Origin of the sequence: Brevundimonas sp. (assembly GCF_027487935.1) — a bacterium.
In the GTDB taxonomy this organism is placed as follows: domain Bacteria; phylum Pseudomonadota; class Alphaproteobacteria; order Caulobacterales; family Caulobacteraceae; genus Brevundimonas.
Genome location: NZ_JAIYCP010000033.1, coordinates 110,494 through 163,536, shown reverse-complemented (window position 1 = coordinate 163,536; position 53,043 = coordinate 110,494). Strand labels below are relative to the sequence as shown.

Below are 53,043 nucleotides of genomic sequence, written 5' to 3'. Positions count from 1 at the left end.
ACCGGGGCCGATCGCCGCTCGGAGGTCGGCCCGCAGTGACCGCACCTCAGCCCGCTGAAATCGCCCTTGTCGGGGCCTGGATCGCGACCGGTCTGGGCCTCGGTCTGGTGGTCTGGAGCTGGGTGGGTGAAAAACACGCCATCCGCAAACTGCGTTTTCTCGACTGTGGCGTGGTGCTGCTGTTCGGCTCCATCCTGACGCGGATCATTACCGAGGAACGGGCGATGACCATGTGGGACTGGGCCATGCTCTTTGTCGGGCCGCTGTTTATCGCCGCGGCCCTGTGGCGACTGGGTCGAACCGCCTTGCCGCCGCCCGGACGACCAGATTGAGGGAAGACTGATCGAATGAACGCATCCTTCGCGGCCCTGGCCTATCTGGTCTCCGGCGTCCTGTTCATCCTCAGCCTGCGGGGGCTGTCGAGCCCGGAGTCGAGCCGGCAGGGCAATACCTTCGGCATGGTCGGCATGGCGCTGGCCGTGGGCGTGACCCTGCTGACGCTCTGGTCCACGGGCACGCTGGATACACTGACCCTCGGCCTTATCGCCGGTGCCGTGGTGATCGGCGGCGGGGCGGGGATGCTGATCGCCGGCCGCGTGCAGATGACCCAGATGCCGCAACTGGTGGCGGCCTTCCACAGCCTCGTCGGCATGGCCGCCTGTCTGGTGGCCATCGGGGCCGTCTATGCGCCCGAGAGCTTCGGCATCGCCACGGCGGACGGCGGCATCAAGACCCTGTCGATCATCGAACTGGCCCTCGGCGTGGCCATCGGGGCGGTGACCTTCACCGGCTCGGTCATCGCCTTCGCCAAGCTGAACGGAAACATGAGCGGGGCGCCGATCATCCTGCCGGCGCGGCACCTGATCAACATCGCCCTGGCCTGTGGTCTGGTCTTCCTGATCGGGATCATGATCGGCACCGGCGGGACAGCGGTCTGGGCCTTCTGGGGCATATTCGTGATCGCCCTGATCCTCGGTGCGACCCTGATCATCCCCATCGGCGGGGCCGACATGCCGGTGGTGGTGTCGATGCTCAACTCCTACTCCGGCTGGGCCGCGGCGGCGCTGGGCTTCACGCTCGAGAACATCGCCCTGATCATCACCGGGGCGCTGGTGGGCAGCTCGGGAGCGATCCTGAGCTACATCATGTGCAAGGGGATGAACCGCAGCTTCTTCAGCGTCATCCTGGGCGGTTTCGGTGGCGACAGCGGCCCGGCGGGCGAGGCCCATGTCGAGACCCGGCCGGTCAAACAGGGCAGCGCCGAGGACGCCGCCTTCATCATGAAGAACGCCTCCAAGGTCATCATCGTGCCCGGCTACGGCATGGCCGTGGCCCAGGCCCAGCATGCGCTGCGTGAAATGGCCGACAAGCTGAAGGAGGAGGGGGTCGAGGTGAAATACGCCATCCACCCCGTCGCCGGCCGCATGCCCGGCCACATGAACGTCCTGCTGGCCGAGGCCAATGTGCCCTATGACGAGGTGTTCGAGCTGGAGGACATCAACTCGGAGTTCAGCTCCTGCGACGTGGCCTTCGTCATCGGCGCCAATGACGTCACCAACCCGGCCGCCAAGACCGATCCGAAATCGCCGATCTACGGCATGCCGATCCTCGATGTGGAGAATGCGGGCACGGTGCTGTTCATCAAGCGCGGCATGGCGGCGGGCTATGCGGGCGTGGAGAACGAGCTGTTCTTCCGGGACAATACGATGATGCTGTTCGCGGATGCGAAGAAGATGGTCGAGGGGATTGTGAAGGCGCTTTAGTCGTTCGCGTCGAAGGTCTCGGCGCATGTAGCTACCGTCTTTATGTCCCCGATCCTGCAACTCCGGCCGCATTCGAAGGTGGGCGTACCACTATCACCCGCTTCAATCATCGCTCGCCGTCCCGGCGCATATGAGTGGGACTGAACGGCCTCCTGTCCAGCGAACCCGCACATCTCCCGGCCGAAGCCCGGTGTGATGACTGCAAAACCACCTGTGCCCGCCGGATAGACAAACAAGGTCCAATCCTTGGCATCACCACAGGAGGCGACGGAGGACCCAAGGATGAGGATCGCGGCAAAGAAATTGATTCTCACGCCACCGCGCTCTCGAACTTCAGCACTCCCGCTGCAGCCATGTCGGCGTGCAAAGCCTCGGGTGCCCAGTCGTAGCCGTTAGGCCAGGTCAGCCCCCCCATCTCGAGGAAGACGCGGTCAAAATAGTCGGGGTCTTTGAAGGGCTCGACCATGGGGCCCGTCTCGCGGGTCGCGAGTTCAGAGAAGTCCCATTCCCCGGCGAGACCGTCGCTGAACCACAGCTTGAGCCGGTAAGGGCCGATGCGCTCGAGCTTGTTCACATGTGGCAAGTCCATGGTTGCATCCATACCACAACCCACTCATCCCGGCGAAGGCCGGGAACCAGTTCTTTGGTTGATCGGTGGTGGCCCGTTTGCGTTTCCTCTTGTTCGGACACGCCGGCATCAAGCTGGACAGGACTGGGTCCCGGCCTCCGCCGGGATCAGCGGAGGGTAGGGTACTATCTGCCGTCCCCATATCCACCCTCTGCGTCACCCTGTCCGCCCTTTGCGACATTGCGTCCGGCCCTGTGAGCCGGCTGGCGCGTTATGGTCTTCGGGCGCGGTCCAGTGCGGCCGAAGCGCCTGAAAGACTGCTCCCATGGTCAACACCATCCTCGCCCCCGATGCCCGTGCTCTCGAAGAAGAGAAGGAGGCCCGGCCCGGGGTCCATTATCCGCCCCGGGGCTTTTCCGACCACTTCGCCCTGGGGTTCACCAGGCTGCTGCGGGTCTGTGCCGACACCTTCTTCGCCAAGCGGTACGGCCACCGCGCCATCGTGCTGGAGACGGTCGCGGCCGTGCCCGGCATGGTGGGGGCGACGCTGACGCATCTGCGCTGCCTGCGCGAGATGAAGGATGATGACGGCTGGATCCGCACCCTGATGGAGGAGGCGGAGAATGAGCGGATGCACCTGATGACCTTCATCGCGGTGGCCCAGCCGACCTGGTTCGAGCGGCTGGTGGTGCAGCTGGCCCAGGCGGTCTTCTACATCGGCTTCTTCGGCCTCTATCTGATCTCGGCGCGGACGGCGCACCGGGTGGTCGGCTATTTCGAGGAAGAGGCCGTGATCAGCTACACCCTGTATCTGAAGGAGATCGACGAGGGTCGGTCGCCCAATGTCCCGGCCCCGGCCATTGCCATCCACTACTGGAAGCTGCCGGCGGATGCGACGCTGCGCGATGTGGTGCTGAAGGTGCGGGCAGACGAGGCGCATCACCGCGACGTCAACCACGGCTTCGCCAGCACTCTGGCCAAGCTGCCGCCCAGCCCTGTACCGTCGGCCCCGTACCCGCCCCATGCCACGGAGCTGAGGGGCGCTGCCTGAGGGGAGGGGCCGGATGGCCGAGCCGAAGACCCGGCCGACGGATGTGCCGGTCGCCGATTTCATCGCTGCGGTCGACAACCCCCGCCGCCGCGCGGATGCCGAGGTCATGCAGGCCCTGCTGAGCGAGATGACGGGCGTTGCGCCGGTCATGTGGGGGCCTTCGATCATCGGCTATGACAGCTACAAGGGGCCGACCGGGGACTGGCCCCGGATCGGCTTTTCGCCGCGCAAGGCCCAGCTGGTCCTTTATGTGATGGGTGATTTCGACGCCCGGGAGGCCCTGATTGCGCGGCTGGGCAAGGTCAGCACCAAGGGGGGCTGTCTCTACATCAACCGGCTGGATGCGGTCGATGAGGGGGTGCTGCGCGAACTGGTGGCCGCCTCCCTGGCCCATATGCGGGCCAAATACCCGGACTGACGGGTTACGCCGCCATGCGGAAGTCTTCGGCCGGGTCGAAGGCCGGGCGGGCCTCGTCCCACAGGGCGTCCTCGTCGGCATAGCGGGCCGACAGGCGGGCGTCGATGACGTCGATCACCTGTTCCTCCAGCCGGTCCCAGATCACGGCCAGGTCGCCGAAACCGTCGGCCTCGCAGGGCACGATCAGATAGCGGCTGGCGGCGACGGCGGTGTGAGGAGCGAACGAGCGGGCCATGGGGTGTCTCCGGGGCGGGGGTCTCTGTTGAAGTGACCTTGAGACAGCGTTGCGTCAAAATCGGACGTATGCCATCGTCGCCCCATGAGACACGACAAGGCAGCGGTGGTGATCGAACTGGCGCGACGCATGGCCGCCAGCGCCGAAGGTCTGACCCTGGAGGAGATGGCGCGGGAGTGTGGCGTCGGGCGGCGCACGGCCGAGCGGATGCGGGATGCCGTGCTGGCCCTCTATCCCGCCGCCGAGGAGGTGTCGGATCCGCCGACCAAACGCTGGCGCATCCGTGGCGGTCTGTCGGCCTTTGAACAGGCCCCGACCACCGAGGAGCTGGTCGAGCTGAGCAAGGCGGCGCAGGGGCTGCGGGCGGCGGGGGAACAGGGCCGGGCGGCGGCGCTGGAGGGGCTGGAAAGAAAACTGAAGTCGGCCATGCGCTCGACGACCCTGAACCGGCTGGCGCCCGATCTGGAGGCGCTGGTGCGGGCGGAGACGATCGCCATCCAGGCGGGGCCGCGGCCGTCGGCGGACGAGGCGGTGCTGGCCGAGATCCGGCAGGCGATCCTGGCCGGACAGCCGCTGGGCTTCATCTACAGCCGGCCGGGGGCCGAGGCGCGGCGGCGCAGCGTGGCTCCGTGCGGGGTGATGTTCGGTCGCGCCAACTATCTGGTCGCGGCGGACCGGGAAACCGGGCGTATCCAGACCTTCCGTCTGGACCGAATGAGCGCGGTCCGGGCGGAGGAGGGGGTGGCCGCCCCGCCGGCCGATTTCGACCTGCAGGCCTTCGCCAGCCAGTCGTTCGGCATCTATCAGGACGAGATCGAGGATGTGGTGCTGCGGGTCACGCCCGGTGGTGCCGCCGAGGCGCGGGCCTGGCGCTGGCACCCGACCCAGACGGTCGAGGACCGGGCGGACGGCGGGGTCGAGGTCCGGTTCCGGGCCTCTGGCATGCGGGAGCTGGCCTGGCATCTGTTCAGCTGGGGCGATCAGGTCGAGATCGTCGCGCCGGAGCGGCTGAAGGACATGATGCGCGAGGCCCTGAAGGCGGCGCTGGCGGCGCTGGACAAGACCCGCTGATCAGGCGTCGGCCGCCGGGCGATCTTCCCGCATGTGATGGATACGGGCGATCACCACGGTGTTGTTCCTGACCCGAAACTGGACGACATAGCCGCTCTGGCCGAAGCGGATCGGGAAGGTGTGCATTCCAGCCGAGTTTTCCGGCGCGCGACTTGGCATCTCGCCCAGTGATCGAAGACCGGCATCGATCGCGTCCATCGCCCGGCGGGCGGCTGCGTCACTCTTGCCCGCGAGAAACGCATTGAGCCGGAACAGGTCCGCCCTCGCTTCCGGTGCGACGGTGATCCGGTAGTTCACGCCTTCGATGCCAGCCTTGCTTCCAGATCTAAGCGTACGTCCCGTAAGACGTCTTCCAGCGGGAAAGACACGCCCGTGCGGTCGTATTCCGCCAGGGCGATCAGGGCCTGTTCCCTCTGATAGAGCTTCGCGGCCTCGGTCCGCGGATCGGCCGGATCGAACGGCGCGGCGTCTTCGGCGACGCCGGGCGGGGGCAGGGCGGCTTTGATGACCTCGATTACATAGGCCTCGACGGACAGGCTCGCAGCGGCGGCGGCGGTTGCCAGACGTACCGCTGTCCGCTCATCAAGCTCGATTTTCAGGGGACGCTCAACCATGCCGTGATACTAACAGATGTATGGCCGCTGTTCTACCAATCAAAGGTAGAAGACCACGTTCCCGCAAACGGATACGGGCTGACCGACCTGGCCCAGTCGTCGACCACCAGCGGGCGGTCGATCGGCGGGGCGGCGCGTTCGGCGCAGGGGTGGCGGTGTCCCCGAGGCCCGGGCCTGGCGCTTGCCCCCGACCCAGACGGTCGAGAATCCGCCGGATGGCGGCGTCGAAGTCCGGTTCCGGGCCTCTGGCATGCGGGAGCTGGCCGGGCATCTGTTCCGCTGGGGCGATCAGGTCGAGATCGTGGCGCCTGTCCGGCTGAAGGCGATGATGGCCGAGGCTCTGAAGGCGGCGCAGGCGGCGCTGGACAGGACCGGCTGATCAGGCGTCCGTCGCCGGGCGATCTTCCCGCATGTGATGGATACGGGCGATCACGACCGTGTCGTCCCTGACCCGAAATTGGACGACGTAGCCGCTCTGGCCGAAGCGGATCGGGAAGGTGTGGAGATCGTCTGAGATTCGGCGCGCCCGGGCGGGCATGCGGGCCAGGGATCGAAGCGCGGCCTTGATGTCACGGGAGGCGCGTCGAGCGGCGCGCTCACTGCGCTCCCCGAGGAAGTTTGCCAGCCGTACAAGGTCCCGTTCGGCCTGGGCGGTCAGCTGAATGCGGTAGATCACCGCTTTCGGGCCAGCGCCGCCTCCAGAGCGTCATCGAATGTCTTGAGGACGTCCTCCAGCGGGAAAGACACGCCCGTGCGGTCGTATTCCGCCAAGGCGATCCGGGCCTGTTCAGCCTGATAGAGCTTCGCGGCCTCGGTCCGGGGATCGGCCAGATCGAACGGTGCGGCGTCTTCGGCGACGCCGGGCGGGGGCAGGGCATCGATGACGCGCCGGGCCATCCAGACCTCGATCGACAGCCCCTCAGCCGCGGCAGCGGCCTCGACGCGCGCCAGGGTGGCGGCATCCAGCGGGAGGGTCAGGGGACGGCGATCCATGGGGTGATACTATCAGATGTGTCACCTCTCATCTACCAATCCAAGGTGGTGAGCGCTCATCCCCCGCAAACGGATACGGGCTGACCGACTTGGCCCAGTCGTCGACCACCAGAGGGCGGTCGATCGGCGGGGCGGCGCGTTCGGCGCAGGGGTGGCGGTTACACAGGCGGCAGGCGGGGCCGATGGGGGTGACCTCGGGTGCGGTCAGGTCGAGGCCACGGGCACAGGCCAGGCGGTGAGCATGTTTGAGCTCGCAGCCGAGGCCGATGGCGAGGTCGTGACCCTCGGTGGAGGCGTCATGCCCCTGACGATCGACGGTGCGGGCCAGGGTGAACCAGCGGCTGCCGTCCGGGGTCTCGATGATCTGGGTGACGACGCGGCCGGGGGTGCGGAAGGCAGAGTGCAGCCGCCAGCGCGGGCAGGCGCCGCCGAAGCGGGAAAAGGGGAAGGCCCCCGAGGCGAACCGTTTGGAAATGTTGCCGGCCTGATCGACCCGCATGAGGAAGAAGGGCACGCCGCGGGCGGTGGGGCGCGACAGGGTGGTGAGGCGGTGGGCGGCCTGTTCATAGCTGACCCCGAACCGGGCCTGCAGCCGGCCGAGGTCGTAGCCGGTTTCCTCCGCCGTGCGCTGGAAGGGGGCGTAGGGCATCAGGATGGCGGCGGCGAGGGTATTGGTCAGGGACACCTTGAGCAGGCGGCGGGTGGCCTCGTCGGGGGCCGCGGCGGCGGCGGTCATGGCGGTCAGTTCGGCGTCATGCGCGGACAGGGCCAGCTGGAAGGCAACGGCGAAGGCGCGGGAGGCGGGGCCGAGCGTCTCGGACAGGAGCAGGCGGTTGCGGTGCGGATCGAAGCGGCGGGTCCATTCGACCATGACCTCGGCGGGCAGGGTGCGGACGCTGAGGCCGTGCAGGGCCTGGAGGCGGGCGCGGACCCGGGTCTCGAACGGTTCGCCGGGGGCATCGGCGGCGAGCGCCTGGGCCAGGGTTTCCCCGAGGATGTCGAGTTCGGGGAAATGATTGCGCCGTGACTGGATGTATTCGCGGACCCAGTCGGACGGGCTGTCGTCGCCGGGGCCGGTTTCGGCTCCGTCGCGGGCACGGCGGTCGGTGAAGGCGCGGTAGAGGCGCAGCAGGGCGTCGGCGGCGGCGGGCTGGTCCTCGGCCAGCTGGACGATCTCGTGGCGCGGCACCGTCAGGCCCTGGAAGACCGGATCGGCCAGGGCCTCGGCCAGTTCGGCTTCGGAGGCCGGCCCGGCGGACTGGCCCAGGGTGCGCAGGTCGACGTCATAGGTGTCGGCCAGCCGCAGCAGCAGCTGGGCCGAGACGGGGCGCTGGTTACGCTCGATATGGTTCAGATAGGAGGGGGAGACGCCGAGATCGCCGGCCATGGCGGTTTGGGTCAGGGCGAGATCGCGCCGCAGCCGCTTGAGGCGGCCGCCGAGGAACAGCTTGCGGTCAGCGGCAGTGTCCATGGTCGCAGTTAGTCACGAAATGACTGCCAAGTCCATGTCATAAAATGACAAAATGACATGAAAAATCCCGACCGTCCTGTATAAGTCATGACTTCGGCATGGTCTGCTTCTCGAGACCCGCGGCGATGGCCGCACGCTCCGAGACGAGACCGACATGACCAGCTTCGCCCACCTTGTTCCGTCACCCGTCGGCCGTTTCGACGGCATCGAGCGGCCTTATACGCCGGAGGACGTACGTCGCCTGCGCGGTTCGGTGCCGATCACCCATACCCTTGCCGAACGGGGGGCCAACAGGCTGTGGGAGTTGCTGCACCAGGAGCCCTACATCAATGCGCTCGGGGCCGTCACGGGCAACCAGGCCATGCAGATGGTCCGGGCGGGGCTGAAGGCCATCTATCTGTCCGGCTGGCAGGTCGCCGCCGACGCCAATACCGCCGGGGCCATGTATCCCGACCAGTCGCTGTATCCGGCCAATGCCGCGCCGGAGCTGTGCCGTCGCATCAACCGCACCCTGCAACGCGCCGACCAGATCGAACACGCCGAGGGCGGGACCAAGCGTGACTGGTTCGCCCCGATCGTGGCCGATGCAGAGGCCGGCTTCGGCGGGCCGCTGAACAGCTTCGAGATCATGAAGGCCTTCATTGAGGCGGGGGCTGCGGGCGTGCATTTCGAGGACCAGCTGGCCTCGGAGAAGAAATGCGGACACCTGGGCGGCAAGGTGCTGATCCCCACCCAGGCGCATGAGCGTAATCTGATCGCCGCGCGTCTGGCCGCAGACGTCATGGGGGCCCCGACCCTGATCGTGGCCCGGACGGACGCCGAGAGCGCCCAGCTGATCACCTCGGACGTTGACGAGCGCGACCGGCCCTTCATCGACCCGGACAACCGCACGCCCGAAGGCTTCTTCCGCCTCAAGGCCGGAACGGGGCTGGATCACTGCATCGCCCGCGGCCTGGCCTATGCCAGATACGCTGATGTGCTGTGGTGGGAGACCTCCCACCCCGATTTGGACGACGCCCGCCGCTTCGCCGAGGCGGTGCACAGGGAGCATCCCGGCAAGCTGCTGGCCTATAACTGCTCGCCGTCGTTCAACTGGAAGGCCAGGCTGGACGACGAGACCATCGCCAAATTCCAGCGTGAGCTGGGGGCCATGGGCTACAAATTCCAGTTTGTGACCCTGGCCGGCTTCCACAGCCTGAACAACGGCATGTTCGAACTGGCCAGCGGCTACCGCGACCGCGGCATGGCGGCCTATTCCGAGCTGCAACAGCGCGAGTTCGCCAATGAGGCCGCCGGCTATACGGCCACCCGCCACCAGCGCGAGGTCGGCACCGGCTATTTCGACCAGGTCGCCACCGTCATCTCGAACGGCCAGTCCTCGACCACGGCCCTGAAGGATTCCACCGAGACCGCCCAGTTCGTGGCAGCCGAGTAAGGAGAGAGACCATGCAGCCCCTGAACAACCCCACGGCCATCATCGATTTCTGCCTTGCCCCGCTCAATCTGGACACGGGCACCGAGGCCGAGCGCGAGGTGCGCCGCCGCCTTGAACACGTGATCAAGACCTTCCGGGCCAAGGCCGCCCAGCCGGTCAGCGTCGACTTTTCGCGGATGCCGTCGCAGGTCATCAACGAGGCCGCGCACGGCTACGAATAGGGTGTTGTTCGGGCGTGAAGGCGGTCTGGCGCGTCGTCCGGCAAGGTCCGGACTTCGCTTCAGGATCGGGCTCTAGGCGGCCTCGGAAGCCGCGCCGGGGCGCGGCAGGGTGGTGATGAGCTCGAGCAGTTCGGCGGCGTCGAAAGGCTTGGCCAGATGGTGATCGGCACCGGCGGCTTCGGCCGAGGCGATATGGTCGGCGAGGGCGTTGGCCGTGAGCATGACGATGGGCGTCCGGCCCAGACCCATGGCCGCCTCGTGCAGGCGGATCTCCCGGGTCGCGCTGAGGCCGTCCATGACCGGCATCTGCATGTCCATCAGGATGATGTCGAAGTCACGGTCGTGGCAGGCCCGGACCGCCTCGGCACCATTCTCGACCGAGGTCAGTTCCGTGTTCGCCCCGGACAGGATCATCTCCACCAACTTGCGATTGATGGGATGATCATCGGCCAGCAGGACGCGGACGATGGGGGGCTCGTCACTGGCCGGTTCGAGGACCTGGCCGGGCGCTGCGACCGGCGCTTCTGCCGGACTGAAGGGGATGGTGAGAATGAAGGCCGAGCCACCGCCGGGTTCGCTTTCGCAGTCCAGGTCGCCGCCCATCATCTCGGCCAGCTGGCGGGAGATGGCGAGCCCCAGGCCGGAGCCCCCGAAGCGGCGTGTGATGGCTCCGTCGGCCTGTTCGAAGCGGCTGAACAGACGCTCGCGCGTCTTGCTGTCGAAGCCGATGCCGGTGTCCTCGATCGAGAAGCGAAGTGTCGGTGTCCCGTCCCGGTCCGGCCCGGGCGCGACGGTCAGGCTGACGAATCCGGTCTGGGTGAATTTGACCGCATTGGACACAAGGTTGGTGAGGATCTGTTTGACCCGGACGATGTCGCCGAGGATCCACCGGTCCGTTTGCTCGTCGATCTCGACGAAGAATTGCAGGCCCTTGGCCTCTGCTGAGCTCTCATGAAGCTGGGCCGCCTCACGGACGGCCCGGCCGAGATGAAAGGGCTCGTTCGCCAGCTCCAGACGTCCCGATTCGACCCGGGCGAGGTCGAGAATGTCGCTGAGCAGCGCCTGGAGCGTTCTGCCGGAGGACTGGATCAGTTCCAGCATCTCAGCCTGTTGGGTCGAGAGGGGGGTTTTGGCCAGGACCTGGGCCAGACCGATGACGCCGTTGAGGGGCGTGCGGATCTCGTGGCTCATATTGGCGAGGAACTGGCTCTTCGCACTGTTTGCCGACTGGGCGATATCGCGTGCCTCGGACAGGGCCCGGGCGTCGTTCTTGAGATCGGTGATATCGGTGCAGACGGTGACGATGCCGCCGGCTGACGTACGACGGTCAGAAATCCTGAGCCAACGGTCGTCCGTGGTCCGCTGTTCGATGGTTGTCGTCAGGGCCCGGCGCGATTCGAGCCGCTCCTGGATCCATTCCGCCTGACGTCCCCGTGCGTCGCTGTAGAGATCCTCGTCGAGACCGATCTGGATGATTTCGCGGAACGTCATGCCGGCCTTCAGCTTCGACGTCAGTTCCGGGTTGGCCTCGGCATAGCGCTGGTTCCAGAGAACCAGCCGATCTTCCTCATCATAGAAGGCCATGCCGTCCGGCATGGCGTCCAGCGCCTCGCGCAAACGCTTCAGGGCCGCTGAATGCGTGACCCAGGTCGTCCAGCCGATCATGGCGGCGACCCCGACAATGGCCAGAACCATGGCCACAATGACGCTTGTCATGACCCCGCTGGAGACGGTCGGGCCGGCGTCAGCGAGGGTCCGTGGTGTGATCACCATCGCGCTCAGGGCCGTCAGGTGCAGAAAGGCCATCGCGATCGATCCGCAGACCGCCGTGGCCACCCTGCGCGAAAGACCCGGGCCAAACACCACGCCGCCGCCGATAAAGGCGATGATCAATGCGCCGAAAACTGACAGGAGCGCCAGGCCCGGCTCCCAGCTGATGGTCCCTGCCAGGCCAAGGCCTGAGATACCGAGGAAATGCATTCCGGCGACGCCGGAAAAGGCGACAAGGGCTGCGCCGGCGCGGCGGGCCCGGGTCGGGCGGAGCATGACAACCACGGCCGCCAGGCTGAAGCCGCCGAGGGCCAGGACCAGCGAACCGACCGTCGGCCAGACGGCGTAGCGGATTTCCTGGCCCGGCTGGTAGCCGTTCAAGGCGACAAAATGGGCCGTGAAGACGGCGAGTCCCGAGATCAGGGCGGCGAGGGCAATGCGCTTTTGCCGTCGGGCGGCGGGCAGTTGGCTGGCTGTGACCAGCAGATCGATCGCGGTCGTCAGCCCCAGGACGCAGATTAAGCCGGCGGCCAGAAGCCAGCGGTAATCATGTTCGGTCGTGATGGAATACAGGATGTGGTCCAAAACGCCCCCCTTCGCGACCCATCCTGGCACCAAAGGGGTGAAGAAACCGTGGTCAGGGACCGGGCTTTCGTCAGGTAGCGATCACGACTTCGAAGGTGCGGCCCATGACCTTGACCGGGTTGACCTGACGGTCGCCGCGCCGCACTTCGAAATGCAGATGCGGGCCTGTCGAACGGCCGGTTGAGCCGACGAGTCCGATATCGTCACCCGGGCAGGCGGGGCGGCAGTACGTCGCACCCGGGCAACAAAAAAGGGCGCGCAACCGGAAGGCCGCGCGCCCTGTTCTGACGGTCTGTAAGCCCTACGGCAGCGGCATGCGGAAGGTCACCGCACCCACATGGCTGTCGGCGCTGTCGCCGAAGCGACCCCGGTAGCCCACGGTCATTTTCATCGGTCCCACATCGGCTTCGATACCGGCCGAGGCGATCATCGAACCGCCGAACGGGTCGTCGATCTCGCGGGCGAGGATCTGGGCCGGGTTGGCGGCGATCCCCGTGCGCACGGCGTCACTGTTGTCAGCGAAGCTGTCGCGATAACCCCCCTCGACGAAGAAGCTCATGCCCTCGTCGCCACCTTCGGCTCGCAGCGAGATCTCGCCGCTGGCGGCCTGGACCGTACGGTCCTGGTAGCTGTACTGGGCCGCCGGACCCTGTTCGATATAGCCGTTGACGTCGGTCGAACCCCAGTTGAGCGCAACCCGCGGCGACAGGGCGATACCGCCCATGTTCATCCACACGCCGCCCTGAACGCGGGCACCGAGGCTGCCACCCGTGGTCTCGCCGGTATGGACGACCGGTGCCAGCGAGGTGAGGCGGGTGATGTCGTCATAGTGATCGATTGAGCCGCCCACCGTGGCGTTGATGAAGGTCTCGCCCGAGCGCCAGCCGCCGTAGAGGTCGAAGGCATAGGTCTTGACGTCGAACATCATGGCTCCCGCCTCGACATCGGCGGTGTGGAGGGTCCCGGCGAAGCCGAAGCGCGCGCTCGGTGACATGACATGGTCCACCCCGACCCGGAAGCCGTAGCCGGTGGTGTCAGAAGCGGCCACGGAGCCACGGGCATCGGTCTCGACGCTGCCGGCGATGGCGCCGAAGGTCAGGTTGGTTCCGGCCTGCCATGCGGCGCGTCCGGACATGCCTTCGCTGGCGAGGTCGAGCAGGTCCTCACGCTGGCGGAAGGAGGTTTCCGCCTGAACGGTCGATTGGGCACCGATGTCGCCATAGTAGAGATAGTCATTGGCCAGCTGGGCGATCAGCTGGTGGCCGGCGGCGGTCGGGTGGACGCTATCCCAGAACAGATAGGTGTTGGGCGTTGCGCAGACCGTGACCCCGTTGAAGCAGGCATCGGTGACATTGGTCAGGCCGAAGGCTCCCGGATTTGCGGTCAGGGTCGTGCCGATCTTGAAGATATCGAACAGGATGATGTTGGTGCCCGGGCGGGCAGCCGCCGTCGTCATCATTGCGTTGAGCAGGCCGCTGTTGAACGAGGTACCGGCAAACTCGGCCAGCGGAGCAGCGGCGGTGCCACGGAACGCCGGCGCGTTTCCGAGGCTCGGAATGTTGCCGACCAGGATCGTACCGGCACCGGCGGCCGCAATGCTGTTGACCAGGAAGGCCATGTCAGCGACGGCCGCTGTGACGACGGGCGTGATGGCACCGGTCGGGTTCGACGAGGCACCGGCGGCCGGCAGGCCCTGGAAGATGTTGTTCGCACCGCCGAGAATGCTGACCAGATCGGTCGAGCGGAAGGTGCCGCCCGCGCCCGTATAGGCCAGGAGCTGGTTGCGCATGCCGAGCGGCAAGGCCTGGGTGTCGGTGCGCGCGCCGCCGAAGGCGTAGTTGATGCTGCCGGTGACGGAAGCGCCGGCGGCATATCGGCCTGCGGTAAAGCCCAGCCGCTCGGTGAACACGGCACCGTTCGAGAACCGGCCCTGGAAATTGGGCGCGCCGGGGGAGGCACCGCCGGTTGCGGCAAACAGGTTGCCGTTGTCACTCAGGCTGTCGCCGAAAACGACCAGGCGGCTGTAGCTCTGGGCGCTGGCGGCAGAAGCGATGGTGCCGGCTGCGGCGACCGTCAGGGCAGCAAGCGCAGCATGGCGCAGAAAACGAGACATCGATGATCCTCCTTCGGCCGTCATCATGCGACCGTTATTCACATTGTGCGCCCGTTTCGCACGCGCGCAAGATGCCGCTGGGTAAGGTTTTAATGCAAGGTGCGGAACCGCAGCGTTCCGGCCACAGTGCGAAGGCCGTGCAAGGCCTCCGGATCATAGTCGCGATCGACGTCTGTGATCACATATCCGGTGCGTTCGTCGGTCTTCAGATGCTGGCCCAGTATGTTCAGCCCGGCGGTCGCGAGCGCCCGGTTCAACTCGGCCAGCACGCCCGGCTGGTTGCGGTGGATGTGCAGGATGCGGTGGGCCCCGTCGACCTCGGCCAGCTGCACATTCGGCAGGTTGACGCAGAAGGTGGTGTCGCCCCGGTTCAGATAGGCCAGCAGCCGTTCGGCGGCGAATTCGCCGATGGCCTCCTGGGCCTCTTCGGTCGAGCCGCCGATATGGGGCGTCAGGATCACATTGGGCAGGCCGCGCAGGGGGCTGTCGAACGGGTCGGCGTTGGTGGCGGGCTCCTCGGGGAAGACATCCACCGCCGCGCCGCCGATTCGGCCGGAGCCGAGGGCCTGGGCCAGGGCCCCGACATCGACCACATGACCGCGTGACAGGTTCAGCAGCAGGGCGCCCTGCTTCATGCGCGACAGCTGGGTCGCGCCGATCAGGGCGGTGTTTTCGGTGCGGCCGTCGACATGAAGGCTGACCACGTCGCTTTCGGCCAGAACGGCGTCGAGCGAGGCCATGCGACGGGCGTTGCCGAGGGCCAGGCGTTCGGTCAGGTCGTGGAAGATGACCCGCATGCCGAGGCCTTCGGCCAGAACGGACAGCTGGGAGCCGATGGCGCCATAGCCGATGATGCCGAGGGTCTTGCCGCGCAGCTCGCGCGAGCCGGTCGCGGACTTGTTCCACTGGCCGCGGTGCATGGCGGCGGACTTGTCGGCCAGGTCACGCAGCAGGGCGATGGTCAGGCCGACGGCCAGTTCGACCACGGATCGGGTGTTGGAATAGGGGGCATTGAACACAGCCACGCCCCGGCCGGCCGCGGCCTCGAGGTCAATCTGGTTGGTGCCGATGCAGAAGGCGGCCACGGCCATCAGACGATCGGCGGCCTCCAGCACGCGGGCGCTGACCTGGGTCTTGGAGCGGACGCCCAGCACATGGACGCCGCGAACCGCCTCAACCAGGGCGTCCTCGTCCAGCGCCCCCTTGTGCGATTCGACCGAATAGCCCGCTTCTTCAAGCCGCTCGACGGCGGCGGGATGGATGTTCTCGAGCAGCAGGATGCGGATGCGGGCGCGGGGGTAGGACCAACGGCCGGCGAGGCCCTCGGCATGCAGGAACTCGTCCATCGACGGGGCCTCGGCGTCGGCGGCGGCGACGACCCGCTCACGGCGCACGACCTCGGTGAAGGCGTGGAAGCGATCGGCGGCCCCGGCCAGCTTGACCTCGGCATCGGTCCAGCCGTCGCCGATCATGACCACGGGGCCGGTCAGGCCCAGCCCACGGAGGACGAGGGGCTTGCCGCCGGCCTGTGACAGGGGATTGGCCTGATCGACGCCCGTGACCCGGCCTTCGGCGTCATGGAGCAGGTCATTGCAGAGCACCTGTTCCGCCGGGACGTGGAGATGGGCGGCGAGGGGGGCGATGATCTCGCGGAAACCGCCCGACAGGATGACGATCCGGCCCGCATGCTCGCGGAAGAAGCGCAGATTGCGGCGCACCGAGGGTGTGCCCTCATCGAGGATGCGGGCGGCCAGTTCGGCGACATGGTCCCGGGTCAGGGGCAGGAGGGCGAGGCGTCGTTTCAGGGCCTCGCCGAACGGCAGCTCGCCGGTCATGGCCTGATCGGTCAGGGCTGCGACCTCGGCGCGGATCGCGGCGGCGTCGGGGACCCCGGCCAGGGCGATGTCGGCCAGGGCCTCCAGCGTCTCGATGCGCACGAGGGTGGAATCGAAATCGAAGACATAGGTGGTCGGCTCAGCCATGCAGGGACCTTGGCCGACCTTCGCACTTGCAGCAATAGCTGGCGACGGCTGACGGAAAACAGAGTCCAGAGCGTCTAACTGGATCCGGAATGATCTCGGTGTGGGGTGGCATTGGCCCCTTGTCATCCCCGACGTAGCGAAGCGAAGATCGGGGACCGCTTAGGTCACTCCTGTGGCCCCTCCCGGACAGCCCCCTTGGGCTGAGCCGGGAGACGGGCGGAGGTTGCTGCGGCCGTTGGCACCGCATCAATGCGCGCGGAACAATCCGGTGCTTCCCGTGCAGTGGCAGGCTTGCTCCCGGCTCAGCCCAAGCGGGCTGTCCGGGAGGTCAGAGAATGGGTGTTTGAACCGTCCCCGATCTTCGCTTCGCTCCGTCGGGGATGACAAAAGCTCGGACCGTCATCGACTGAAGTCAGCCCTAGAACTTGCCGAGTTTGCGAATGCGGCTGTCGGGGCGGCGGACGTCGAGGGCGGCGGCCCCGATGGCGGCGGCGATGGTGGCCAGGGCCAGCAGGGCACCGCCTTCCTTCGCATGGCCCCGGGCGTAGGTACCGGCGTCATGGGCGTAACGCTGCGCCGTCTTGCCGTGCTTCTTCAGGGCCTTGCGCGAGGAATGTCGTGCGCCGCGGAGGACCTGTTCGCCACGATGGCGGGCGTCGCCGCCGAGATCCGCCGCGCGTTCGCCGGCCTCGGACAGGCTCCGGCGAAGGGCCTGGGCCATGCCGCCAAAGCGGTCATGCAGGGCCCCGGTGTCGATCCAGCCGCGGTGGGAGATGCGGCCGCGCAGGCGCTCGGAGCGGGTCGGTCTGCTGCGCTGGTTGAGCAGCAGGGCGGCGATGCCGATCCCGGCCAGGACGGCGACGACGCCGCTGGAGATGCCGGGATGTTTGCGGATTTCGGCGAGGGCGGAGAACTGGCGGACCATAGGATAGTGAACCTCTTCCGCGCGGCCGTCTTCGCCCGGGTCGTAGAGCCCGTCTTCGTCCGGTTCCCAGGCCGAGCGCCTGTCCCGCATCAGTGACGGAGCGAACCGGGCGAAGAGTGGTTCCGCCAGACCGGGCAGGACCGAATAGAAGCTGGCGATCAGCCGGCCGCCACCGCCGACGGTGATCTCGCGGATCGGGTGGCTGGCGCAGTACAGGATGGTGTCGGCCACCACATGGGTCGCATAGACCGGTTGGGGGTTCTGGGTCGCATAGCCGGTCAGGTTGCGCGCGTGCTTGCTGAAGGCGCTGTCGACCGCGGCCGGCTTGACGAGGCTGACCGTGATCGGGGCCTGTTCGCGCATCATCTCCATGCGCAGGGCGTTGGTGAATCCCTTCACCGCATGTTTGGAGGCCGAATAGACGCCCTGGATGGGCAGGGGCGCGTCCGACAGGATCGATCCGACATTGACGATGGCCCCGCCGTTGTAGCGTTTGCGCAGATGCTCTGCCGCCACCAGCGAGCCGTTGACCACGCCCCAGTAGTTGGTCTCGAACAGCCGTCGCTGGTCTTCCAGGCTGGTCACGCTGATGGTGCCGTAGATCGAGACGCCGGCGTTGTTGACCCAGGTGTCGAAGCCGCCGAACAGGCGCACGCACTTCCCGGCCGCTTCGGACAGGGCGGCATGGTCGGCCACATCGGCCACGGCCCAGGCGGCCCGCGCACCGGTGGCCTGGAGTTCCTCGGTCAGGGCCTTCAGATCGGCTTCGCTGCGCGCGATCAGGAAAACACAGGCCCCGGCCCGCGCGGCGCGGCGCGCTGTCGCCAGCCCGATGCCGGAGGTGGCACCGGTGATGACAATGGACTGCTGGTTCAGGGGCTTGAGCGTCGCTTTGGTCATGAAACCGCCGGGTCGGTGTGGTCAGAACGGGTGGCTGGGACGGGTGCCGAACCCGCGCCGGTTCCTGCTGTAGCACGCAGGTCTTATCATTCGCGACTGGTGCGCCTATCTGACGTCGCTTCGCCGCCCCCGCCGCTTTCCAAGGACCGACCGTGACCGATCAGGCGCATGACCACGCCGCCACCGCGCCCGCCGACGATCTGGCCGCTGCCTTCCAGATCGAGGGCTGGCCTGTGCGTGGCCGGATCGTGCGGCTGGGCCAGACCATCGACACCATCCTGTCGGCCCATGCCTATCCCGAGCCGGTTGCGGCCCTGCTGGGCGAGGCCTGCGCGCTTGCCGCCCTGGTGGGCTCCAGCCTCAAGTTCGAGGGCCGGCTGATCGTGCAGGCGCAGGGCGACGGGCCGGTTCGCTATGTGGTCGCTGACTATGGCACCGACGGCCAGATGCGCGGCTACTGCCGGTTCGACGAGGCCGAGGTGGCGGCGGCGTCGCAGGGCTTTGCCCGCCCCGGCGCGCGCTCGCTGCTGGGGCAGGGGGTGTTCGTGATGACGCTGGATCGCGGCCCGGACTTCGAACGGACCCAGGGCATCACCCCGATCGAGGGCGAGAGCCTGTCGCTGGCGGCGGAACACTATTTCCAGCAGTCCGAACAGATCCCGACCCGGGTGCGGCTGGCGGTCGGCTCGGTGGTGACCGATGAGGGCGTCGGCTGGCGTGCCGGCGGGGCGCTGATCCAGCTGATCGCCGGCGATGAGGCGCGCGGCTCGACCGAGGAGGCCTGGGACCGCTCGCGGGCCCTGTTCCAGACCCTGGCCGATGACGAACTGCTGGATCCGACGATCACGCCTGAAGTCCTGCTGTTCCGCCTGTTCCATGAAGACGGGGTGCGGCTGGAGGATGCCCTGGCCCTGGTGGCCCAGTGCCGCTGCTCGCGTGAGCGGATCGCAGGGGTGCTGACCTCGTTCGACCCGGCCGAGCGGGCCGACATGGTCGAGGCCGACGGCAAGATCCGTGTGACCTGCGAATACTGCGCGACGGTCTATGACCTGGCGCCGGAAGAGGTGGTGGCGGGCCAGGTCCTATAGGGCCAGGCTGTCCGCCGCCTCGGCTTCGAGACTGGCCGCCACGCCCGACTGACGCTGCATCCGGAACGTCCCCGACCAATCATCAAGGATGCTCCATCGACCCTCGACGGTCAGACCATCGCTGGAGATGGCCCCTTCGTAGTGGATCGCGTCTTCAAAGCCTTCCGGCGCGTCGCTGAACTTGACGAAGCGAAGGGTGCTGCCGTCATGGCTGCCGTCGATGACGGACGGGATGATGGCCGAGGCATCGTACATCACGTCCGGCTCCGAGGTCGTGCCCGTCACCGTGCCTGCGACATCGCTCAGCTCGGCGAGGAACGGCGTCGGCGGGCAGTCGTCGAAGGGATTATGGACCGGGTCCACGGGGTAGAAATAGACGCCGGTCCAGCGGCCGGTGAGGTCGATGTCCGCCATCAATACGCCAGGGCGATCCCGTCCTTGCGCATCTCGGTCGCCGCGCCATAGGTCCAGGGTCCGCGGCCGTTCGCCTGCCGCACCACATTCTGATAGCCGCCGAAGCCGCCGTTGGGCCCGCCCAGCACCCAGCCCATGGCCGCCAGTTGCGCCCTGGTCGCGGCCGGGACGCCGGTTTCGAGATGCAGGACGCCGACGCCTTCGGACGGATGGCCCGTCGGCTCCGACGAGCCCTCGTGCTGCCAGCGGGGGCTGTCGCCGGCCTCCTGCGGGTCGAGGCCGTAGTCGACCATATTGATGATGATCTGGGCCTGACCCTGCGGCTGCATGCCGCCGCCCATGACGCCCATGGCCATCCAGGGTTCGCCGTCCTTGCAGGCGAAGCCCGGGATGATGGTGTGGAAGGGGCGTTTGCCGGGGGCATAGACGTTGGGGTGACCGTCGGTCAGGGCGAACAGTTCGCCGCGATCCTGGAACATGAAGCCCAGGGTCGAGCCGTCCGGGCCGTCGGGGACCAGGCCGGAGCCCATGCCGCGATAGTTGGACTGGATCCAGCTGACCATCATGCCGTCCTTGTCGGCGACGCTGAAATAGGTGGTGTCACCTTGCGTGGGCGCATCGCCGGGGAAGGCGCGGTCCATGACCCGGTCGGGGCGGATCAGGGCGGCGCGTTCGGCGGCATAGGCCTTGGAGTTCAGCCATTCGACGGGGGTGCGGCTGAAGCGGTCGTCGGCGAACCATTTCGCCCGGTCCTCGAAGGCCAGACGTTTGGCCTCGGCCTGATGGTGGATCGAGGCGGCGGACTGGAAGCCCATGCCCTTGAGGTCGAACTGTTCGCAGATGTTGAGGATCTGATTGGTCGACAGGCCCTGGGTGTTGGGGCCGAGGCCATAGACCTCGACGCCGCGGTAGTCGGTGCGGATCGGCTCGACCCATTCGGTGCGGTGCGGGGCCAGATCGGCCCTGGTCATCCAGCCGCCGATGCGGCGGAAATAGCGTTCCATGTGTTCGGCGATGGCCCCCTCATAGAAGGCGTCGCGACCGCCCTCGGCGATCATCCGGTAGGTGCGGCCGAGGTCGGGATTGGCGAAGACCTCGCCGACCCGGGGGGTGCGGCCGTCGGGGGCATAGACCTTCTTGCGGTTGTCGTTCTCCTCGATGATCGCGGCGCGGCGGTCGAAGCCGGCCATGTTGCGCTGGAGATACCAGGCGATCAGCTGGGGCATGGGCACGCCCTCTTCGCACAGCTCGGCGACGGGCAGGAGGACCTCAGCCCACGGCAGTTTGCCGTAGCGCTGATGGGCGGCCCACCAGGCGTCGACCGTGCCCGGGACATTGACCGTGACAGCGCCATAGGGCGGCAGATAGCCGTCCGCAGCCTTCTTCGACCGGGCGGTTTCGAGGGACAGGCCGAGCGGGCTGTTGCCCGAACCGTTGAAGCCGACGACCTTCCGCTGCGCCGGGTCCCACAGCATGCAGAAGGCGTCGCCGCCGATGCCGTTGGCGGTGGGCTCGAGGAAGCCGAGGGCGGCGTTGATGGCGATGGCCGCATCGATGGCCGAACCGCCGCGCCGCAGCGTGTCGATACCGATCAGGGTGGCGCGCGGATGGGCCGTGGCGGCGGCCCCGTTGGCACCCCAGACGGTCGACCGACCGACGAACTGGACACCGCTGTTGCGGTTGCCGGGGCCGATGCCGGCGAAGGGGTCGGTGGCGGCGGCCTGAGGCGCGCGCGGCGCGGCGGCAGGGGCAGGCGGGCTGCCGGCCCCGGCTGCGGTCGCCCCGGCCAGCAAGGCTCCGGCGGGAAGGGTCGAAAGGAAGGTGCGACGGCGCATGGGACGGCTCCTCGAACTGAGGAGGGGACCCTAGCGGGTTCCGTGTTGGTGTGAAGACTCTGGGTCCGCGCCGCTGTCCATTCCGATCAGTTGCAGGACCTCGATGTCCTCGTCAGCGAGGATCGCCTTCACAACAAGATGTTTCTGGATGGCCGCGAAATCGGGTGGCGGGCCATTGAACTGCGCAAGCACCGCTTGATCGCCAGTCACGGTCAGGGTCGATCCCGGCTCGGCTCCGGACCAGATTTCCAGTGCGTGGACGAATTCGAGCAGGGTCCGGGTGGCACGATCAAACCGGGGAATGTCGGGGTGCCTGAGACGCGCCTCGGCGGCTTGCGCCTTCAGTATCTTGAGGCCCTCGCGGCGCAAGGCTTCATGCCATCGGTCAGTGTTGCGAGCGTCGGTGAATCGCGGGCAGCCGCCCAGGTGCATCGCTTCCCAGATGGCGGCGATCTGAGCGTCGGACAGTTCGCCGCCACTGATCAGGACGTCGTAGTCTTGCAGATCGTCCTCGTAAGCGATGGTGAGCCGGTCGGCACCGATGCCATGAGGCTCAAGCAGGCCGAGCAGGTGAGCCATCATGCGTGCATCGTGATCGGTCGTCATGGAGACAGCCTAGAACGCAATCCGGCTATCGTCATCCCGGGGGCGCGAAGCGAACCCCGGGACCCAGCGGCGCGCGGGAGCGCGACACTGTCGAAGGCGCAGACGGTCCGGATAGCGACGCTGAACCACAGGACGGTGTTTCGCCGCCGTCGCGGCGCCGCTGGGTCCCGGCCTTCGCCGGGATGACGATAGCAGTGGGGCTACCCCCCGAGATCCAGCGAATAGCCTGCCGACCGGACCGTGCGGATCGGATTGACCGTGCCCTCGACGTTCAGGGCCTTGCGCAGGCGGCCGACGTGGACGTCGACGGTGCGGGCCTCGACATAGACGTCCGAGCCCCAGACGGCGTCGAGCAGCTGTTCGCGGCTGAAGACGCGGCCGGGGTGCTGCATCAGATGGTCGAGCAGGCGGAACTCGGTCGGGCCGAGGTGGATCTCATTGCCGGCGCGGCGGACGCGGTGGGCGACGCGGTCGATGACGATGTCGCCGTGGTTGAGGCGGTCATCGGCCAGGCCCGGGCGGATGCGGCGCAGGACGGCGCGGATGCGGGCGATCAGCTCGCTCATCGAGAAGGGCTTGGTCAGATAGTCGTCGGCCCCGGTGTCGAGGCCGCGGATGCGGTCGCTTTCCTCGCCCCGCGCCGTCAGCATGATGATCGGCATGTTGCGGGTCTCGGACTTGCCGCGAATACGCCGGCAGACCTCGATTCCCGACAGCTTCGGCAGCATCCAGTCCAGCAGGACGAGGTCGGGCAGACGCTCCTCTATCTGGAGCATGCCTTCCTCGCCGTCGGCGGCGACCACGACGCGGTAGCCTTCCTTTTCGAGGTTGTAGGACAGGAGGGTCGCCAGGGCGTCCTCGTCTTCCATAACCAGAACATAGGGCTGCACGGGCATATTCTCCGGATTCAGACGGGCGACAGCGGTTCGGGCGCGGCTTCAGCGGCGTCGGGGTTCCAGCGCGGGCGCTCGCCCATGAACTCCTGGCCGGTGATCTCGTAGTAGATGGTTTCGGCGATGTTGGTGGCGTGGTCGCCGATGCGCTCAAGGTTCTTGGCCATGAACAGCAGATGGGTGCCGGCGGTGATCGTGCGCGGGTCGCCCATCATGTAGGTCAGCAGCTCGCGGAACAGGGCGTTGTAGTGTTCGTCGACCTCGTCGTCGGTGTTCCAGACGGCGATGGCCCGGTCGATCTCGGCCGCGGCATAGGCGTCGAGCACGTCGCGCAGACGCATGGAGACCAGCTTGCCCATCCGCTCGATCGAACGGGTCAGGGGCTGCATCGGCTCACCCTCGGCCAGGATCAGGCCGCGCTTGGCGATATTCTTGGCCAGATCCCCGGTGCGTTCGAGGTCCATGGCCAGCTTCATCGACGCCAGGGTGCGGCGCAGGTCGGAGGCGACCGGCTGACGCAGGGCGATGAGGCGAATGGCCTTGCGCTCGATGTCGCGGTGCATGGCGTCCAGCCGGGCGTCGCGATCCACCACGGCACGGGCGAGGGCAACGTCACGGCGGGCGACGGAATCGACGGCGTCAGCCACCTGGGCCTCGGCGAGACCGCCCATACGGGCGACCTCTGCCGTCAGCTGGTTGAGCTCGTCTCCATAGGCCTTGACCGTGTGTTGGGGCATGCGGGCAGTCCTAGCCGAAGCGGCCGGTGATGTAGTCGAGCGTGCGCCGTTCCCGCGGATTGGTGAAGATATCCTCGGTGTCTCCCGTCTCGACCAGTCGGCCGAGGTGGAAGAAGGCAGTGCGCTGGCTGACCCGTGCGGCCTGGGCCATGGAATGGGTGACGATGACGATGCAGTAGCGTTCGCGCAGCTCGTCGATCAGTTCCTCGATCTTGGCGGTGGCGATGGGGTCCAGGGCCGAGCAGGGCTCGTCCATCAGGATGACTTCGGGCTCGACCGCGATGGCGCGGGCGATGACCAGACGCTGCTGCTGGCCGCCGGACAGGCCGGTGCCCGGCGAGTGCAGGCGGTCGGCGACCTCTTCCCAGAGACCGGCGCGTTTCAGGGAAGCCTCGACGACGCCCTCGAGCTCGGCTTTCGAGGCCGCCAGACCGTGAATGCGGGGACCATAGGCGACGTTTTCGAAGATGGTCTTGGGGAAGGGGTTCGGCTTCTGGAACACCATGCCGACGCGGGCGCGGAGCAGGACGGGATCGACCGAGCGGTCGTTGATGTCCTCACCGTCCATTTCGATGCGGCCGGTCACCTTGCACCCGGTGATGGTGTCATTCATGCGGTTCATGGTCCGCAGGAAGGTCGACTTGCCGCAACCGGACGGGCCGATCAGGGCGGTGACCGTCTTATCCGGGATATCCAGTGTGACCTCGTGCAGCGCCTGTTTGGCCCCGTAGAAGACCGAGACGTCGCGGGCCTCGATCTTGGTCGGGCCGACGGGTCCGCCGCCGCGATGGGAGGCCGTGGGGACCGCCATGGCCGGTGCAGGCTCGCGCTGCGTATCCTGCGGCGCCTTGTGACCGTGATCGCTCTCCTGCGTGCGGAAGATCTGGAATTTCATCGGGCTACCACCGGCGTTCGAAGCGCCGGCGCAGGAAGATGGCGGCGGCGTTCATGACGATCATGAAGGCGAGAAGGACAAGGATGGCTGCGGCCGTGCGCTCATGAAAGGCGCGCTCCGAAGCATTTTCCCAGATGTAGACGAGGGAGGGCAGGGCCCCGCTGGGCTCGCCGATGGCGGACGGAATGCCGGGGATGAAGCTGACCATGCCGATCAGCAGCAGCGGCGCGGTCTCGCCCAGGGCATGGGCCATGGAGATGATGGCACCGGTCATGACGCCGGGCATGGCGAGCGGCAGGGTGTGCTGGAACACGGTCTGGGTCTTTGACGCGCCCATGGCCAGGGCCGCCTCGCGGATCGACGGCGGAACGGCCTTCAGCGACGACCGGGTCGCGATGATGATGGTCGGCAGGGCCATGAGGGCGAGAACCAGGCCGCCGACCAGCGGGCTGGCGCGCGGCAGGTGCATCCAGTTGATGAACAGGGCCAGGCCGAGCAGGCCGTAGATGATCGAGGGCACGGCGGCGAGGTTGTTGATATTGACCTCGATCAGGTCCGTGATCCGGCCGCGTGGCGCGAACTCTTCCAGATAAACGGCAGCCCCGACGCCCAGCGGGATGGCGATGAGGGCGGTGACCAGAAGCATCATAACGGAGCCGACGACGGCCCCCAGCACCCCGGCCAGCTCCGGCTCGGTCGAGTCGCCCTTGGTGAACAGGCCGCTGTTGAAATGGGCTGTGACCAGACCGGAGGCCTTCATCTGGTCCAGCCAGCCGATCTGTTCGTCGCTGAGACGGCGCTGGTCGGCGGGCGTATCACGCGAGATCTCGTGCTTGAAGTAGAGGTCGGCCTCGTCGGACACCGGCGCGGTGATCGTTACGGTCTGGCCGATCAGTTCGGGGTTGCTCTGGATCCGGGCGGCGGCGGCGAATTTGAGTTCCGACGAGAACAGGCTGCGCAGGGCCGTGGCCTTGGTCCCCGCCGCATTGTCGGCAATTCCCATCCGGGCCAGCTGCTGTTCGGCGACCAGCAGCTGGAAATTCGTGCCCTGCGGATAGGCCCGGTCGATCCGGGCGGGGTCCATATAGACGGGGACGGTGACGGAGTGGGTGTAGAAGGCCGTGTGGCCCTGTTCGATGATCCGGCCCAGCAGCAGGAGCAGGAAGCCGACGGCCACGCCGATGGCGAGCAGGCCGTAGAGCCTGAACCGGCCTTCGCGGGCATAGCGCTTCTTCAGGCCTGCCCGCAGGCGGGCCGCGCGCATTTCGGACGTAACACGGGTCTCAGTCATACTGTTGCCGGTAGGTCTGCACGATGCGCTGGGCCACGATGTTGAGCACCAGGGTCACGAGGAAAAGGGTCAGGCCGAGGCCGAAGGCGGACAGGGTCTTGGTGCTGTTGAACTCCTGGTCCCCGGTCAGCAGGGTCACGATCTGGACGGTCACGGTGGTGACGGTATCCAGGGGATTCAGGGTCAGGCTGGCGGCGAGACCTGCGGCCATGGTGACGATCATGGTCTCGCCGATGGCACGCGACATGGCCAGCAGCATGGCTCCGGCGACGCCGGGAAGGGCGGCGGGCAGCAGGACGCGCTTGACCGTCTCGGAGCGGGTCGCGCCCATGGCATAGGACCCGTCACGCAGCGACTGGGGCACGGCGTTGATGATGTCGTCGGACAGGGAGCTGACAAACGGGATCAACATGATGCCCATGACCGCGCCGGCGACGAGCGCCATCTGGTTCTGCACGAGCAGCAGATACTGGCCGAGACCGTCAAGCGGTCCGCCGATCATCAGGGCACCCAGTCCGTTGAAGAATTCACGGAAGGCCGGACCGACGGTGAGGGCGGCGAAGAAGCCGTAGACCACGGTCGGCACACCGGCGAGGATTTCCAGCACCGGCTTGACCGTCGCGCGGAAGACCGGCCCGGCGTATTCCGACAGATAGATGGCGGCGAACAATCCGACCGGTGCGGCCACCGCCATGGCGATCAGCATGATCAGGAAGGTGCCGGCGAAGAGGGGCAGGGCACCGAAGGCTCCGGTGGAACCCACCTGGTCGGCACGGATCGCGGTCTGGGGGCTCCACTGGGTTCCGAACAGGAAATCGGCGACCGGGATGGCGGAGAAGAAACGCAGGGAGTCGTAGACCAGGGAGGTGATGATGCCGACGGTGGTCAGGACGGCGACGGCCGAGCAGGCGAACAGAAGGCCGACGATCCAGCCCTCGACCCGGTTTCGTGCCCGCATGCCCGGACGGATCTGGCCGAAGACAAACAGCGCCCCCAGCAAGGCGGCTAGGGCGGCACCGACGATGCCACCGAGATCCAGCATCTGGCTGATCCGGGCGGCGCGCCGGCCCTCTACCGGAAGCAGTTCAGCGAAGGGTGCCGTCCAGATCTGCACGGCCGGGCGTCCCTCGCCGACGGCGCGGGCGTCGGCAAAGAAGGCCTCGCGGCGGAAGGGCTCAAGCTGCTGGACGGCTTCGGGCGCGCCCGTGGCGGTCAGCTGCTGCTCGATGTCGGGTGAAAAGACGGCCGCCGCCAACAGCACGACCATGGCCGGAACCACGGTCCAGATCAGGGCATAGGCCCCATGCTGACCGGGACGGGAATGGGAACGTTCTCCGGCCTGCAGGGCCTGGCCGCGCCGGCGCGCCATCGCCCGCCCGCCGAGATAGGCGGCGAAGGCTGCGGCGATAAGGATCGGCAGAAAAAGCCAGGTCATCGGCGTCCGGGAGAACAGAATCGGGCCGTCCGGTCGCCCGGCTCGCCCCCGGCCGATAACTGCCCCGGAATGGTCAGCGGATTACGACGAGGGGATGACAGTTCTGTTACGTCGTGGGCGGTGAGCGGTCCGTCTGTCACGCCGTTGTCACGGTGTCCCGCCCGGGCGCCACCGGGAAGTAGGCCGTAAAGGCCGCGCCCTCCCCCGGGGCACTCTCGACGGTCAGCCCGCCGCGATGGCGGTTGACGATGTGTTTGACGATGGCGAGCCCGAGGCCTGTTCCCTGCCGCTCGCCGCTCTTCTGGCCTTCGACACGGTAGAAACGTTCGGTCAGGCGCGGCAGGTGCTCGCGGGCCAGACCCGGACCGTGATCCCGGACGGTGACGGCGGCGAAGCGCTGGCCGCCGGCTTCCCGGTCCGGTGTGACCAACGGCAAGCGGGTGGCTCCCTCGCCACGACTGCCACCGGACCGGGGGGCGGCGGCTTCGTCGAGCGCGATACTGGGCCGGATCATGATCTCGACCGTCCCGCCCGCGGGGGAGTATTTGATGGCGTTGTCGACCAGGTTCTGGACGACCTGCAGGATTTCATCCCGGTCGCCGTTCACGGGCGCGATGATGTCGCGGTACTCGACCTGAATGACGACATTGCGTTCGACGGACAGGACACTGACCGCATCGACGACGTCGGCCGTGGCGCGGGCCAGATCGACCCGGCCGGAAGGCGGGATGTGTTCATTCAGCTCGATGCGGCTGAGTGACAGCAGATCGGAGACCAGTCGGCTCATCCGGTCGGCCTGGGTGGCCATGATGTCGAGGAATCGGTCGCGCGCCTTGGGGTCGTCGCGGGCATGGCCCTTGAGCGTCTCGATGAAGCCCGAGAGCGAGGCCAGCGGTGTCTTCAGCTCGTGGCTGGCGTTGGCGAGGAAGTCCACACGCATGAGCTCCATGCGGCGCACATCGGTCTCGTCGCGCAGGACCACGAGGGCCAGGGGTTCCGGATGCGCCCGGGCGAGGGGCTGGGTCATCGCCCGCCAGTGCCGGGTCTGGGCACCGACGCCGGCATAGTCGGTCGTGCGGGTCAACCCGCCGAACAGGGCTTCGTCCACGGCCTCCAGCACGGCCGGATCGCGCAGGACCGGGACCAGCAGACCCCCTTCGCGCTGAATACGGAGCAGGTCGCGGGCCGCGGCATTGGCCAGGACGATCCGACGCCCGGCGATGTCGTCCGCCTCGCCGCCCGACACGACGAGGACCGGGTCGGCCAGGGCCTCGAAAACACCCTCCAGCAAGGAGGACCCGGCCTCCTCGGTTGACCCGGACGGGGCCAGGCCGGGCTCCGGCGAGGCCGCGGGCGATGCCGGCGGGTTCCGGTTGAGCAGCCATGCCGTGATGCCGGTCAGGGCCGCGCCTGCCAGCAGCCAGGGCGCCAGATCCGGCTGGTAGACGGCCAGGCCGAGCAGCACCGCGATGGCAATCCCTGTGCTGGCACCGGCGGTCCACAAACGGGATCCGGCCTGGGGAGCCACGGGAGAGGGGAAGTCTTCGTAGGGCATTCACGCTTTCATGGGACGCGCGACTCGTCTGTCGGGAACATGACACGGAATTCATGACAACGGAGCTTCATTGAGGCGAGTTCGGCTTGTCAAACAACCTTTACACACCTAAGCCTGTATCCATCAGACAGGCACGGGATGGAGAGATCATGGCGGCGGCGTTGACGCTCGAAGGGGTGAGCAAACGATACGGCGACTTCCAGGCCGTGCGCGATCTGAGCTTTCAGGTCGAGAAAGGCACCATCTGCGGCTTTCTGGGCCCGAACGGTGCCGGCAAGACCTCGACGCTGCGCATGATCCTTGGCCTGCAGGCCGCCAGCGCCGGCCGCATCGACATTCTCGGTGCTGACGACGGCCGCAAGGTGCGCGACCGGATCGGCTTCCTGCCGGAGGAGCGCGGCCTCTACAAGAAGATGACCCCGGTCGACGCCATCGCCTTCTTCGGTGCCCTGAAGGGCCTGCCGACCGGCGAGGGACGCAAGCGGGCGCGCGAGATGCTGGACGCCCAGGGTCTGGGCGCGTCCCGGAACAAGAAGATGAAGGAGCTGTCCAAGGGGATGGCCCAGAAAGTCCAGCTGATCGCTTCCGTAGTGCACCGGCCGGAGTTCGTGATCCTCGACGAGCCGTTCTCTGGCCTCGACCCGGTCAACCAGCAGGGGCTGGAGGCGATGATCCGGAAGCTGGCGGCGGACGGCGCCACGGTGCTGTTCTCGACCCATGTGATGCAGCACGCCGAACGGCTGTGCGACAAGGTCGTCCTGCTGGCGCGGGGCCAGAAGGCGTTCGAGGGCACGGTGGCCGAGGCGCAGGCGACCTCGAAACGGTTCCTCGAACTGGAAGGCGCGATCGAGGCTGCCCAGGCAGCGACCCTGCCGGGCGTCAGCGGCGTCGAGGTGGTGTCCGAACAGGACGGCGTGCGGGTGCTCAAGGCGGCCCTGGGGCAGGGCGGTCGGGGTCAGGAGGCGCTGAAGGCGGCCTTCCTCGGCGGGCTGGATGTGCGCCGGTTCGAATTGCGCGAACCCACCCTGCATGACGCCTTCATCAGTCTGACGGGGGATCATCCCGATATCGACCAGTCGGTGAAGGCCGGCGCGGAGGCTGCCCGATGAAACGCATCCTGCTGATCGCGCGCCGGGAGTACGGCGCCTATGCCAAGACGGTGGGCTTCTGGCTGTCGCTGCTGGCCTTCCCCCTGTTTGCCGTGCTGGGCGGTGTGTTGCCGGCCCTGATGATGTCGGCTGAGCCGGTGCGCAATGTGGTCGTGCTGGAAGAGGGGCCGCAGGCCCAGGGGCTGGCGGCGGCGGTCCAGGGGGCCGTACGGCAGGAACAGGAACGGCGCGCGGCGCGGATGGCCGAGGCTGCGGCCGAGGCGGAAAAACAGGGCGGCCAGGCCGGGGCCTCGGCCGCCGGACAGGCGCTGAACCGGCTGGCGGGGCTGCGTCTGAGGATTGTGGCGACCCCGGCGGATCTGGCCGCGGCCACGCCGGGGGAGGCGCGGGAGGCGATCGTGCGCCGCTATCTCGGGGATGCAGTGCCGGAGGCCGACCAGCTGGATTCGGTGGTGCTGCTGAACCGTATCGACGGCAAGCCGACTGCGCGGGTCTGGACCCGCCGGGCGACCGACGACACGGTCGAGGACTTCGTCCGCGACGCCCTGAAAGACGCCAACCGGCGTGAAGCCTTTGAACAGGCCGGGATCAATGCCGCCGTGGTTGAGGAGACCGAGCGGTTCCGCCCGGACATCACCGCCCTGTCGCCGAAGTCCGCGACCGGGGGCGAGGTGTCGTTCCGCGACCGGCTTCCCACGATCATCGGCCTCGTGTCCGGCTTCCTGCTCTGGTCGCTGGTGATCACCGGGGCCTCCATCCTTCTGAACAGTGTGATGGAGGAGAAGGCGAACAAGATCCTCGAGGTCCTGCTGTCCTCGGCCTCGGCGACCGAGATCCTGACGGGCAAGGTGCTGGGGGTGGCGATGCTGACCGGCACGGTGATGCTGGTCTGGGGCGGGATCGGAACCTTCGGCCTGCTGGCCGCCAATGCGGAGACGGCGGCCATGGTCGGCGATGTCCTGCTCGATGGCGGCATGCTGGGCTATTTCATCGCCTATGCCGTCGGCGGCTATCTGATGTACGCGGTGCTGTTCGCGGCGATCGGGGCCTTCTGCGAGACGCCACGCGACGCACAGACGCTGATGGGGCCGATCATGATGGTCCTGACGGTGCCGATCCTGGTCATGGTCATGGCCGCGCAGACGCCCGACTCGCCGGTGGTGCAGATCCTGTCGTGGATCCCCTTCTTCACCCCCTTCCTGATGAGCGCCCGCGCCCCGTCCGAGCCGCCGATGATCGAGGTCGTCGGCACCATGGCGGGCATGTTCGCCTTCGCCCTGCTGATGGTCTGGATCGCCGGCCGGGCGTTCCGGGCAGGGGCGCTGTCGGACGTCAAGCTGAGCTGGCGGGGCTTTGCCGGCGCGATCCGGGGCGGGGGGAAGTAGGCGTAGCCTTCGCCCATGCAGTTCCTGAAAGCCCTTCGTCCGCGAGTCAGGAGCGGGGAGGTCACCACAAGCGTCCGGATCTGGCGTTCGGCCCGCGTCGGCGTGGGCAAGCGTTACGCCATGGACGGCGGCTGGATCGAGATCGAGGCCGTGCGGGAGATGGCGATCGCCGACGTGACTCCGGAAATGGCCCGTGACTCGGGGTTCGAGGGTCTCGTCGATCTGTTGAAGACGGCGAAGCACGGCGCGGGGACGCGCGTGTTCCTGATCGAGTTTCATTTCGTCCCTGCCGACGCGTAACGTCCGGCTCCGGGCAAGAAAAAGGGCCGCTCCGGTTTTCCGGGGCGGCCCTTGATCGTTTCGTTCGGTGTCGAGCGGCTTAACCGCGGCCCGGACCGCCCACGCCCGGAACCCGGGGCTTCGGCGGCGGCAGCAGGCCTTCGCGCTGCATGCGCTTGCGGGCCAGTTTGCGGGCGCGGCGAACAGCCTCGGCCTTCTGGCGGGCGCGCTTCTCCGAGGGCTTCTCGTAGTGCACGTGGCGCTTCATCTCGCGGAAGCTGCCTTCGCGCTGCATTTTCTTCTTGAGGGCCTTGAGCGCTTGATCGACGTTATTATCGCGAACGAAAATCTGTACCAGGTTGAACTCTCCTTTGGCCGCCCGCCGCGCACCTCGAAAGGGAGACGGGCAGACAAATAAAATCTCGGTCCGGCAGACGGGGTCTGCGGATGAAGGCGGGCTGATACACGTTCGCCCCCTGCCTGTCCAGATCGTCGCGCGTCTATCTCAGGCCTCGAAACGCCCGCCGGACGGGGATATGCTGCCGCCATGACCGATGCGCCACACCTGTCGAACGAGACGCCCGGGGGAGACTGGGCCGACCGCATGGAACAGACCGTTCTGGACGCCGCCCTGGGTCTCGCGCCCCGGCTGGGCTGGAACAGCGGCCTGGTGCGCGCCGCCTGTGAGGCCTGCGGCCTGTCGCGGGGGGATGAGGAACTGCTGCTGCCCAATGGCGCTCGCGACCTGGCGGCCCTGCTGTCGCGGCGGCATGACGACCGGGCGCTGGCGGCGCTGGGCGAGGTCGATGCCGGGGCTCTGAAGATTCGGGAGCGGATCGCGGCGGCCGTATCGGCGCGGATGGAGGCGGGGGCGGCCGATCTGGAGGCCACGCGGCGCTGCGCCGCCTTCCTGGCCCTGCCGATGAACGCCGACCTGGGGCTGAAGCTGGCCTGGGGGAGCGCCGACCACCTTTGGCACTGGGCCGGGGACACGGCGACGGACTGGAACCACTATTCCAAGCGGGCGATCCTGTCGGGCATCCTGATCCCGGCCCTGACCATGCGCTGGTTCGACGGCCGCGAGGCGGCGGAGGCGTTCGTCGCCGCCCGGATCGAGAACGTCATGGCCTTCGAGAAATGGAAGGCGGGCAAGGATTTCGATGCGCCGCTGAAGACGGTCACGGATATGCTGAGCCGGATGCGGTACGGGGCGAAGGTTCCTCAGTAGCTATCGTCATTCCGGGCGGAGAGGCGCGCAGCGGCTCGGAGACCCGGAACCCAGCGGCGCCGCGACGGCGGCGAAACACCACTGTTTGCTTTTTCAAACACCAGTGCTCCCGACAGTTTCGCGCTCACGCGCGCCGCTGGGTTCCGGGTCTTCGCTGCGCTTCGCCCGGAATGACGAAAGCATGAGGGCGCGTTAGAGCCCCTTCACCCGGTTCACATGGCCCATCTTGCGGCCCTTGCGGGCTTCGGCCTTGCCGTAGAGGTGCAGGCGAGCGTCGGGTTTGGCGGACAGGGCGTCCCATTTGTTGACGTCGTCGCCCAGCAGATTGGTCATCTCGACCCGGGCGTGGGCGGTGGTCGGGCCCAGCGGCCAGCCGGCGAGGGCGCGGATATGCTGTTCGAACTGGTCGCAGACGCAGCCGTCCTGGGTCCAGTGACCGGTGTTGTGGACGCGCGGCGCGATCTCATTGACCAGCAGCAGGCCGCTGCCGAGGTCGAACAGTTCGATGCCGATCACCCCGACATAGTCCAGCCCTTCGAGGATGGCGACGGCGATGGCGTGGGCGCGGGCCTCGGTCCGGGCATCGACCTTTGCGGGCGCGATGGTCGTCTTGAGGACGCCGCCCTTGTGGACGTTCTCACCCAGCGGATAGACGGCGACGGCACCGTCGCGGCCGCGGGCGCAGATCACCGACAGTTCGCGCTCGAATGCGGCCCGGGCCTCGAGGATGGCGGGGCGGCCGCCGATGGTCTTCCATGCCTTGGCCACATCGGCGGCGGTCTTGATCCAGACCTGGCCCTTGCCGTCATAGCCCTCGCGGCGGGTCTTGAGCAGGGCCGGGACGCCCATCCGGTCGACGGCGTGGCGAAGGTCCTCGAGGCTGTCGATGACCGCAAAGGCAACGGTCGTGGCCCCGACGCTGTTGAGGAAGGTCTTCTCCTCGACGCGATCCTGCGCCACCGCGAGGGCCCGGGGGCCGGGTGCGACGACCGCGCCGCCCTCGATCAGGCGTTCGACCGAGCCGGCGGGGACGTTCTCGAACTCGAAGGTCACCGCCTGGCAGGTCCGGCCGAGCACGGTCAGGGCGGTGGGATTGTCATAGGCGGCGACGATCTGGCCCTGGGACACGCGCCCGGCGGGGCTGTTCTCCTCCGGGTCGAGGATGACGACATTGAAGCCGAGGCGCGAGGCGGCCTGACTCAGCATCCGGCCCAGCTGGCCGCCGCCGAGGATGCCGAGGGTCGAACCGGGCGGCAGGGGCAGGGGGGATACGGCGTCGGTCACTCAGTCCTCGACCGTTTCGTGCACGGCCTCGGTCTGGGCCTCGCGGAAGGCGGTCAGGCGTCCGGCCAGGATCGGGTCCGAAAGGGCGAGGATCTGGGCCGCGAGAATGCCGGCGTTCTTCGCGCCGGGCTCGCCGATGGCCAAGGTGGCGACGGGGACGCCGCCGGGCATCTGGGCGATCGACAGCAGGCTGTCCATGCCCTTGAGCGCCTTCGATTCCACCGGCACGCCGAGCACCGGCAGTTCGGTCATGGAGGCGGCCATGCCGGGCAGGTGGGCTGCACCGCCCGCACCGGCGATGATGACCTTGAAGCCCGCGGCGCGGGCGCCGGTGGCGAAGTCGAACAGGCGTTTGGGCGTGCGGTGGGCGCTGACCACGCGAGCCTCCCAGGCGACACCCAGCCGGTCGAGGGCATCGGCGGCGTGTTTCATCGTCGGCCAGTCCGAGCGGCTGCCCATGATGATCGCCACGGGGGGAGTCTCGGTCGCCATCGATGCGCGCCCTTTTCGCGGGAAAGCGGCGCGATACAGGACTCGCGTTGCGCCCGCAACCGACGGCGTTAGGCTCATTGGTGGTCCGGCGTATTGAGTCGTCGGCCGGGGAGCCCCTATCGCTCGTGACTGACGCGGCCGTTACCGACCCCCACGCCGAGATCGAGCGCCTGCGCGCCGAGGTCGAGGCCCTGCGCCTGCGGGCCGAGGCGGCTGAGGCCGCAGCGGATCACGATGTGCTGACGCCGGCGTTGAACCGGCGTGGCTTCGTCTCGGCCCTGCGCAGCGCCATGGCCTTCTGCCAGCGCCATCAGGTGCCGGCGGTGCTGCTCTATCTGGATCTCGACGGCTTCAAGACGGTCAATGACACCCTCGGCCATGCGGCGGGTGATGCCGCCCTGGTGCAGGTGGCCGAGCTGTTGCGCGCCAATCTGCGCGAATCGGACGCCGTCGGTCGGCTGGGCGGCGACGAGTTCGGGCTGTTGATGCTGAATGCCGGCGTCGAGGAAGGCCGGGACAAGGCCCAGAGACTGGCGACGGCCCTGGAAGTGGACGGTTTCGTCTGGGCCGGGGCCAAGGCCTCGCTGGGCGGTTCGTTCGGCGTCCGGGCCTTTGCTGCCCAAACCGATCCCGAGGTCTGGCTGGCCGAGGCCGACGCGGCCATGTGGGTTCGCAAGAAGGGGCGCTGAGGCCGCTGTCAGGCGATGATGTCGGGGAGGATACGAGCCTCGATCTTTGAAATCTCGTCCCGAAGCAGCAGCTTTTTCCGCTTCAGCCGCGCAATCATCAGCTGATCCGGCACGGGCATGAGGCCGAGCGCCTCGATCGAGGCATCGAGATCGGCGTGCTCGAGCTGAAGCGCCTTGAGCCGGGCGTGCATCGCCAGCTCTTCCTCGCTCAGAAAAGGTTCGTCGTCGTTCATGTCGGGCCCTGTCGGAACATCATACTGTGCGTTGCGTCAGGCCGGAAGGCGGTCCGCGAGCCGGACCAGTCCGGCGCGCGGGGTCATCGGCGACCAGACCCGGGCCGCTGCCACCATGGCGTTGATCGGCGGCTGCGACAGGCCGCTGGGGGCGGGGGAGAGTTTTTCGAGCGCGATCAGCAGGCGGCGCTCGGCCTCCAGCTCCACCGCCTTGACCTGGGCCCGGACGGCTTCGCGATCGGTGTCGTCGAGGTCAGGCGCGCGGGCCTTCAGGGCCCGGCGCACGGCACGCAGCGGGCCAATGGCGGTCTCCTGCCAGGCGCGGGCGGTGTCGCCGGCGGCTTCCAGGGCGTCCTCGTCCAGCGTGCGCCCCGTATGGGCGCACCAGGCGGCCCAGAGCAGCAGGGGTATGTTCTGGCCGGCGGCGTCCTGCAGCTCCAGGCAGGCGTCGGCGACCCCTTCGGCGGCATAGGCCGTCAGCGCCCAGTCCCAAAGGCTCATTCGGCCGAGGGTCCCTTGAGGCCATCCCAGCGCCGGACGGCGGACCAGTCGAGGCCGAACAGGTCGAGGGCGCGACCGACGGACTGGTCGACCATCTCGGCGATCGAGGCGGGCTTCGAATAGAAGGCGGGCAGGGGCGGGGCGATGATCGCGCCCATCTCGGCCAGGGCGGTCATGGTGCGCAGATGGCCGAGATGCAGGGGCGTCTCGCGGACCATCAGGACCAGCGGACGGCGCTCCTTCAGCACCACATCGGCCGCCCGGGTCAGCAGGGTCGAGGTCACGCCGGTGGCAATCTCGCTCATGGTGCGGACCGAACAGGGCGCGATGATCATGCCCATGGTCCGGAACGAGCCCGAGGCGATCGTCGCCCCGACGTCGTTGAGCCTGTGCGACACGTCGGCGCGGCCGAGCAGGTCGTCGGCCGACAGTTCGGTCTCCTGAGACAAGGTCAGCAGGGCGGCGCGGGTGACCACAAGGTGGCTCTCGACGCCCAGCTCGCGCAGGGCATCCAGCACCCGGACGCCGTAAGTGACGCCGGATGCTCCGGAAATTCCGACGATCAGTCTCTGTGGAGCGCTTTCGGAAGGGTTCCGTGCGGCTCCGTTCACAGCTTCGGCCAATTGGGGCTCCAGGGTGGTCCGTGTGCGGACGTCCGGCGGCTCACCGGAATGTGATTCTACAGCCGGGCAAGCCGGGCGCTCAATCTAGTGGTCCCTTAGACATGGAGGCGCAAGCCATGACCATCGAAGCTCGTATCCGCGAACTGGGAAACCGTCACCGCAGCCTGGATGAAACCATCCGGCGGGAGACCACTCACCCGGCAACGGACTCGCTTCGCGTGAGGGAGCTCAAGCAGCAAAAGCTCCGGCTCAAGGAACAGATCACCAGTCTGGAGGCCCGCACCGGCTAGCGGCAGCCTCCCGAAATGACGACGGCCCCGGGAGCGATCCCGGGGCCGTTTTTGTTCCTCCCCCGGTGGGGGAGGAATGCTCAGTCCCTGGAGCCGAACACCGAGGCGGCGGTCGGTTCGGCACCGCGGCGTTCGCGGGCTTCCGGCACGAATTCCTCCTCGACCGGCTCGGCCGGGGCGTCGACGGCCTGGAGGGTGGCGCCGCCCTTTTTGGCGTCGTCCTTCGCCTTCTTTTCGGCAGCCTTGCGGACCAGTTCGTCCAGGGCCAGCTGGCCGACCAGGCCGAGCGTCACGGGATCGACCGGCTTGATGTTCGGGCTGTTCCAGTGGGTGCGGTTCCGCACGCTCTCGATGGTCGATTTGGTGGTGCCGAGCATCTTGGCGATCTGGGCGTCGGTCACCTCGGGGTGGTTGCGAACGAACCACATGATGGCGTCCGGGCGGTCCTGGCGGCGCGAGACCGGCGTGTATTTCGGCGGTGCCTTGTGCACCTTCAGCAGTTCGGCGTGGCGGCTGACGACGGCCTGCATGCGATAGGTGTCGTCATTCTGGGCCTTGTCCAGTTCCTCGCGGGTCAGCTGGCCATTGACCAGCGGATCGGCACCGCGGATGTCCCGGGCCACATCGCCATCGGCGATACCGCGCACTTCCAGCGGATGAAGACCACAGAAGTCGGCGATCTGCTCGAAGGTCAGGGAGGTGTTGTCGACCAGCCAGACCGCGGTGGCCTTGGGCATCAGGATGTCGGTCATGGGGGCATTCCGGTTCTTGTTTGAGCCCGAAAACCGGGCTCTGGATACGACGGCGCCCGGCCTTTCGACCGGGCGTTGTTGACCGCGATATAGTCCCATTCGCCGGAAAAGAAAACGGAACCCGACAAACGCATACAGCCGAGGTTCATCCAGCCATTGCAACAGTCCCCTCACAGACGCGTTGTGCGTCGGGATCGAATACACGGGAGGAACTGCCATGCTGATCGAAATGCTGGCCGCCGCTGCGGTCGTTACAGGTGCCGGGCAGGAGTTCGCTCCGCAGATCCCCGGCGGTCCCGAGCGGGGTGCCCCGCGCGGTGACTATCGCGACAGCTGCAGTGGTGAATATGTGAACCGGGGCCGGCTTTATGCCGATTGCCGAAACAACCGCGGCAACATTCGCGAAACCTCGATCGAGCTGAACCGCTGCACCGATTTTGAGATTCGCAACAACGACGGGCTGCTGGTTTGCGGCCCGAACCGCGGTGAGTTTGAAGACCGCGGTGGCGGTGGCGGTGGCGGTGGCGGTGGCGGTGGCGGCGGCGGCGGCTGGGGCGGTGGTGGTGGCGGCGGTTGGGGCGGCGGCGGGCGAAACTCTGTGACCATCTTCCGCGACTCCGAATACCGCGGCCCCAGCTTCCGGTTCGACAATGAGATGCCGAACCTGGCCAATACGGGCTTCAACGACGCCATCAGTTCGATGCGGTTCCAGGGTGAGTGGGAAGCCTGCACCGACGCCTACTATCGCGGGTTCTGCCAGACTTTCCGCGGCGACGTTCGCAACCTGCAGCGCTGGGGCATGAACGACCGCATCTCGTCGCTGCGTCCGGTTCGGGGCGGCGGTCGCTGGTAGGTCTCAGACCGTCAGCACGATCTTGCCGACATGGCCGCCCGCCTCCAGCCGGAGGTGGGCGGCCGATGCCTGATCGAGCGGAAAGGTCGCCTCAACCGGCGGCCGGACCGCGCCGGACGCAACCCATGGCCAGGCCGTGGCTTCGACCGCAGCGATCAGTCTGGCCTTTTCGTCAGCCGACCGGGGGCGAAGGGTGGAGCCGGTCAGGATGATCCGTTTCATCATCAGCCTTGCCAGGTCGACCTGGGCCAGGGCACCTGACTGGGTGGCGATGACTACCCAGCGGCCGAAGGGGTTCAGGGTGGCCTGGTTAAGAACGGCATAGTCGGCCCCGACCATGTCCAGGACGACGTCCGCGCCCCCGAACGTCCGGATCGCCGCCTCCATGTCATCTGCGGTGGCGTCGAGGCTGAGGTCGGCGCCGAGACGGCGTGCCGCCCCGGCCTTGGCGGCCCCCCGGGAGGTGGCGATGACCCTGGCGCCGGCCGCCCTTGCCATCTGTATCGCAGTGACCCCGATACCGCTGGTGGCACCGTGGATGAGCAGGGTTTCCCCCGCCTTCAGTGAGCCGGATTCAAAGACATTGGCAAAGACGGTGCAGAGCGTTTCGGGCAGCCCCGCCGCCGCGATGAAATCAAGGTCGGAGGGCAGGGGCAGGGCGTGGCGGGCATCCACCAGGGCGAATTCCGCATAGCCGCCCCCGCCCAGAAGCGCACAGACGCGGTCTCCGACCTTCCAGCGGCTTACGCCGTCGCCGAGTTGATCGACCTCGCCGGCGACCTCCAGTCCCAGGATGTCCGACGCACCCGCCGGTGCCGGATAGAAGCCCATGCGCTGCAGGATGTCAGGCCGGTTGACCCCGGCTGCGTGCACGCGGATGCGGATCTGGCCCGGACCGGCGACCGGATCGGGGCGTTCGCCCGGAACCAGTGCGCCGGCCGGACCGGAACCGCCGGTGATCTCGACTATGCGCATTCGCCTGTCCCGTTCTTGCAATCGTCCGTATCCGGGCGTTGAAATAGGGCGTTGCGTGACGAATGACCACGAGGAGGCTGTGATGTTCGAGGATCTGGAGCCCCGTGCGGCGCGCGGCGCACCTTTGGTGGCCCTGACGCGCGAGGACCTGGACGGTTATTCCGTCGAGGACCTGCAGCAACGGATCGCCGGGCTGCAGGCCGAGATTGAGCGCTCCCGGGCCGCCATCGAGGGCAAGTCTTCGCAACGCAATGCGGCTGATGCCATGTTCAATTTCCGCTCTTAACCCTGTCGGCCGGCGTGTGGCATGGCCGTTGCACACCGTGGACGGTCCGCGCCATGCCGTGCCGGTCGTGATAGGGATACGCCTGTCCCGTGAGTCTGGTTGAATCCATGTCTGTTGACGCCACCCCGCTTTCGCCAACAGGCCGCAGCCGTGCTGCGGTCGTGGACGATTTTGCGCGTTCGGAACTGTTCGACCGCACCTTCCAGGAAGGGATGGAGCTGGTTGAAGAGACGGCCTCCTATCTCGACGGTGACGGTCGCCGGGAATCCAAGCTGTTGTCGCGTTCCACCGCGCTGCTTTACGCAGGCGAGAGCATGAAACTCACCACGCGGCTGATGCAGATCGCCTCGTGGCTGCTGGTGCAGCGGGCCGTGCGTGAGGGCGACATGACGGCCGAAGGCGCCTGCGATTCACGCTATCGCCTTGCCGACCGCACGACGGCGACCGAAGCGAGCCACCCGGAGTTGCCGATCGCCCTGGTCGAATACCTGGTCCGTACCGAGAAGCTGTATGACCGGGTCCTGCATCTGGACCGCCGCATGTATCTGGATGTGACGGAAGAGGACGCGGTCAATCCGGTGCGGAGCCAGCTGGATCGGCTGACGGCGGCTTTCCGGATCTAGGCCCTACGGCCCGACGTCGTTCGCCACCCGCGCCCCGTCATTGACCGGTCGCGGCAGGCTGATGGCGATGCCGAGGGCTTCGGCGAGTCTGGCGTCCCGCTCATAGACATCCTCACGGAAGGCGACGCGGCCCTGGCCGTCGACGAAGGCGGTCCAGTACAGCAGGCGGACGCTGATCTCGCGGCCCGTCGATATGCGTCGGGTCTGACGCGTGTCCTGGGCGGTGTCGAACTGGGCCAGCAGGGTCGGATCGGGCGACAGAAGCAGGCGGGCGAACTCGACGGCGTCCTGAACCCGGACGCAGCCATGGCTGCGTTGGCGCATGGCCAGGTTGAAGGCCGCCTTGGACGGGGTGTCGTGCAGGAAGATGGCGTAGCTGTCCCGCAGCTCGAACTTCACATAGCCGAGGGCAGCGGTGGGGCCGGCGCGCTGAATGACCGTGCCGTTCTGGATGTACATGTTCTGGCTGGCCAGATAGGCGGGGCCGCGCGGCAGGATCTCGGTGCGGGCGATCGATGCGGGCACATACCAGGGCGGATTGGCCACGACGGAGGCGAACGGCTTCTCGAGACTGGGCGTCTGGGTCGACGGGGCGCCGCAGACGACACGGTTGGAGTGAACCGGGCGGCCGTCCTTCCAGTAGACCATGATGGCGGCCGCGGTGTTGACCTCGATCCGCTCGGGAGACACCTCGCGCTTCAGCCAGCGGCGGCGTTCGAGGTTGAGGGCGATCTGGCGGGCCCGGTCTTCTGCCGAGGCCGAGAGCGAACGCTGGCTGCCGGTGCCGATCCGGCCGTCTGCCAGGAGGCCGTGGCGGGCCTGGAATCCACGGACTGCAGCCTGCAGCTCGGGACCGTAGACGATGCCCTGGGCGGTCAGGCGCGCACCGTCGGCGGCGGACAGGTCCCCCTCGGCGACCAGTCGCTGGATCAGGGCCGGAATGCGGACATCGCTCATCCCCGGCTCGATGGTTGGCCCCTGGCGGAAGACCGGCCAGCCGCCCTCACGGATCAGTTTGCGATAACGGACATAGCCGGCGGAGAGGTTGGAATAGCCGATGTCGGTCGGTGCCAGTCCTTCGAACCAGTCGAGCAGGCGGTTCCCGGCGAGCGCGTCGTTCAGCCCGACTGGCAGATCGACGCGGTTCTTCTGCATCTCCCAGAGGTCCTCGACGGTCTCGGGGCGAACCCGGCCTTCGGCGAGAACGCGGCCATAGGCGATGGCTGCGGCTGTGGTCCGCATATCGGCCGCGTCGGGCACTGCGGCGAGGGCCGCGAAGTCGAAATAGTCGCCCTGTGACAGACCATGGCGTTCGGCGCGGCCGGCGGCGGCCTGGAGCATGCGCAGGCGCTCGGGCGTCCAGACCGGGCGCCAGCCGTTCAACTCATAGAAGGCCCTGACATCGGGCTGGAGCGTTGCGGGCAGGCGATCCAGCTGATCGTTGAAACTGTTGTAGAAGGCGACGGCACCTGAATCACGGGTCTGGGCCCGGGCCGCGAATCCGATGGCGGACACCAAGGCCGACACGGCCGCGCCAAGTCCCAGTTGCCGTCGATTCATCGTCAGGATCTCTTTGCCCGCTTCGACACGGGACCCCACGTCCACGCCCCCGAAGCCAACGCCGGCATGTTATCGGCGTTCCAGGCAAACAGAAAGGCGTCGGTCCGGAGACCGACGCCTTTGAGGACGTCTTGCCGCAGGGTGTGGCCCGAAAGCCCGGCCCGCGAGGTCAGACCTACTTCTTGATGAAGCCGGCGAATTTGTTGTTGAAGCGCGAAACGCGGCCGCCGCGGTCCATCAGATGGGCGTTGCCGCCCGTCCAGGCCGGGTGGGTCAGCGGGTCGATGTCCAGGTTCAGGACGGCACCTTCCTTCTGGTAGGTCGAGCGCGTCTGGTAGCTCGTACCATCGGTCATCGTGACGGTGATGAAGTGGTAGTCGGGGTGGGTATCCGCCTTCATGGTCCTGGTCCGGTCTCTGCGCGATGACGATGCCGACCGTCGGAGCGCGAAAATGAGAAATCCCGCCATCTGGGGCGGGAATGAGCGGCGGCGTTTACACCGGGGCCCGTTCCGGGGCAAGAGGCGCGCGTCATGACAGATGCAACTCCCCACGCCGACACCGCCGCTGACATCAGGGGACGGCCGGGTGCCGGGGCCCAGCTGGCCGAGCAGATGAGCGAGGCCGGGGCGCGACGCGAGCGACGCCGGGATGTCCGGCCGCTGGGCCGACTGGTGCCCTATGCGATGCGGCACAAGGCTCATGCAGCCATGGCCGGGGTCTGGCTGATCCTGTCGACTGCGGCCTCGCTGGCCCTGACGGCGGCAGCGCGCGGTGCCATCGACAACGGCTTCGAAAACGACGGGGCCCAGCTGAACCTGTGGTTCCTGCTGCTGGGAGCCAATGCCCTGTTCCTGGGGTTCGCCACCGCAGTCCGCTATTATTTCGTCACCAAGACCGGCGAGCGGGTCATCGCCGATCTGCGCAAGGGGCTGTTCGGACGCATACTGACGCTTGACCCGGCCTTCTATGCCGCGATGCGGACCGGTGAGGTTCTTTCGCGCCTGACCACGGATATCGCCCTGGTCGAGACCCTGCTGACCACCTCGGTCTCCTTCGCCCTGCGCAACTTTCTGACGCTGATCGGCGGGACCGTGCTGCTGTTCATTGTCAGCCCGAAACTGACCGGCCTGGTGCTGCTGGTGGTGCCGGTGCTGCTGGGGCCGATCTTCCTGTTCGGGCGAAGGGTGCGGACGCTGACGGTGGCCTCCCAGGACCGTTTCGCCAATGCCGTCGGGTTCGCCGGCGAGAGCGTGGACGCCATCGAGACGGTGCAGGCCTTCGGGCGGGAGAGCAGTGCCATCGCCCGGTTCGGCGCGGCGGTTGAGGCCGCGTTCGGCGTCTCTCTGGTGCGGATGAAGGCGCGGGCCCTGATGACGGCCATGATCATCGTGGTGATGTTCGGCGGCGTGACCCTGGTTCTTTGGCTGGGCGCGCAGGATGTGATCGCCGGGCGGATGACGCCGGGGGCCCTGCTGCAGTTCGTCCTGCTCTCTGTGTTCGCAGCCGGGGCGGTCGGGGCGCTGGGCGAGAGCTGGGGTGATGTCCAGAAGGCCGCCGGTGCCATGGAACGGATCGATGAGCTGATGCGCGCGGAAGCGGCGATCCGCCCGCCGGAAACACCGACCATCCTGCCTGAACCGCCGACCGGTGAGGTGTCGATGTCGGCGGTCCAATTTGCCTATCCGGGTCGCCCCGACCTGCCGGCGCTGAAGGGCTTTTCGCTGACCGTGCGGCCGGGCGAGACGATTGCCCTGGTCGGGCCGTCCGGGGCCGGCAAGAGCACGGTCTTCCGCCTGCTGCTGCGCTTCTATGATCCGCAGGCCGGCGTCGTCTCGGTGGACGGTGTGGACGTGCGCGCCGCGGATCCCGTGGCGGTACGCGGCCGCTTCGCCTGGGTCTCGCAGGAGGCACCGCTGTTCTCGGGCTCGGCCAATGAAAACATCCGCTTCGGCCGTGAAGGCGCCAGCGACAGCGAGATTCGCGCTGCGGCCGACGAGGCGCAGGCCCTGGGCTTTATCGAGGCCCTCCCGGAAGGGTTCGACACGCCGCTGGGCGAGCGCGGCAAGAGCCTGTCCGGCGGTCAGCGTCAGCGCATGGCCATCGCCCGGGCGCTGGTCCGGGACGCCCCGATCCTGCTGCTGGACGAAGCGACCTCCGCGCTGGATGCCGAGAATGAGCGACTGGTGCAGGCGGCGCTGGATCAGGCCATGCAGGGTCGGACCACCATCGTCATCGCCCACCGGCTGGCCACGGTGCTGCGGGCCGACCGGATCGTGGTGATGGAGGAAGGCAGGGTGGTGCAGGAAGGCACGCACCAGTCGCTGATGGCCCAGGGCGGCCTGTATGCCCATCTGGCCGAGCTGCAGTTCCGCGCCGATTAGGCGCTCAGTCGAGTTCTGCGGCGATCCGGTCTGCGAGCGTGCGCAGGACGGCGGCGTCAGCCATCCCGCCCTGACCGTGCGCCTTCATCGGCCGGTCGCTCCAGCGCGGGATGATGTGGAAATGCAGGTGGAAGACGGTCTGGCCGCCGGCTGCGCCATTGAACTGCATGATCTGGAAGCCGTCCGGCCGCAGGGCTTTTTCGACGGCCCGTGACGTACGCTGGACGGCGGCGGTCAGGCGGGCGAGGGCGTCGGCCTCGATCTCCAGCAGGGTCCGGGCGGTCGAGGTCTTCGATATGACCAGGACATGGCCCTCGGACTGCGGGAAGACGTCCATGAAGGCCAGCACATGCGCGTCTTCCCAGACCCTTACGGACGGGATCTCGCCGCGCAGGATCTTCGCGAAGATGTTTTCGGGGTCATAGGGCGCGTCGAGGCTCATCATGGGCTCCGTGGATCGATGAGACCGTAGCAAGTCGCGTCGGATTGGGGGAGCCCGCCGCGCCGTTTCGCGCTATCGTGCGGCGCGATTTGGGAGACTGTCATGCTTCGTTTCATCGTCCAGTTTCTGGTCACCTGTTTCGGCCTTTGGCTGGCGTCGCGGGTCGTCGACGGGGTGGATTTCCTGTCCAGCGGTTCGCTGCTGGCGGCGGCCCTGTTGCTGGGGATCGCCAATGCTGTGGTGCGGCCGATCCTGACCTTTGTGACCTTCCCGCTGACCATCGTCACCTTCGGCCTGTTTCTGCTGGTGGTGAATGCGGCGATGATCGGTCTGGTCGCCAGCCTGCTGGGCGGGTTCGTGGTCGACGGCCTGTGGGCCGGGATCGGTGCGGCCATCGTCACCGGTATCGTCAGCTGGATCGCCGGCTGGTTCATCGGCGAGGACCCGGCGCGACGGGCGGCCGACTGATCGGTCAGTCCGGCCTCCGGAAGGGCGACAGCTCGGCAGTGATGGCGTCGATCTCGGCCGCGACGGCCGGGCGTTCGCCGTCCAGATAACGAGCCACAGGCGCGCGCAGGGCCGGGTCGGCGATGAAATGGGCGGAATAGACCGGGGAGGGCAGGTAGCCGCGGGCGATCTTGTGCTGCCCTTGCGCCCCCGCCTCGACGCGCGACAGGCCGCGCGAAATGGCGAGGTCGATGGCCTGGTAGTAGCAGAGCTCGAAATGGAGGAAGGGGACCTCCTCCAGCGCGCCCCACTGGCGGCCATAGAGGGCGTCGCGGCCGATCAGATTCAGGGCCCCGGCGATCGCCACGCCGTCGCGGAAGGCCATGACAAGGGCGATGCGGTCGGCCATGGTCGCGCCGATGCGGCTGAAGAAGTCGCGCGTCAGATAGGGCCGGCCCCATTTTCGCGCGCCGGTGTCCATGTAGAAGGCGAAGAAGGCGTCCCAGTGGGTTTCGGCGATGTCGGAGCCGGTCAGGACCCTGATGTCGAGGCCCGCCTGCGCCTCGCGGCGTTCGCGGCGGATGGTCTTGCGCCGGTTGGCGGACAGGGCGGTGAGGAAGTCCTCGAAGGTCGCATAGCCGTCATTGCGCCAGACGAACTGCATGTCCTGCCGCAGCAGCAGCCCGGCCTCGCCCATGGCGGTCCAGTCGCCTTCAGTGGGGAAGTTGACGTGCAGGGACGAGACGCCGAGCTGCTCCGTCAGGGCGATCGCGCCCTGCAGCAGGGCCTGACGCACCGGGGCGGCATCTGCGTCGGGATGGGCGAGGAAGCGGGGGCCCGTCACCGGGGTGAAGGGCACGGCGGACAGCAGTTTCGGATAGTAGCGGCCGCCGGCGCGCTGATAGGCGTCGGCCCAGCTGTGATCGAAGACATATTCGCCCTGGCTGTGGCCCTTGAGCCAGAGGGGCATGACGCCGAGCACACGGCCGGTCTCGTCGACCAGCGACAGGTGCCGGCCGGCCCAGCCCTGCTCCGGGACGGCGCTGCCGGAGGCTTCGCAGGCGTCGAGAAAGTCGAAGGAGAGGAAAGGGTCGCCGAAAGGAGACGCGCAGGCGTCCCAGGCCTCGCGGCCGATATCGGCGACGGCGTTGTGGATCTGGATCCGGAAATCCATGCTCATGCCCCGCGGAGCGGGTTCATCACAGCGAACACAACGTAATCACGACGAGCACAACGGGGCCGGAGCCAGGTGCAGATACCGTTGTGTTCGTTGTGAATTCGTCGTGCCCGTTGTGGTGAACCAACCAGCCCCGGCGGGGCATTGAAGCCGCTTCGCGGGAAGCATGAGCGGTTTGCGTCACCGCACCTCGACGATGGCATCGACCTCGACGGCGAAGCCGAGGGGGAGTTTGTAGACGCCGACGGCGGAGCGGGCGTGGCGGCCCTTGTCGCCGAACACCTCGACCATCAGGTCGGAGCAGCCGTTGATGACGGCCGGGATGGCCTCGAAATCGCCGGCGGCCTGGACGAAGCCGCCCAGTTTGACGACGCGGACGACACGCTCGAGGTCGCCGTCGCAGGCGGCCGAGATCTGGGCCAGCAGGTTGACGCCGCACATACGGGCACCGTCCTTGGCCTGTTCCGGCGAGACGTCGGCGCCGACCGTGCCCTTGATGCCGCCGGCGGCGTCGTTCGACAGCTGGCCCGAGATGTGGACCAGATTGCCGGTCTGGACGAAGGGCACATAGTTGGCCACCGCCTTGGCGGGTTCCGGCAGGGAGATGCCGAGTTCGGCGAGGCGGGCGGCGACGGTCATGGGCGGGGCTCCTGAAGGTTCGGCGGCGGTTTAGCGCGGGTCGGGGCGTGAGTCATCGCCGCTTTGACGCAGAGGTGGGGCAGACTGCGCGTATCGTCTCCTCCCTGTTCGCGTAGCGAATGGGGAGGGGGACCATCCGAAGCCTCGCAGAGGCGAAGGATGGTGGAGGGGTGCGGGACCGTGCCCTCTGCGTCTGCCCCTCCACCCCCGCGCCGGGGCGCGGCGGTCCCCCTCCCCATCGGCCCTGCCGACGGGGAGGAGACGGAAATATGCGGTATTTTAATACCGCTATTGGATAGATCAGCAATTTCAATGTGATGTCCGTACTTCGCGTCTCCACCCCGCCTTGACCCCGCACGCCCCATCCTCTATCAGCGCGCCTTCCGCTCGTCCCTGTCATCGGGAGGGGCATCCGATCGTCTCCCAGGACCCTTGAAATGCTGAAGAGCACCACGGCTTCGCTGAAGCCGGCCGAGGTCACGAAGAAATGGATCCATATCGACGCTGAAGGCGTCGTGGTGGGCCGTCTCGCGACCTTCATCGCCAACCGTCTGCGCGGCAAGCACCGCGGCGACTACACCCCGCACGTCGATTGCGGCGACTATGTCGTCGTCACCAACGTCGACAAGGTGGTGTTCACCGGCAAGAAGAACACCGACAAGATCTACTACCGCCACACCGGTCACCCGGGCGGCATCAAGCAGACGACCCCGGAGAAGGTCCTGAACGGCCGTTTCCCCGAGCGCGTCCTTGAGAAGGCCGTCGAGCGCATGCTGCCCAAGGAGAGCCCGCTGGCTCGTCTGCAGATGACGCACCTGCGCCTGTTCGCCGGCGCGGCGCACACCCATGAAGCCCAACAGCCGGAAACGATCGACTTCAAGTCGGCGTCCGCCAAGAACACCCGGAGCGTCTGAGCATGACCGACGTGACTGCTGAAACCTCCGCCCCGCATAACGACGCCCCCGCCGCGACCGGCTTCGACGCCCTGCGTGGCCTCGGCACCGTTTCCTCGGCTGACGAAGCGCCGGTTTACACCCAGAAGCTGGACGCCCAGGGCCGCGCCTATTCGACCGGCAAGCGCAAGAACGCGATCGCCCGCGTGTGGATCAAGCCCGGCTCGGGCAAGATCACCATCAACGGCAAGGATCAGATGCAGTATTTCGCCCGCGAAATCCTGCGCATGATGATCGCCCAGCCGCTGGAAGTGACCGACCGCCTGACCCAGTTCGACGTCGACTGCACCGTGCAGGGCTCGGGCCTGTCGGGCCAGGCCGGCGCCATCCGCCACGGCCTGTCGCACGCCCTGACCCACTATGAGCCGGCGCTGCGCCCGGTCCTGAAGCCGCACGGCTTCCTGACCCGCGACAGCCGCGTCGTCGAGCGCAAGAAGTACGGCCGCGCCAAGGCCCGCAAGTCCTTCCAGTTCTCGAAGCGCTAAGGCCGTTTCACGATACGGTTTGGAATGGGGCGCTTCGGGAAACCGGAGCGCCCTTTTTCTTTGGAGCTTCGAATGGCCATCACGATCGAAAAGGGCATCGAGCAACCGCCGACGCGCTGCGATTGCTGTGGTCGGGCGACGCGGGCGCTTAATGGCTACGCCTCGGACGAGCTTGGGGCGCTCGCCACCTATTTGGTCCGATGGACTGATGGTCATGTTCTCGAGAACGGTGCCAATTTTGATTTCATCATTGGCGAATGGGGCGGAGCTCCGGCGTCGAACCGTGTGGCGGTTAGCGTTCAGTACCTAATTCTGGATTCAGGTCCGGCCTTCATGATCATTGACGCGACCGACCGGCCGATCTCCAGAACCCCGATGGTCGGCGAAAGCCTGACGAGGGCCGAGGTGATCGGGACCCCGCTCGCGAAGGAGGTGTTCGCCATTGTGGATGCGATCTGGCTACAGGATGAGCGCATTCGCGATTTGTATCCCGAGACTTAACCTGAATAGGGGCGGGTATGACCCACACGATCTTCATCGACGGCGAAGCGGGCACGACGGGGCTGGACGTGTTGCGGCGGCTGGAGGCGCGCTCCGATCTCGAGATCATCGCCCTCGGTGACCGGCGGCGTGTCGTCAAGGCGCGGCGGGAGGCGTTGAACGCCGCGGATGCGGTGATCCTCTGCCTGCCGGACGACGCCGCGAAAGAAGCCGTGGCCATGATCGATAATCCGTCGGTGCGGGTGATCGACGCCTCGACCGCGTACCGGGTCGATCCGGCCTGGACCTATGGCTTCGCCGAGATGGCCCATGCGCCGGGCCGGATGACGCAGGCGGAGAAGATCGCGGGCGCGACGCGGGTGTCGAACCCGGGCTGCTATCCGACGGGGTTCATCGGGCTGGTGCGGCCGCTGGTGTCGGCGGGGATCATCCCCGCGGGCTGGCCGGTGACGGTCAATGCCGTGTCGGGATACTCGGGCGGCGGCAAGGCGATGATCGCCGAGTTCGAGGCGGCCCCGGGGTCGAGCCCCGGGGTGACGAAGCGCGACGCCTTCCGCGCCTACGGCCTGTCGCTTAAGCACAAACATGTGCCGGAGATGACGCTGCATACCGGGCTGGAGCGGCCGGTGCTGTTCGCCCCGGCGGTGGCGGCCTACCGGCAGGGGATGCTGGTCGAGGTGCCGCTGCAGCTGGCGGCCCTGCCGTCGTCGCCCTCGGTCGAGGTGGTGCATGGCGCACTGGCCGAGGCCTATGCGGGCTGCCGCTTCGTCGAGGTGGTCGAGCTGGAAGCGACCGAGGCCATGACCGGGATCGATCCGGAGGGGCTGAACGGGACCAACAAAATGCGCCTGCATGTGTTCGGCGACCGGGGCGGAGATCAGGTGCGGCTGGTCGCCCTGCTGGACAACCTCGGCAAGGGGGCGTCCGGGGCGGCGGTGCAGAACCTGAACCTGATGCTGGGGCTGGACGAGGGGACGGGGCTGAGCTGATCCGGCCTTCCCCCGCTTGCGGGGGAAGTGTCGCGTTGGTCGCGCAGCGACCCAGCGACGATGGGGGTGGTGTCGAGCGAAGGAAGAAAACTCCCTCATCGTCCCTGCTCTCGCTTCGCTCGAGGACGGGACACTTCTCCCGCAAGCGGGAGAAGGCTTGAAACCCTCGCCGTCTTGCCGACGTATGTGGTCCCATGACCCATTTCTCCCGCCGTGCCCTTCTGACCACCGCCGGGGCATTCGCCGTGACGGCCTGCAGCCCTGGACCCGCCGGGGCCGACGAGCGGCAGTATGCCAATTCGCCGTTCCGGCGGATCACCGATGCGCAGTGGCGCGAGCGGCTGCCGCGGGCGGCCTATGATGTGCTGAGGCATGAGGCGACCGAGCGGCCGGGCAGCAGCCCGCTGAACAATGAGAACCGCACCGGGACCTTCTTCTGCCGGGGCTGTGACCTGCCGCTGTTCCGGTCGCAGTGGAAATACGATTCCGGCACCGGCTGGCCCAGTTTCTATGATGTGATCGCCGCCAATATCGGCACCAAGACCGACTTCGCCATCGGCTACCCGCGCACCGAATACCACTGCGCCCGATGCCTGGGGCATCAGGGGCATGTCTTCGATGACGGCCCGCGGCCGACGGGCAAACGCTATTGCAACAACGGCGTGGCCCTGATCTTCCGTCCGGCCTGATTTCGGGAGGCAGCCATGCTGGAATGGGTGTTGGCGGGTGCGATCGGGGCTGCCCAGCCGAGGCAGGATGCGGCCGATCTGACCACGCTCAAGACCTGCGTCGCCCATATGCTGGTCGTCGAGACGGCGGTCGAGGAGGGGCATTGGGCCGCCATTCCCGGCGCGCAACTGCCCCGCCCGGGATCGCGGTTCCGCACCATGGGGATGGTCCTGCTGCTGGACGCCTTTGCCAGGGCGGCGGAGGGTGCCGGCGTGGACGTGGCCGGCCTCGCGCCCGAGGTCGAGGCACTGGCGCAGCAGGCCCCGCGGGCGCAGTCAGCCGGGGATGTCGCCATGGCCCTGAAGCGCGAGGGTGACTGTTTCCGGATGGTGGGCGTCGAGGAGCCGGAAGACTAGGCGCGCCGGGCCTTGAGTGCGGACTCGACCGTAGTGCCGAACCAGATCGCCGCGATCAGGACCAGCAGGCCGTAGTCAGGACCGGGCCAGAACACCGGCACGGCGGCGGCGATGATGACCATCAGCGGAAACAGGGCCGCCCAGACGGCCGTGCCCGGGGCGTCGGGATGGATCAGCGGCGGGCGCGGGGTGATCTTCATCATCCGCAGCAGGATCGGGTTCAGCACCACGAAGCCGCCGGCGCAGAGAACCGCCACCAGCGGGTTGCGGATCAGGCCGACCGGCGGGCCGTGGACGGTGGCGGTGATCATGACGAGCAGCAGGGCGAAGCCGGTGGCGACGGCCAGCAGCAGATTGGGCTCGAGACGCTTCAAGACTTGACCTTCACATAGGACCCCGGGGCCGGCTCGATCGGCCGGAGCGGGCCGGTGTTCGGGTCGCGGGCGGGGATCCAGTCGCCGGACTTGCCGTGCAGCCAGTCGGCCCAGTGGTTCCACCAGCTGCCGGGGTGTTCGACCGCCTGCGCCTGCCATTCGCCGAGGGTCGCGGGCAGGGCGGGGTTGGTCCAGTGCTGGTATTTGTGCGCCGAGGGCGGATTGACCACTCCGGCGATATGGCCCGAACCCGCCAGGGTCAGGGTCACGGCTGCGTTCGAGAAGGCGCGGGCCGAGCGGTAGACCGAATTCATCGGCGCGATGTGATCCTCGCGGCTGGCCTGGAAATAGAGGGGGATGGTGACCTTCGAAAGGTCGACCTTGATCCCGCCGATGGTGAACTCGCCCCGCGCCAGTTTGTTCTGGCCGTACATGGAGCGGAGGTAGTCCATGTGCAGGGCCTTGGGCATGCGGGTCTGGTCGGCGTTCCAGAACAGCAGGTCGAAGGCCGGCGGCGACTTGCCCATCAGATAGTTGCTGACGAAGAACGACCAGATCAGGTCGTTGGCGCGCAGGGCGTTGAAGGTCTCGGCCATGGCGGCACCGGGCAGGACCCCGCCGGCGGCATCCATCTGTTCCTCTATCTGGGCCAGCCAGTGTTCGTCGGTGAACAGCAGCAGGTCGCCGGCCTCGGCGAAATCATGCTGGGCGGCGAAGAAGGTGTTGGCGGTGACGCGGGTGTCGCCCCGGGCGGCCATATGGGCCAGGGCCGCACCCATGAGGGTGCCGCCGATGCAGTAGCCGACGGTGTTGATGTGGTCGGCCTGCGACTGCTCCAGCGCCTTTTCGACGGCGCGATAGATGCCCTTTTCCAGATAGTCGTCGAAGCCGAAGCCGGCCTTGTCGACATCGGGATTGACCCAGGAGCAGACGAAGACGGTGAAGCCCTGCGCCGAGAGCCAGCGGATCATCGAGTTCTCGGGCTGCAGGTCCAGGATGTAGAATTTGTTGATCCAGGGCGGGAAGATCAGCAGCGGTATGGCGCGCTGTTTGTCAGTGGCCGCGTCGAACTGGATCAGCTCGAACAGCTCATCGCGCCAGACGACCTGGCCCGGGGCGGTGGCGACGTTCTCACCGACGACGAACTTTCCATAGTCGGCCTGGCTGATCTTCAGCTTGCCGGCGCCCCGCTCCATGTCGGCGGCGAAATTCTGCATCCCCTTGACCAGGGATTCGCCGTTCGACTCCGCGAGCGCCTTGAGGGCGGCGGGGTTGGAGGCGAGGAAGTTGGAGGGGGAGAAGGCGTCGGTCAGCAGTTTGGTGAAGAACTCCGCGCGGCGCTTGGTCAGGGGATCGACGTCCTCGACGCTGGAGACCAGGCCGTTCATCCAGTCGGAGGTGACCAGATAGGACTGGCGCATGACGTCGAAGGCGGGGTTTTCGGACCAGGCCGGGTCCTTGAAGCGTTTGTCCTTCGAAGGCGCAGCAGGCTGATCCTCACCCGCGGCGCGGCGGGTCGTGGAGGCCCAGAGGTCCATGTAG

Annotated in this window: 62 protein-coding genes and 2 pseudogenes (2 of these 64 cut by a window edge); 27 read left to right on the top strand and 37 right to left on the bottom strand. The window is 67.4% G+C overall.

All coding sequences use genetic code 11. From position 1 onward, the window contains the following. The 3 genes in view from Q0053_RS12885 to Q0053_RS12875 are tightly spaced (at most 15 nt apart) and all read left to right on the top strand, a layout consistent with a single transcriptional unit that may run on beyond the window. Window positions 1-39 carry the 3' end of a hypothetical protein gene (locus tag Q0053_RS12885; RefSeq protein ID WP_298100783.1) on the top strand. It extends 264 nt beyond the left edge of the window, so the window shows 39 of its 303 coding nt (coding positions 265-303); its start codon lies beyond the left edge, outside the window; it ends in the stop codon at window positions 37-39. Further along, the gene (locus Q0053_RS12880) at window positions 36-332 is read left to right on the top strand and encodes a hypothetical protein (protein WP_298100781.1); all 297 of its coding nucleotides are present in this window, start codon (window positions 36-38) and stop codon (window positions 330-332) included. The genes Q0053_RS12885 and Q0053_RS12880 overlap by 4 nt, the downstream gene beginning before the upstream one ends. A 15-nt stretch (window positions 333-347) precedes the next feature. After that, on the top strand, window positions 348-1,763 hold the full coding sequence (locus tag Q0053_RS12875) for an NAD(P)(+) transhydrogenase (Re/Si-specific) subunit beta (RefSeq protein ID WP_298100779.1): 1,416 nt from the start codon (window positions 348-350) through the stop codon (window positions 1,761-1,763). Between the two features lie 310 nt (window positions 1,764-2,073). On the opposite strand, the gene Q0053_RS12870 is transcribed toward Q0053_RS12875, so the two are convergent. Beyond that, complete coding sequence (locus Q0053_RS12870) at window positions 2,074-2,352, bottom strand: DUF2442 domain-containing protein (protein ID WP_298100777.1); 279 nt, start codon at window positions 2,350-2,352, stop codon at window positions 2,074-2,076. Window positions 2,353-2,656: 304 nt separating this feature from the next. On the opposite strand from Q0053_RS12870, the gene Q0053_RS12865 reads away from it, so the two are divergent. Together Q0053_RS12865 and Q0053_RS12860 are read left to right on the top strand one after the other, a co-directional pair. After that, window positions 2,657-3,382, top strand: coding sequence for an alternative oxidase (locus Q0053_RS12865; protein ID WP_298100775.1), 726 nt, complete (start codon window positions 2,657-2,659; stop codon window positions 3,380-3,382). Between the two features lie 13 nt (window positions 3,383-3,395). After that, window positions 3,396-3,800 (top strand): DUF1801 domain-containing protein, encoded by a 405-nt coding sequence (locus tag Q0053_RS12860; RefSeq protein WP_298100773.1) that lies wholly within the window; start codon window positions 3,396-3,398, stop codon window positions 3,798-3,800. Window positions 3,801-3,804: 4 nt separating this feature from the next. Here the strand turns inward: Q0053_RS12860 and Q0053_RS12855 are convergent, their stop codons facing one another. Continuing rightward, a complete protein-coding gene (locus Q0053_RS12855; protein ID WP_298100772.1) occupies window positions 3,805-4,035 on the bottom strand; it encodes a hypothetical protein in 231 nt (76 codons plus the stop codon). A gap of 84 nt (window positions 4,036-4,119) precedes the next feature. Between Q0053_RS12855 and Q0053_RS12850 the strand changes: the two genes are divergently transcribed. Next, window positions 4,120-5,106, top strand: a complete 987-nt coding sequence (locus tag Q0053_RS12850; protein WP_298100770.1) for a WYL domain-containing protein — start codon at window positions 4,120-4,122, stop codon at window positions 5,104-5,106. On the opposite strand, the gene Q0053_RS12845 is transcribed toward Q0053_RS12850, so the two are convergent. Next, window positions 5,107-5,403 (bottom strand): type II toxin-antitoxin system RelE/ParE family toxin, encoded by a 297-nt coding sequence (locus Q0053_RS12845; protein WP_298100768.1) that lies wholly within the window; start codon window positions 5,401-5,403, stop codon window positions 5,107-5,109. After that, the gene (locus Q0053_RS12840; RefSeq protein ID WP_298100766.1) at window positions 5,400-5,720 is read right to left on the bottom strand and encodes a hypothetical protein; all 321 of its coding nucleotides are present in this window, start codon (window positions 5,718-5,720) and stop codon (window positions 5,400-5,402) included. Before Q0053_RS12840 ends, Q0053_RS12845 begins: the two co-directional genes overlap by 4 nt. A gap of 148 nt (window positions 5,721-5,868) precedes the next feature. Here Q0053_RS12840 and Q0053_RS12835 point away from each other — a divergent pair. Further along, window positions 5,869-6,099: pseudogene (locus Q0053_RS12835) on the top strand (WYL domain-containing protein); the annotation flags it as partial. On the opposite strand, the gene Q0053_RS12830 reads toward Q0053_RS12835, so the two are convergent. Genes Q0053_RS12830 through Q0053_RS12820 form a run of 3 tightly spaced genes read right to left on the bottom strand, consistent with a single transcriptional unit; the run spans window position 6,100 to window position 8,184 of the window. Further along, window positions 6,100-6,396 carry a type II toxin-antitoxin system RelE/ParE family toxin gene (locus Q0053_RS12830; protein WP_298100764.1) on the bottom strand — a complete coding sequence of 99 codons (297 nt, stop codon included), beginning with the start codon at window positions 6,394-6,396 and terminating at the stop codon, window positions 6,100-6,102. Continuing rightward, window positions 6,393-6,713, bottom strand: a complete 321-nt coding sequence (locus tag Q0053_RS12825; protein ID WP_298100762.1) for a hypothetical protein — start codon at window positions 6,711-6,713, stop codon at window positions 6,393-6,395. The genes Q0053_RS12830 and Q0053_RS12825 overlap by 4 nt, the downstream gene beginning before the upstream one ends. A gap of 28 nt (window positions 6,714-6,741) precedes the next feature. Beyond that, a complete protein-coding gene (locus Q0053_RS12820; protein WP_298100760.1) occupies window positions 6,742-8,184 on the bottom strand; it encodes a short-chain fatty acyl-CoA regulator family protein in 1,443 nt (480 codons plus the stop codon). Window positions 8,185-8,338: 154 nt separating this feature from the next. Here Q0053_RS12820 and aceA point away from each other — a divergent pair, with 154 nt between their 5' ends. Both aceA and Q0053_RS12810 read left to right on the top strand, forming a co-directional pair. Further along, a complete protein-coding gene (aceA, locus tag Q0053_RS12815; protein WP_298100758.1) occupies window positions 8,339-9,619 on the top strand; it encodes an isocitrate lyase in 1,281 nt (426 codons plus the stop codon). Between the two features lie 11 nt (window positions 9,620-9,630). Further along, window positions 9,631-9,840, top strand: a complete 210-nt coding sequence (locus Q0053_RS12810; RefSeq protein ID WP_298100756.1) for a hypothetical protein — start codon at window positions 9,631-9,633, stop codon at window positions 9,838-9,840. A 72-nt stretch (window positions 9,841-9,912) separates the two neighbouring features. On the opposite strand, the gene Q0053_RS12805 is transcribed toward Q0053_RS12810, so the two are convergent. The 6 genes and pseudogenes from Q0053_RS12805 to Q0053_RS12785 form a co-directional block, all read right to left on the bottom strand. Beyond that, on the bottom strand, window positions 9,913-12,195 hold the full coding sequence (locus Q0053_RS12805) for an ATP-binding protein (protein WP_298100754.1): 2,283 nt from the start codon (window positions 12,193-12,195) through the stop codon (window positions 9,913-9,915). A 70-nt stretch (window positions 12,196-12,265) separates the two neighbouring features. Next, on the bottom strand, window positions 12,266-12,457 hold the full coding sequence (locus tag Q0053_RS12800; protein WP_298100752.1) for a M23 family metallopeptidase: 192 nt from the start codon (window positions 12,455-12,457) through the stop codon (window positions 12,266-12,268). Window positions 12,458-12,496: 39 nt separating this feature from the next. After that, complete coding sequence (locus tag Q0053_RS12795) at window positions 12,497-14,308, bottom strand: autotransporter domain-containing protein (RefSeq protein ID WP_298100750.1); 1,812 nt, start codon at window positions 14,306-14,308, stop codon at window positions 12,497-12,499. Window positions 14,309-14,397: 89 nt separating this feature from the next. After that, window positions 14,398-15,654, bottom strand: a complete 1,257-nt coding sequence (gene serA, locus Q0053_RS12790) for a phosphoglycerate dehydrogenase (RefSeq protein ID WP_367276691.1) — start codon at window positions 15,652-15,654, stop codon at window positions 14,398-14,400. 108 nt (window positions 15,655-15,762) lie between these two features. Then, a pseudogene (locus tag Q0053_RS13295) lies at window positions 15,763-16,290 on the bottom strand (HAD-IB family phosphatase); the annotation flags it as partial. A gap of 418 nt (window positions 16,291-16,708) precedes the next feature. Continuing rightward, entirely contained in the window at window positions 16,709-18,115 is a 1,407-nt protein-coding gene (locus Q0053_RS12785; RefSeq protein ID WP_298100746.1) for an SDR family oxidoreductase, read from the bottom strand. A 152-nt stretch (window positions 18,116-18,267) separates the two neighbouring features. Between Q0053_RS12785 and Q0053_RS12780 the strand changes: the two genes are divergently transcribed. Next, on the top strand, window positions 18,268-19,203 hold the full coding sequence (locus Q0053_RS12780) for an Hsp33 family molecular chaperone (protein ID WP_298100743.1): 936 nt from the start codon (window positions 18,268-18,270) through the stop codon (window positions 19,201-19,203). Here the strand turns inward: Q0053_RS12780 and Q0053_RS12775 are convergent. The 9 genes from Q0053_RS12775 to Q0053_RS12735 all read right to left on the bottom strand — a co-directional run bounded on the left by Q0053_RS12775 (window position 19,198) and on the right by Q0053_RS12735 (window position 28,864). Further along, a complete protein-coding gene (locus tag Q0053_RS12775; protein ID WP_298100741.1) occupies window positions 19,198-19,617 on the bottom strand; it encodes a hypothetical protein in 420 nt (139 codons plus the stop codon). The genes Q0053_RS12780 and Q0053_RS12775 overlap by 6 nt on opposite strands. Beyond that, a complete protein-coding gene (locus tag Q0053_RS12770) occupies window positions 19,617-21,452 on the bottom strand; it encodes a gamma-glutamyltransferase family protein (protein WP_298100739.1) in 1,836 nt (611 codons plus the stop codon). Before Q0053_RS12770 ends, Q0053_RS12775 begins: the two co-directional genes overlap by 1 nt. A 30-nt stretch (window positions 21,453-21,482) precedes the next feature. Then, complete coding sequence (locus Q0053_RS12765; protein WP_298100736.1) at window positions 21,483-22,058, bottom strand: hypothetical protein; 576 nt, start codon at window positions 22,056-22,058, stop codon at window positions 21,483-21,485. A gap of 200 nt (window positions 22,059-22,258) precedes the next feature. Next, a complete protein-coding gene (phoB, locus tag Q0053_RS12760) occupies window positions 22,259-22,948 on the bottom strand; it encodes a phosphate regulon transcriptional regulator PhoB (protein WP_298100820.1) in 690 nt (229 codons plus the stop codon). Window positions 22,949-22,965: 17 nt separating this feature from the next. Continuing rightward, window positions 22,966-23,688, bottom strand: a complete 723-nt coding sequence (gene phoU / locus Q0053_RS12755; protein WP_298100735.1) for a phosphate signaling complex protein PhoU — start codon at window positions 23,686-23,688, stop codon at window positions 22,966-22,968. A gap of 10 nt (window positions 23,689-23,698) precedes the next feature. Further along, window positions 23,699-24,583 carry a phosphate ABC transporter ATP-binding protein PstB gene (gene pstB / locus Q0053_RS12750; protein ID WP_298100733.1) on the bottom strand — a complete coding sequence of 295 codons (885 nt, stop codon included), beginning with the start codon at window positions 24,581-24,583 and terminating at the stop codon, window positions 23,699-23,701. Window positions 24,584-24,587: 4 nt separating this feature from the next. Further along, on the bottom strand, window positions 24,588-25,874 hold the full coding sequence (gene pstA, locus Q0053_RS12745) for a phosphate ABC transporter permease PstA (protein ID WP_298100731.1): 1,287 nt from the start codon (window positions 25,872-25,874) through the stop codon (window positions 24,588-24,590). Continuing rightward, entirely contained in the window at window positions 25,867-27,309 is a 1,443-nt protein-coding gene (pstC, locus tag Q0053_RS12740; RefSeq protein WP_298100729.1) for a phosphate ABC transporter permease subunit PstC, read from the bottom strand. Before pstC ends, pstA begins: the two co-directional genes overlap by 8 nt. Before the next feature lie 136 nt (window positions 27,310-27,445). After that, on the bottom strand, window positions 27,446-28,864 hold the full coding sequence (locus Q0053_RS12735) for an ATP-binding protein (RefSeq protein WP_298100728.1): 1,419 nt from the start codon (window positions 28,862-28,864) through the stop codon (window positions 27,446-27,448). 149 nt (window positions 28,865-29,013) lie between these two features. Here Q0053_RS12735 and Q0053_RS12730 point away from each other — a divergent pair, with 149 nt between their 5' ends. From Q0053_RS12730 to Q0053_RS12720, 3 genes are read left to right on the top strand one after another with little or no spacing between them, the layout of a single operon-like run. Beyond that, window positions 29,014-29,973, top strand: a complete 960-nt coding sequence (locus Q0053_RS12730) for an ABC transporter ATP-binding protein (protein WP_298100726.1) — start codon at window positions 29,014-29,016, stop codon at window positions 29,971-29,973. Then, window positions 29,970-31,358 carry an ABC transporter permease gene (locus tag Q0053_RS12725; protein WP_298100724.1) on the top strand — a complete coding sequence of 463 codons (1,389 nt, stop codon included), beginning with the start codon at window positions 29,970-29,972 and terminating at the stop codon, window positions 31,356-31,358. Before Q0053_RS12730 ends, Q0053_RS12725 begins: the two co-directional genes overlap by 4 nt. A 15-nt stretch (window positions 31,359-31,373) precedes the next feature. Further along, the gene (locus tag Q0053_RS12720; protein WP_298100722.1) at window positions 31,374-31,658 is read left to right on the top strand and encodes a hypothetical protein; all 285 of its coding nucleotides are present in this window, start codon (window positions 31,374-31,376) and stop codon (window positions 31,656-31,658) included. Between the two features lie 79 nt (window positions 31,659-31,737). Here Q0053_RS12720 and rpsU read toward each other — a convergent pair whose 3' ends face one another. Then, window positions 31,738-31,995, bottom strand: coding sequence for a 30S ribosomal protein S21 (rpsU, locus tag Q0053_RS12715; RefSeq protein ID WP_298100819.1), 258 nt, complete (start codon window positions 31,993-31,995; stop codon window positions 31,738-31,740). 189 nt (window positions 31,996-32,184) lie between these two features. Here rpsU and Q0053_RS12710 point away from each other — a divergent pair, with 189 nt between their 5' ends. Next, window positions 32,185-32,865 (top strand): COQ9 family protein, encoded by a 681-nt coding sequence (locus Q0053_RS12710; RefSeq protein WP_298100720.1) that lies wholly within the window; start codon window positions 32,185-32,187, stop codon window positions 32,863-32,865. A gap of 192 nt (window positions 32,866-33,057) precedes the next feature. On the opposite strand, the gene Q0053_RS12705 is transcribed toward Q0053_RS12710, so the two are convergent. Together Q0053_RS12705 and purE are read right to left on the bottom strand one after the other, a co-directional pair. Beyond that, window positions 33,058-34,149 (bottom strand): 5-(carboxyamino)imidazole ribonucleotide synthase, encoded by a 1,092-nt coding sequence (locus Q0053_RS12705; RefSeq protein ID WP_298100718.1) that lies wholly within the window; start codon window positions 34,147-34,149, stop codon window positions 33,058-33,060. Next, window positions 34,150-34,641 carry a 5-(carboxyamino)imidazole ribonucleotide mutase gene (purE, locus tag Q0053_RS12700; protein WP_298100714.1) on the bottom strand — a complete coding sequence of 164 codons (492 nt, stop codon included), beginning with the start codon at window positions 34,639-34,641 and terminating at the stop codon, window positions 34,150-34,152. It abuts the gene before it with no gap. A 125-nt stretch (window positions 34,642-34,766) separates the two neighbouring features. Between purE and Q0053_RS12695 the strand changes: the two genes are divergently transcribed. After that, window positions 34,767-35,330, top strand: coding sequence for a GGDEF domain-containing protein (locus tag Q0053_RS12695; RefSeq protein WP_298100712.1), 564 nt, complete (start codon window positions 34,767-34,769; stop codon window positions 35,328-35,330). Between the two features lie 8 nt (window positions 35,331-35,338). On the opposite strand, the gene Q0053_RS12690 is transcribed toward Q0053_RS12695, so the two are convergent. The 3 genes from Q0053_RS12690 to Q0053_RS12680 are packed head-to-tail and all read right to left on the bottom strand — an operon-like array spanning window position 35,339 to window position 36,675. Further along, window positions 35,339-35,563 (bottom strand): DUF465 domain-containing protein, encoded by a 225-nt coding sequence (locus Q0053_RS12690; protein ID WP_298100710.1) that lies wholly within the window; start codon window positions 35,561-35,563, stop codon window positions 35,339-35,341. Window positions 35,564-35,599: 36 nt separating this feature from the next. Next, entirely contained in the window at window positions 35,600-36,064 is a 465-nt protein-coding gene (locus Q0053_RS12685) for a TIGR02444 family protein (protein ID WP_298100708.1), read from the bottom strand. Next, entirely contained in the window at window positions 36,061-36,675 is a 615-nt protein-coding gene (locus Q0053_RS12680; protein ID WP_298100817.1) for a UbiX family flavin prenyltransferase, read from the bottom strand. The genes Q0053_RS12685 and Q0053_RS12680 overlap by 4 nt, the downstream gene beginning before the upstream one ends. A 128-nt stretch (window positions 36,676-36,803) precedes the next feature. On the opposite strand from Q0053_RS12680, the gene Q0053_RS12675 reads away from it, so the two are divergent. Then, entirely contained in the window at window positions 36,804-36,977 is a 174-nt protein-coding gene (locus tag Q0053_RS12675) for a DUF465 domain-containing protein (protein WP_298100706.1), read from the top strand. A gap of 80 nt (window positions 36,978-37,057) precedes the next feature. On the opposite strand, the gene Q0053_RS12670 is transcribed toward Q0053_RS12675, so the two are convergent. Then, window positions 37,058-37,729 carry a DUF1013 domain-containing protein gene (locus Q0053_RS12670; protein ID WP_298100704.1) on the bottom strand — a complete coding sequence of 224 codons (672 nt, stop codon included), beginning with the start codon at window positions 37,727-37,729 and terminating at the stop codon, window positions 37,058-37,060. Between the two features lie 217 nt (window positions 37,730-37,946). Here Q0053_RS12670 and Q0053_RS12665 point away from each other — a divergent pair, with 217 nt between their 5' ends. Further along, complete coding sequence (locus tag Q0053_RS12665; RefSeq protein WP_298100702.1) at window positions 37,947-38,582, top strand: beta/gamma crystallin-related protein; 636 nt, start codon at window positions 37,947-37,949, stop codon at window positions 38,580-38,582. 3 nt (window positions 38,583-38,585) lie between these two features. Here Q0053_RS12665 and Q0053_RS12660 read toward each other — a convergent pair whose 3' ends face one another. Beyond that, the gene (locus tag Q0053_RS12660) at window positions 38,586-39,557 is read right to left on the bottom strand and encodes an NAD(P)H-quinone oxidoreductase (protein WP_298100700.1); all 972 of its coding nucleotides are present in this window, start codon (window positions 39,555-39,557) and stop codon (window positions 38,586-38,588) included. Window positions 39,558-39,639: 82 nt separating this feature from the next. Between Q0053_RS12660 and Q0053_RS12655 the strand changes: the two genes are divergently transcribed. After that, window positions 39,640-39,843, top strand: coding sequence for a DUF1192 domain-containing protein (locus Q0053_RS12655; RefSeq protein WP_298100698.1), 204 nt, complete (start codon window positions 39,640-39,642; stop codon window positions 39,841-39,843). Between the two features lie 107 nt (window positions 39,844-39,950). Continuing rightward, entirely contained in the window at window positions 39,951-40,466 is a 516-nt protein-coding gene (locus Q0053_RS12650) for a DUF1465 family protein (protein WP_298100696.1), read from the top strand. 3 nt (window positions 40,467-40,469) lie between these two features. On the opposite strand, the gene Q0053_RS12645 is transcribed toward Q0053_RS12650, so the two are convergent. Further along, complete coding sequence (locus Q0053_RS12645) at window positions 40,470-42,026, bottom strand: L,D-transpeptidase family protein (RefSeq protein ID WP_298100695.1); 1,557 nt, start codon at window positions 42,024-42,026, stop codon at window positions 40,470-40,472. 175 nt (window positions 42,027-42,201) lie between these two features. Beyond that, window positions 42,202-42,426, bottom strand: a complete 225-nt coding sequence (gene rpmE, locus Q0053_RS12640; RefSeq protein WP_292099241.1) for a 50S ribosomal protein L31 — start codon at window positions 42,424-42,426, stop codon at window positions 42,202-42,204. 132 nt (window positions 42,427-42,558) lie between these two features. Between rpmE and Q0053_RS12635 the strand changes: the two genes are divergently transcribed. Further along, the gene (locus Q0053_RS12635; protein WP_298100693.1) at window positions 42,559-44,409 is read left to right on the top strand and encodes an ABC transporter transmembrane domain-containing protein; all 1,851 of its coding nucleotides are present in this window, start codon (window positions 42,559-42,561) and stop codon (window positions 44,407-44,409) included. 4 nt (window positions 44,410-44,413) lie between these two features. On the opposite strand, the gene Q0053_RS12630 is transcribed toward Q0053_RS12635, so the two are convergent. Beyond that, a complete protein-coding gene (locus Q0053_RS12630; protein ID WP_298100691.1) occupies window positions 44,414-44,851 on the bottom strand; it encodes an HIT family protein in 438 nt (145 codons plus the stop codon). Between the two features lie 102 nt (window positions 44,852-44,953). On the opposite strand from Q0053_RS12630, the gene Q0053_RS12625 reads away from it, so the two are divergent. Beyond that, on the top strand, window positions 44,954-45,319 hold the full coding sequence (locus Q0053_RS12625) for a phage holin family protein (RefSeq protein ID WP_298100689.1): 366 nt from the start codon (window positions 44,954-44,956) through the stop codon (window positions 45,317-45,319). Window positions 45,320-45,323: 4 nt separating this feature from the next. On the opposite strand, the gene Q0053_RS12620 is transcribed toward Q0053_RS12625, so the two are convergent. Both Q0053_RS12620 and Q0053_RS12615 read right to left on the bottom strand, forming a co-directional pair. Next, window positions 45,324-46,472, bottom strand: a complete 1,149-nt coding sequence (locus Q0053_RS12620) for a GNAT family N-acetyltransferase (RefSeq protein ID WP_298100687.1) — start codon at window positions 46,470-46,472, stop codon at window positions 45,324-45,326. A 183-nt stretch (window positions 46,473-46,655) separates the two neighbouring features. Continuing rightward, window positions 46,656-47,114: a RidA family protein gene (locus tag Q0053_RS12615; RefSeq protein WP_298100685.1), complete on the bottom strand. Its 459-nt coding sequence runs from the start codon at window positions 47,112-47,114 to the stop codon at window positions 46,656-46,658. Between the two features lie 437 nt (window positions 47,115-47,551). On the opposite strand from Q0053_RS12615, the gene rplM reads away from it, so the two are divergent. The 6 genes from rplM to Q0053_RS12585 all read left to right on the top strand — a co-directional run bounded on the left by rplM (window position 47,552) and on the right by Q0053_RS12585 (window position 51,127). After that, complete coding sequence (gene rplM, locus Q0053_RS12610) at window positions 47,552-48,028, top strand: 50S ribosomal protein L13 (RefSeq protein WP_298100683.1); 477 nt, start codon at window positions 47,552-47,554, stop codon at window positions 48,026-48,028. 2 nt (window positions 48,029-48,030) lie between these two features. Further along, window positions 48,031-48,552 carry a 30S ribosomal protein S9 gene (rpsI, locus tag Q0053_RS12605; protein ID WP_298100681.1) on the top strand — a complete coding sequence of 174 codons (522 nt, stop codon included), beginning with the start codon at window positions 48,031-48,033 and terminating at the stop codon, window positions 48,550-48,552. A 72-nt stretch (window positions 48,553-48,624) separates the two neighbouring features. After that, window positions 48,625-49,053, top strand: coding sequence for a hypothetical protein (locus tag Q0053_RS12600; protein ID WP_298100679.1), 429 nt, complete (start codon window positions 48,625-48,627; stop codon window positions 49,051-49,053). Between the two features lie 17 nt (window positions 49,054-49,070). Continuing rightward, the gene (gene argC / locus Q0053_RS12595) at window positions 49,071-50,042 is read left to right on the top strand and encodes an N-acetyl-gamma-glutamyl-phosphate reductase (RefSeq protein ID WP_298100677.1); all 972 of its coding nucleotides are present in this window, start codon (window positions 49,071-49,073) and stop codon (window positions 50,040-50,042) included. Window positions 50,043-50,236: 194 nt separating this feature from the next. Beyond that, window positions 50,237-50,731 carry a peptide-methionine (R)-S-oxide reductase MsrB gene (gene msrB, locus Q0053_RS12590; protein WP_298100675.1) on the top strand — a complete coding sequence of 165 codons (495 nt, stop codon included), beginning with the start codon at window positions 50,237-50,239 and terminating at the stop codon, window positions 50,729-50,731. Window positions 50,732-50,746: 15 nt separating this feature from the next. Then, window positions 50,747-51,127 (top strand): hypothetical protein, encoded by a 381-nt coding sequence (locus Q0053_RS12585; protein ID WP_298100673.1) that lies wholly within the window; start codon window positions 50,747-50,749, stop codon window positions 51,125-51,127. Here the strand turns inward: Q0053_RS12585 and Q0053_RS12580 are convergent. Together Q0053_RS12580 and phaC are read right to left on the bottom strand one after the other, a co-directional pair. Beyond that, a complete protein-coding gene (locus tag Q0053_RS12580) occupies window positions 51,124-51,501 on the bottom strand; it encodes a hypothetical protein (RefSeq protein WP_298100671.1) in 378 nt (125 codons plus the stop codon). The genes Q0053_RS12585 and Q0053_RS12580 overlap by 4 nt on opposite strands. Continuing rightward, window positions 51,498-53,043, bottom strand: partial view of a class I poly(R)-hydroxyalkanoic acid synthase gene (gene phaC, locus Q0053_RS12575; RefSeq protein ID WP_298100669.1) — the 3' portion only. Its footprint extends 398 nt past the window's final position; only the last 1,546 of its 1,944 coding nucleotides appear in the window; its start codon lies beyond the right edge, outside the window — the gene reads right to left on this strand; it ends in the stop codon at window positions 51,498-51,500. Before phaC ends, Q0053_RS12580 begins: the two co-directional genes overlap by 4 nt.

Excerpts from the sequence above, each read along its gene's own strand:
- Q0053_RS12865 (WP_298100775.1), top strand. The coding sequence starts at position 2,657 with ATGGTCAACACCATCCTCGCCCCCGATGCCCGTGCTCTCGAAGAAGAG.
- Q0053_RS12635 (WP_298100693.1), top strand. The coding sequence starts at position 42,559 with ATGACAGATGCAACTCCCCACGCCGACACCGCCGCTGACATCAGGGGA.
- Q0053_RS12665 (WP_298100702.1), top strand. The coding sequence starts at position 37,947 with ATGCTGATCGAAATGCTGGCCGCCGCTGCGGTCGTTACAGGTGCCGGG.
- Q0053_RS12725 (WP_298100724.1), top strand. The coding sequence starts at position 29,970 with ATGAAACGCATCCTGCTGATCGCGCGCCGGGAGTACGGCGCCTATGCC.
- Q0053_RS12810 (WP_298100756.1), top strand. The coding sequence starts at position 9,631 with ATGCAGCCCCTGAACAACCCCACGGCCATCATCGATTTCTGCCTTGCC.
- msrB (WP_298100675.1), top strand. The coding sequence starts at position 50,237 with ATGACCCATTTCTCCCGCCGTGCCCTTCTGACCACCGCCGGGGCATTC.
- Q0053_RS12585 (WP_298100673.1), top strand. The coding sequence starts at position 50,747 with ATGCTGGAATGGGTGTTGGCGGGTGCGATCGGGGCTGCCCAGCCGAGG.
- Q0053_RS12625 (WP_298100689.1), top strand. The coding sequence starts at position 44,954 with ATGCTTCGTTTCATCGTCCAGTTTCTGGTCACCTGTTTCGGCCTTTGG.
- Q0053_RS12855 (WP_298100772.1), bottom strand. The coding sequence starts at position 4,035 with ATGGCCCGCTCGTTCGCTCCTCACACCGCCGTCGCCGCCAGCCGCTAT.
- Q0053_RS12685 (WP_298100708.1), bottom strand. The coding sequence starts at position 36,064 with ATGAGCCTTTGGGACTGGGCGCTGACGGCCTATGCCGCCGAAGGGGTC.
- Q0053_RS12860 (WP_298100773.1), top strand. The coding sequence starts at position 3,396 with ATGGCCGAGCCGAAGACCCGGCCGACGGATGTGCCGGTCGCCGATTTC.
- Q0053_RS12735 (WP_298100728.1), bottom strand. The coding sequence starts at position 28,864 with ATGCCCTACGAAGACTTCCCCTCTCCCGTGGCTCCCCAGGCCGGATCC.
- Q0053_RS12655 (WP_298100698.1), top strand. The coding sequence starts at position 39,640 with ATGTTCGAGGATCTGGAGCCCCGTGCGGCGCGCGGCGCACCTTTGGTG.
- pstA (WP_298100731.1), bottom strand. The coding sequence starts at position 25,874 with ATGACTGAGACCCGTGTTACGTCCGAAATGCGCGCGGCCCGCCTGCGG.
- rpmE (WP_292099241.1), bottom strand. The coding sequence starts at position 42,426 with ATGAAGGCGGATACCCACCCCGACTACCACTTCATCACCGTCACGATG.
- Q0053_RS12870 (WP_298100777.1), bottom strand. The coding sequence starts at position 2,352 with ATGGACTTGCCACATGTGAACAAGCTCGAGCGCATCGGCCCTTACCGG.
- rplM (WP_298100683.1), top strand. The coding sequence starts at position 47,552 with ATGCTGAAGAGCACCACGGCTTCGCTGAAGCCGGCCGAGGTCACGAAG.
- Q0053_RS12720 (WP_298100722.1), top strand. The coding sequence starts at position 31,374 with ATGCAGTTCCTGAAAGCCCTTCGTCCGCGAGTCAGGAGCGGGGAGGTC.
- Q0053_RS12690 (WP_298100710.1), bottom strand. The coding sequence starts at position 35,563 with ATGAACGACGACGAACCTTTTCTGAGCGAGGAAGAGCTGGCGATGCAC.
- Q0053_RS12670 (WP_298100704.1), bottom strand. The coding sequence starts at position 37,729 with ATGACCGACATCCTGATGCCCAAGGCCACCGCGGTCTGGCTGGTCGAC.
- rpsI (WP_298100681.1), top strand. The coding sequence starts at position 48,031 with ATGACCGACGTGACTGCTGAAACCTCCGCCCCGCATAACGACGCCCCC.
- Q0053_RS12650 (WP_298100696.1), top strand. The coding sequence starts at position 39,951 with ATGTCTGTTGACGCCACCCCGCTTTCGCCAACAGGCCGCAGCCGTGCT.
- Q0053_RS12645 (WP_298100695.1), bottom strand. The coding sequence starts at position 42,026 with ATGAATCGACGGCAACTGGGACTTGGCGCGGCCGTGTCGGCCTTGGTG.
- purE (WP_298100714.1), bottom strand. The coding sequence starts at position 34,641 with ATGGCGACCGAGACTCCCCCCGTGGCGATCATCATGGGCAGCCGCTCG.
- pstC (WP_298100729.1), bottom strand. The coding sequence starts at position 27,309 with ATGACCTGGCTTTTTCTGCCGATCCTTATCGCCGCAGCCTTCGCCGCC.
- Q0053_RS12840 (WP_298100766.1), bottom strand. The coding sequence starts at position 5,720 with ATGGTTGAGCGTCCCCTGAAAATCGAGCTTGATGAGCGGACAGCGGTA.
- Q0053_RS12785 (WP_298100746.1), bottom strand. The coding sequence starts at position 18,115 with ATGACCAAAGCGACGCTCAAGCCCCTGAACCAGCAGTCCATTGTCATC.
- serA (WP_367276691.1), bottom strand. The coding sequence starts at position 15,654 with ATGGACGAGTTCCTGCATGCCGAGGGCCTCGCCGGCCGTTGGTCCTAC.
- Q0053_RS12615 (WP_298100685.1), bottom strand. The coding sequence starts at position 47,114 with ATGACCGTCGCCGCCCGCCTCGCCGAACTCGGCATCTCCCTGCCGGAA.
- argC (WP_298100677.1), top strand. The coding sequence starts at position 49,071 with ATGACCCACACGATCTTCATCGACGGCGAAGCGGGCACGACGGGGCTG.
- Q0053_RS12770 (WP_298100739.1), bottom strand. The coding sequence starts at position 21,452 with ATGCGCCGTCGCACCTTCCTTTCGACCCTTCCCGCCGGAGCCTTGCTG.
- Q0053_RS12730 (WP_298100726.1), top strand. The coding sequence starts at position 29,014 with ATGGCGGCGGCGTTGACGCTCGAAGGGGTGAGCAAACGATACGGCGAC.
- Q0053_RS12795 (WP_298100750.1), bottom strand. The coding sequence starts at position 14,308 with ATGTCTCGTTTTCTGCGCCATGCTGCGCTTGCTGCCCTGACGGTCGCC.
- Q0053_RS12775 (WP_298100741.1), bottom strand. The coding sequence starts at position 19,617 with ATGGCGGACATCGACCTCACCGGCCGCTGGACCGGCGTCTATTTCTAC.
- pstB (WP_298100733.1), bottom strand. The coding sequence starts at position 24,583 with ATGAAATTCCAGATCTTCCGCACGCAGGAGAGCGATCACGGTCACAAG.
- Q0053_RS12600 (WP_298100679.1), top strand. The coding sequence starts at position 48,625 with ATGGCCATCACGATCGAAAAGGGCATCGAGCAACCGCCGACGCGCTGC.
- Q0053_RS12850 (WP_298100770.1), top strand. The coding sequence starts at position 4,120 with ATGAGACACGACAAGGCAGCGGTGGTGATCGAACTGGCGCGACGCATG.
- phoU (WP_298100735.1), bottom strand. The coding sequence starts at position 23,688 with ATGCCCCAACACACGGTCAAGGCCTATGGAGACGAGCTCAACCAGCTG.
- Q0053_RS12620 (WP_298100687.1), bottom strand. The coding sequence starts at position 46,472 with ATGGATTTCCGGATCCAGATCCACAACGCCGTCGCCGATATCGGCCGC.
- Q0053_RS12765 (WP_298100736.1), bottom strand. The coding sequence starts at position 22,058 with ATGACGACCGATCACGATGCACGCATGATGGCTCACCTGCTCGGCCTG.
- Q0053_RS12875 (WP_298100779.1), top strand. The coding sequence starts at position 348 with ATGAACGCATCCTTCGCGGCCCTGGCCTATCTGGTCTCCGGCGTCCTG.
- Q0053_RS12675 (WP_298100706.1), top strand. The coding sequence starts at position 36,804 with ATGACCATCGAAGCTCGTATCCGCGAACTGGGAAACCGTCACCGCAGC.
- aceA (WP_298100758.1), top strand. The coding sequence starts at position 8,339 with ATGACCAGCTTCGCCCACCTTGTTCCGTCACCCGTCGGCCGTTTCGAC.
- Q0053_RS12710 (WP_298100720.1), top strand. The coding sequence starts at position 32,185 with ATGACCGATGCGCCACACCTGTCGAACGAGACGCCCGGGGGAGACTGG.
- Q0053_RS12630 (WP_298100691.1), bottom strand. The coding sequence starts at position 44,851 with ATGAGCCTCGACGCGCCCTATGACCCCGAAAACATCTTCGCGAAGATC.
- Q0053_RS12820 (WP_298100760.1), bottom strand. The coding sequence starts at position 8,184 with ATGGACACTGCCGCTGACCGCAAGCTGTTCCTCGGCGGCCGCCTCAAG.
- Q0053_RS12660 (WP_298100700.1), bottom strand. The coding sequence starts at position 39,557 with ATGCGCATAGTCGAGATCACCGGCGGTTCCGGTCCGGCCGGCGCACTG.
- Q0053_RS12825 (WP_298100762.1), bottom strand. The coding sequence starts at position 6,713 with ATGGATCGCCGTCCCCTGACCCTCCCGCTGGATGCCGCCACCCTGGCG.